At 62.7% G+C, this 56183-nt stretch carries 54 protein-coding genes, 1 other RNA gene and 2 pseudogenes (1 of these 57 running past the window's edge); 33 read left to right on the forward strand and 24 right to left on the reverse strand.

Translation table 11 applies throughout. The features are described 5' to 3' along the window. Positions 1-110: 110 nt before the first annotated feature. Positions 111-1040, reverse strand: a pseudogene (locus NKI05_RS28205) (ATP-dependent helicase); the annotation flags it as partial. Between the two features lie 80 nt (positions 1041-1120). After that, complete coding sequence (locus NKI05_RS28210; RefSeq protein WP_352793780.1) at positions 1121-1819, reverse strand: DUF2059 domain-containing protein; 699 nt, start codon at positions 1817-1819, stop codon at positions 1121-1123. Between the two features lie 380 nt (positions 1820-2199). On the opposite strand from NKI05_RS28210, the gene NKI05_RS28215 reads away from it, so the two are divergent. Then, positions 2200-4539, forward strand: coding sequence for a glucose/quinate/shikimate family membrane-bound PQQ-dependent dehydrogenase (locus NKI05_RS28215; RefSeq protein ID WP_196814830.1), 2340 nt, complete (start codon positions 2200-2202; stop codon positions 4537-4539). 12 nt (positions 4540-4551) lie between these two features. Here NKI05_RS28215 and NKI05_RS28220 read toward each other — a convergent pair whose 3' ends face one another. Then, complete coding sequence (locus NKI05_RS28220) at positions 4552-5058, reverse strand: hypothetical protein (protein ID WP_155929627.1); 507 nt, start codon at positions 5056-5058, stop codon at positions 4552-4554. A 135-nt stretch (positions 5059-5193) separates the two neighbouring features. Between NKI05_RS28220 and NKI05_RS28225 the strand changes: the two genes are divergently transcribed. Further along, positions 5194-6099 carry a dienelactone hydrolase family protein gene (locus NKI05_RS28225; protein ID WP_023682108.1) on the forward strand — a complete coding sequence of 302 codons (906 nt, stop codon included), beginning with the start codon at positions 5194-5196 and terminating at the stop codon, positions 6097-6099. A 3-nt stretch (positions 6100-6102) separates the two neighbouring features. Here NKI05_RS28225 and NKI05_RS28230 read toward each other — a convergent pair whose 3' ends face one another. The 5 genes from NKI05_RS28230 to NKI05_RS28250 form a co-directional block, all read right to left on the reverse strand. Next, complete coding sequence (locus tag NKI05_RS28230; protein WP_023668313.1) at positions 6103-6552, reverse strand: response regulator; 450 nt, start codon at positions 6550-6552, stop codon at positions 6103-6105. Then, a complete protein-coding gene (locus tag NKI05_RS28235) occupies positions 6549-7697 on the reverse strand; it encodes a histidine kinase dimerization/phosphoacceptor domain -containing protein (protein WP_023815558.1) in 1149 nt (382 codons plus the stop codon). The genes NKI05_RS28230 and NKI05_RS28235 overlap by 4 nt, the downstream gene beginning before the upstream one ends. A gap of 55 nt (positions 7698-7752) precedes the next feature. Beyond that, positions 7753-7971 (reverse strand): hypothetical protein, encoded by a 219-nt coding sequence (locus tag NKI05_RS28240; protein ID WP_155929625.1) that lies wholly within the window; start codon positions 7969-7971, stop codon positions 7753-7755. Beyond that, positions 7958-8155: a hypothetical protein gene (locus NKI05_RS28245; protein ID WP_013531006.1), complete on the reverse strand. Its 198-nt coding sequence runs from the start codon at positions 8153-8155 to the stop codon at positions 7958-7960. Before NKI05_RS28245 ends, NKI05_RS28240 begins: the two co-directional genes overlap by 14 nt. Before the next feature lie 146 nt (positions 8156-8301). Continuing rightward, positions 8302-8787, reverse strand: coding sequence for a thioesterase family protein (locus tag NKI05_RS28250; RefSeq protein ID WP_023699589.1), 486 nt, complete (start codon positions 8785-8787; stop codon positions 8302-8304). Between the two features lie 102 nt (positions 8788-8889). On the opposite strand from NKI05_RS28250, the gene NKI05_RS28255 reads away from it, so the two are divergent. The 3 genes from NKI05_RS28255 to NKI05_RS28265 all read left to right on the forward strand — a co-directional run bounded on the left by NKI05_RS28255 (position 8890) and on the right by NKI05_RS28265 (position 14914). Beyond that, positions 8890-10299: an FAD-binding oxidoreductase gene (locus NKI05_RS28255; RefSeq protein ID WP_023725338.1), complete on the forward strand. Its 1410-nt coding sequence runs from the start codon at positions 8890-8892 to the stop codon at positions 10297-10299. Between the two features lie 21 nt (positions 10300-10320). Next, on the forward strand, positions 10321-10800 hold the full coding sequence (locus NKI05_RS28260; RefSeq protein WP_023815557.1) for a hypothetical protein: 480 nt from the start codon (positions 10321-10323) through the stop codon (positions 10798-10800). A 157-nt stretch (positions 10801-10957) separates the two neighbouring features. Further along, positions 10958-14914: an AsmA family protein gene (locus tag NKI05_RS28265; protein ID WP_023815556.1), complete on the forward strand. Its 3957-nt coding sequence runs from the start codon at positions 10958-10960 to the stop codon at positions 14912-14914. Positions 14915-14921: 7 nt separating this feature from the next. Here the strand turns inward: NKI05_RS28265 and NKI05_RS28270 are convergent, their stop codons facing one another. The 4 genes from NKI05_RS28270 to NKI05_RS28285 all read right to left on the reverse strand — a co-directional run bounded on the left by NKI05_RS28270 (position 14922) and on the right by NKI05_RS28285 (position 16729). Beyond that, positions 14922-15143: a ribbon-helix-helix domain-containing protein gene (locus tag NKI05_RS28270; RefSeq protein ID WP_023668319.1), complete on the reverse strand. Its 222-nt coding sequence runs from the start codon at positions 15141-15143 to the stop codon at positions 14922-14924. A gap of 13 nt (positions 15144-15156) precedes the next feature. Further along, positions 15157-15351, reverse strand: a complete 195-nt coding sequence (locus tag NKI05_RS28275; protein WP_023667420.1) for a DUF4169 family protein — start codon at positions 15349-15351, stop codon at positions 15157-15159. 18 nt (positions 15352-15369) lie between these two features. After that, entirely contained in the window at positions 15370-15915 is a 546-nt protein-coding gene (locus NKI05_RS28280; RefSeq protein ID WP_023667419.1) for an SspB family protein, read from the reverse strand. Positions 15916-16045: 130 nt separating this feature from the next. Further along, positions 16046-16729, reverse strand: coding sequence for a TetR/AcrR family transcriptional regulator (locus NKI05_RS28285; protein WP_023753518.1), 684 nt, complete (start codon positions 16727-16729; stop codon positions 16046-16048). Positions 16730-16917: 188 nt separating this feature from the next. On the opposite strand from NKI05_RS28285, the gene NKI05_RS28290 reads away from it, so the two are divergent. Beyond that, positions 16918-18123, forward strand: a complete 1206-nt coding sequence (locus tag NKI05_RS28290; protein ID WP_023682099.1) for a multidrug effflux MFS transporter — start codon at positions 16918-16920, stop codon at positions 18121-18123. A 206-nt stretch (positions 18124-18329) separates the two neighbouring features. On the opposite strand, the gene ssrA is transcribed toward NKI05_RS28290, so the two are convergent. After that, positions 18330-18688: a transfer-messenger RNA gene (gene ssrA, locus NKI05_RS28295) on the reverse strand. 168 nt (positions 18689-18856) lie between these two features. Here ssrA and NKI05_RS28300 point away from each other — a divergent pair. Next, on the forward strand, positions 18857-19168 hold the full coding sequence (locus NKI05_RS28300; RefSeq protein ID WP_023668323.1) for a DUF2853 family protein: 312 nt from the start codon (positions 18857-18859) through the stop codon (positions 19166-19168). A gap of 373 nt (positions 19169-19541) precedes the next feature. Next, complete coding sequence (locus tag NKI05_RS28305; protein WP_023688064.1) at positions 19542-20336, forward strand: thymidylate synthase; 795 nt, start codon at positions 19542-19544, stop codon at positions 20334-20336. A 28-nt stretch (positions 20337-20364) separates the two neighbouring features. On the opposite strand, the pseudogene NKI05_RS28310 reads toward NKI05_RS28305, so the two are convergent. Continuing rightward, positions 20365-20562: pseudogene (locus tag NKI05_RS28310) on the reverse strand (TOBE domain-containing protein). A 159-nt stretch (positions 20563-20721) separates the two neighbouring features. Between NKI05_RS28310 and modA the strand changes: the two are divergent. From modA to NKI05_RS28330, 4 genes are all read left to right on the forward strand, one after another. Further along, a complete protein-coding gene (gene modA, locus NKI05_RS28315) occupies positions 20722-21516 on the forward strand; it encodes a molybdate ABC transporter substrate-binding protein (RefSeq protein ID WP_155929650.1) in 795 nt (264 codons plus the stop codon). A gap of 15 nt (positions 21517-21531) precedes the next feature. Continuing rightward, positions 21532-22236: a molybdate ABC transporter permease subunit gene (gene modB / locus NKI05_RS28320; protein ID WP_023753516.1), complete on the forward strand. Its 705-nt coding sequence runs from the start codon at positions 21532-21534 to the stop codon at positions 22234-22236. Further along, complete coding sequence (gene modC / locus NKI05_RS28325; RefSeq protein ID WP_023753515.1) at positions 22233-23345, forward strand: molybdenum ABC transporter ATP-binding protein; 1113 nt, start codon at positions 22233-22235, stop codon at positions 23343-23345. The genes modB and modC overlap by 4 nt, the downstream gene beginning before the upstream one ends. A gap of 69 nt (positions 23346-23414) precedes the next feature. Beyond that, the gene (locus NKI05_RS28330) at positions 23415-23756 is read left to right on the forward strand and encodes a winged helix-turn-helix domain-containing protein (RefSeq protein WP_023667411.1); all 342 of its coding nucleotides are present in this window, start codon (positions 23415-23417) and stop codon (positions 23754-23756) included. 202 nt (positions 23757-23958) lie between these two features. On the opposite strand, the gene cobF is transcribed toward NKI05_RS28330, so the two are convergent. Beyond that, positions 23959-24732, reverse strand: a complete 774-nt coding sequence (cobF, locus tag NKI05_RS28335; protein ID WP_023667410.1) for a precorrin-6A synthase (deacetylating) — start codon at positions 24730-24732, stop codon at positions 23959-23961. 147 nt (positions 24733-24879) lie between these two features. Between cobF and NKI05_RS28340 the strand changes: the two genes are divergently transcribed. The 6 genes from NKI05_RS28340 (at position 24880) to NKI05_RS28365 (ending at position 30592) form a co-directional block, all read left to right on the forward strand. Further along, positions 24880-25896, forward strand: a complete 1017-nt coding sequence (locus NKI05_RS28340; protein ID WP_023815553.1) for a DUF4424 domain-containing protein — start codon at positions 24880-24882, stop codon at positions 25894-25896. Further along, a complete protein-coding gene (locus NKI05_RS28345) occupies positions 25896-26414 on the forward strand; it encodes a dihydrofolate reductase (protein ID WP_023753512.1) in 519 nt (172 codons plus the stop codon). Before NKI05_RS28340 ends, NKI05_RS28345 begins: the two co-directional genes overlap by 1 nt. Before the next feature lie 145 nt (positions 26415-26559). Beyond that, positions 26560-27669 (forward strand): FtsH protease activity modulator HflK, encoded by a 1110-nt coding sequence (hflK, locus tag NKI05_RS28350; RefSeq protein WP_023682090.1) that lies wholly within the window; start codon positions 26560-26562, stop codon positions 27667-27669. Continuing rightward, on the forward strand, positions 27669-28646 hold the full coding sequence (hflC, locus tag NKI05_RS28355; protein ID WP_023682089.1) for a protease modulator HflC: 978 nt from the start codon (positions 27669-27671) through the stop codon (positions 28644-28646). Before hflK ends, hflC begins: the two co-directional genes overlap by 1 nt. A 4-nt stretch (positions 28647-28650) precedes the next feature. Further along, positions 28651-28836, forward strand: coding sequence for a DUF2065 domain-containing protein (locus NKI05_RS28360; RefSeq protein WP_023668333.1), 186 nt, complete (start codon positions 28651-28653; stop codon positions 28834-28836). Positions 28837-29074: 238 nt separating this feature from the next. Further along, positions 29075-30592, forward strand: coding sequence for a DegQ family serine endoprotease (locus tag NKI05_RS28365; protein ID WP_023682088.1), 1518 nt, complete (start codon positions 29075-29077; stop codon positions 30590-30592). 43 nt (positions 30593-30635) lie between these two features. Here the strand turns inward: NKI05_RS28365 and NKI05_RS28370 are convergent, their stop codons facing one another. Continuing rightward, a complete protein-coding gene (locus tag NKI05_RS28370; RefSeq protein WP_023815552.1) occupies positions 30636-31208 on the reverse strand; it encodes a GNAT family N-acetyltransferase in 573 nt (190 codons plus the stop codon). Next, positions 31205-32092, reverse strand: a complete 888-nt coding sequence (serB, locus tag NKI05_RS28375) for a phosphoserine phosphatase SerB (protein ID WP_023815551.1) — start codon at positions 32090-32092, stop codon at positions 31205-31207. The genes NKI05_RS28370 and serB overlap by 4 nt, the downstream gene beginning before the upstream one ends. On the opposite strand from serB, the gene miaA reads away from it, so the two are divergent. Next, entirely contained in the window at positions 32082-33065 is a 984-nt protein-coding gene (miaA, locus tag NKI05_RS28380) for a tRNA (adenosine(37)-N6)-dimethylallyltransferase MiaA (protein WP_023815550.1), read from the forward strand. The two genes, serB and miaA, sit on opposite strands and share 11 nt — an antisense overlap. A 130-nt stretch (positions 33066-33195) precedes the next feature. Continuing rightward, positions 33196-33987 (forward strand): GGDEF domain-containing protein, encoded by a 792-nt coding sequence (locus tag NKI05_RS28385; RefSeq protein ID WP_023668337.1) that lies wholly within the window; start codon positions 33196-33198, stop codon positions 33985-33987. 225 nt (positions 33988-34212) lie between these two features. On the opposite strand, the gene NKI05_RS28390 is transcribed toward NKI05_RS28385, so the two are convergent. Beyond that, on the reverse strand, positions 34213-36045 hold the full coding sequence (locus NKI05_RS28390) for an ATP-binding protein (RefSeq protein WP_023815549.1): 1833 nt from the start codon (positions 36043-36045) through the stop codon (positions 34213-34215). Between the two features lie 152 nt (positions 36046-36197). On the opposite strand from NKI05_RS28390, the gene NKI05_RS28395 reads away from it, so the two are divergent. The 3 genes from NKI05_RS28395 to NKI05_RS28405 are packed head-to-tail and all read left to right on the forward strand — an operon-like array spanning position 36198 to position 37614. After that, entirely contained in the window at positions 36198-36764 is a 567-nt protein-coding gene (locus tag NKI05_RS28395) for a helix-turn-helix domain-containing protein (RefSeq protein WP_023733840.1), read from the forward strand. 4 nt (positions 36765-36768) lie between these two features. Further along, on the forward strand, positions 36769-37077 hold the full coding sequence (locus NKI05_RS28400; protein WP_023668340.1) for a hypothetical protein: 309 nt from the start codon (positions 36769-36771) through the stop codon (positions 37075-37077). A gap of 15 nt (positions 37078-37092) precedes the next feature. Continuing rightward, positions 37093-37614, forward strand: coding sequence for a GNAT family N-acetyltransferase (locus NKI05_RS28405; protein WP_023733839.1), 522 nt, complete (start codon positions 37093-37095; stop codon positions 37612-37614). On the opposite strand, the gene NKI05_RS28410 is transcribed toward NKI05_RS28405, so the two are convergent. Both NKI05_RS28410 and NKI05_RS28415 read right to left on the reverse strand, forming a co-directional pair. Continuing rightward, the gene (locus NKI05_RS28410; protein ID WP_023815548.1) at positions 37611-39413 is read right to left on the reverse strand and encodes an NAD(P)/FAD-dependent oxidoreductase; all 1803 of its coding nucleotides are present in this window, start codon (positions 39411-39413) and stop codon (positions 37611-37613) included. The genes NKI05_RS28405 and NKI05_RS28410 overlap by 4 nt on opposite strands. 138 nt (positions 39414-39551) lie before the next feature. Beyond that, the gene (locus NKI05_RS28415) at positions 39552-40442 is read right to left on the reverse strand and encodes a LysR family transcriptional regulator (protein WP_023815547.1); all 891 of its coding nucleotides are present in this window, start codon (positions 40440-40442) and stop codon (positions 39552-39554) included. Between the two features lie 121 nt (positions 40443-40563). Between NKI05_RS28415 and tmpA the strand changes: the two genes are divergently transcribed. The 3 genes from tmpA to NKI05_RS28430 all read left to right on the forward strand — a co-directional run bounded on the left by tmpA (position 40564) and on the right by NKI05_RS28430 (position 43119). After that, positions 40564-41715 (forward strand): 2-trimethylaminoethylphosphonate dioxygenase, encoded by a 1152-nt coding sequence (tmpA, locus tag NKI05_RS28420; protein ID WP_023682082.1) that lies wholly within the window; start codon positions 40564-40566, stop codon positions 41713-41715. Further along, positions 41712-42296: a (R)-1-hydroxy-2-trimethylaminoethylphosphonate oxygenase gene (gene tmpB / locus NKI05_RS28425; protein ID WP_023707734.1), complete on the forward strand. Its 585-nt coding sequence runs from the start codon at positions 41712-41714 to the stop codon at positions 42294-42296. Before tmpA ends, tmpB begins: the two co-directional genes overlap by 4 nt. A gap of 394 nt (positions 42297-42690) precedes the next feature. Beyond that, on the forward strand, positions 42691-43119 hold the full coding sequence (locus tag NKI05_RS28430; RefSeq protein ID WP_023731683.1) for a hypothetical protein: 429 nt from the start codon (positions 42691-42693) through the stop codon (positions 43117-43119). 49 nt (positions 43120-43168) lie between these two features. Here NKI05_RS28430 and NKI05_RS28435 read toward each other — a convergent pair whose 3' ends face one another. The 3 genes from NKI05_RS28435 to NKI05_RS28445 all read right to left on the reverse strand — a co-directional run bounded on the left by NKI05_RS28435 (position 43169) and on the right by NKI05_RS28445 (position 45670). Continuing rightward, the gene (locus NKI05_RS28435; protein ID WP_023668347.1) at positions 43169-43816 is read right to left on the reverse strand and encodes a LuxR C-terminal-related transcriptional regulator; all 648 of its coding nucleotides are present in this window, start codon (positions 43814-43816) and stop codon (positions 43169-43171) included. Beyond that, positions 43813-45204 (reverse strand): sensor histidine kinase, encoded by a 1392-nt coding sequence (locus NKI05_RS28440; protein ID WP_023690914.1) that lies wholly within the window; start codon positions 45202-45204, stop codon positions 43813-43815. Before NKI05_RS28440 ends, NKI05_RS28435 begins: the two co-directional genes overlap by 4 nt. Before the next feature lie 163 nt (positions 45205-45367). Next, entirely contained in the window at positions 45368-45670 is a 303-nt protein-coding gene (locus NKI05_RS28445) for a DUF1236 domain-containing protein (protein ID WP_023731684.1), read from the reverse strand. A gap of 603 nt (positions 45671-46273) precedes the next feature. Here NKI05_RS28445 and NKI05_RS28450 point away from each other — a divergent pair. From NKI05_RS28450 to ilvN, 3 genes are all read left to right on the forward strand, one after another. Next, a complete protein-coding gene (locus NKI05_RS28450; RefSeq protein ID WP_502898772.1) occupies positions 46274-47212 on the forward strand; it encodes a DUF1236 domain-containing protein in 939 nt (312 codons plus the stop codon). 331 nt (positions 47213-47543) lie between these two features. Next, positions 47544-49340 carry an acetolactate synthase 3 large subunit gene (locus NKI05_RS28455; protein ID WP_023668351.1) on the forward strand — a complete coding sequence of 599 codons (1797 nt, stop codon included), beginning with the start codon at positions 47544-47546 and terminating at the stop codon, positions 49338-49340. A gap of 81 nt (positions 49341-49421) precedes the next feature. Then, complete coding sequence (ilvN, locus tag NKI05_RS28460) at positions 49422-49994, forward strand: acetolactate synthase small subunit (protein ID WP_023668352.1); 573 nt, start codon at positions 49422-49424, stop codon at positions 49992-49994. Positions 49995-50005: 11 nt separating this feature from the next. Here the strand turns inward: ilvN and NKI05_RS28465 are convergent, their stop codons facing one another. Next, complete coding sequence (locus NKI05_RS28465; RefSeq protein WP_023702997.1) at positions 50006-50386, reverse strand: metalloregulator ArsR/SmtB family transcription factor; 381 nt, start codon at positions 50384-50386, stop codon at positions 50006-50008. Between the two features lie 156 nt (positions 50387-50542). Here NKI05_RS28465 and NKI05_RS28470 point away from each other — a divergent pair, with 156 nt between their 5' ends. From NKI05_RS28470 to NKI05_RS28485, 4 genes are all read left to right on the forward strand, one after another. After that, a complete protein-coding gene (locus NKI05_RS28470; RefSeq protein ID WP_023714739.1) occupies positions 50543-51499 on the forward strand; it encodes an acyl-CoA desaturase in 957 nt (318 codons plus the stop codon). A 123-nt stretch (positions 51500-51622) separates the two neighbouring features. Further along, positions 51623-52219: a LysE family translocator gene (locus tag NKI05_RS28475; protein WP_023688075.1), complete on the forward strand. Its 597-nt coding sequence runs from the start codon at positions 51623-51625 to the stop codon at positions 52217-52219. 225 nt (positions 52220-52444) lie between these two features. After that, complete coding sequence (locus NKI05_RS28480) at positions 52445-53734, forward strand: efflux RND transporter periplasmic adaptor subunit (RefSeq protein WP_023688076.1); 1290 nt, start codon at positions 52445-52447, stop codon at positions 53732-53734. Beyond that, on the forward strand, positions 53731-56183 hold the 5' portion of the coding sequence (locus NKI05_RS28485; protein WP_023815546.1) for an efflux RND transporter permease subunit. Its footprint extends 709 nt past the window's final position; the window shows 2453 of its 3162 coding nt (coding positions 1-2453); its start codon is at positions 53731-53733; the stop codon falls past the right edge of the window. Before NKI05_RS28480 ends, NKI05_RS28485 begins: the two co-directional genes overlap by 4 nt.

Raw genomic sequence — 56183 nt, forward strand, 5'->3', positions numbered from 1 at the left:
TCCTCTTCGCTTGCTGCATATCAAGTATCGCGCCGGAGATAAAATATTTCAAGCTTAAAGTTTCATGTTGGAACGATTGCTGGACACGGGTGGCGGGGCGGGGGGGGGGGGCCCCCCCCCGGGGGGGGGGCGGGGGGACTGGCGCCGGCGCTGCCACCCCCACCCGCGCCGCTACGCGGCGCGACCTCCCCCATCGAGGGGGAGGTAGGTCTTTGCGCCAGCAGCCGCAGCCACATGTATTGCGCGGTGTTGGTGTCCTGGTACTCGTCGACGAGGATGTATTTGAAGCGCTTGTGGTAGTCCTTCAGCACGTCCGGATTGGCGCGGAAGATGCGGATCGGGTGGCAGAGCAGATCGCCGAAGTCGCAGGCGTTCAGCGTCTTCAGCCGCTCCTGATAGGCCTTGTAGAGTTCCCGGCCCTTGCCGTTGGCGAAGCTGCGCGCGTCGCCCTCGGCAATGTCGGCGGGGCCTTGGCCCTTGTTCTTCCAGCCGTCGATCATCTGCGCGAACTGCTTGGCCGGCCAGCGCTTGTCGTCGAGGCCTTCGGCCTGGATCAGCTGCTTGATCAGCCGTACGACGTCGTCCGTGTCGAGGATGGTGAAATCGGATTTGAGCCCGGCCAGCTCGGCGTGCCGCCGCAAGAGCTTGACGCCGATGGAGTGGAAGGTGCCGAGCCACGGCATGCCCTCGACGGCTTCGCCGACGAGATGGCCGATGCGCTGCTTCATCTCGCGCGCGGCCTTGTTGGTGAAGGTCACCGCCAGGATCTGCGAGGGGAAAGCCCTGCCGGTGGCCAGGATATGGGCTATGCGGGTGGTCAGCACGCGGGTCTTGCCGGTGCCGGCGCCGGCCAGCACCAGGACCGGGCCTTCGGTGGTTTCCACCGCCAGCCGCTGCTCGGGGTTGAGGCCGTTGAGATAATCGGGCGCGCTGTTGGGGCCGCTGCGGGCCGCCATGGCGCGCGCGGCTATGCCCGACGGGGCCGCGGGCCGCGCATTGGGTTCGTCGAAAAAGGGCATGTCTTCCGCAAAGCCGGACATCTCCCCCGAATGTAGTGATTCGGGAGCGAAAGACCAGAAGTGTCTACGTTTTGTTCTGCTAAAGTGCCCGATACCGCGGCTCAGGCCTTTCGGTAACCGAGCGCGACGAACAATCGATGTCCGAACGAGCGCGCTTCCTCTGTCATCACCATGCCAAAGGCCGTCAGCATCTGGTCGTAATAGCGGCTGCCCGCGGCTGACGCCAGGAATGTCGAGTACAGTCTGAGATCGCCGAGCGAGAGATCCAGGTACGTATAAGCGCTACCCTGCATGGCATTCTGTTCGATGTTCTGGCGAATTTTCACGGATTGCTGACGCACCAACGCCATGATCTGTTCGTCCGACAGAGGCTTTCCGGCTGCGCCCAGCATCCCCGTAACCATCGCGTAGCTCATGTTCAGCGCTATCGCCTCGCCGGTGTCGACAGCGCTGATATCGTCGATGATCTTGCGGTACAATTCGAGCCGGGCTGGATCCTTGGTCGGAAGCTCGGCGAGGATTTGCTTGCCCTCTGTCTTCTTGCCTTGCCTGCCTTCCGGGCCAGACGACTGAATTTCCAAAGCGGTGACGTGCTTGCCCAACGGGGAAGCGTAAAACGCTGCGAGGTCGGACAGATCGGTGGCCGACAGCCTGTCGGCCATCCGCGATTCGATGGCAGTCTCCATTTTGACTGCGTCGAAGGCGCCTTCCAGCGCGACCGACAAGGCGTCCTGGAAATTTGCCGGTAACGGTTCGGGTATGGATTTCGTGGCTGCGGCGATGCCGGGACCGATGCCCATCAGCATCTCGTGAAAGCCGTTTGCCTTGTTGATCTCGCTCAGCGTCTGTGCCGGCGCGGCCACTGTGCCGGCCGTGAGCGCGACGAAGCTACAGAGGACAAGGACTACGCGCGTCAGAGGCGAGGCGAATGACGTCACTCTGGTTGCTCCTGATGGTTGGTCCAAAGCAGACTGCTGGAAAACCCGGATGCCGGCAAGGCGGGATTGCCACCTTGGCGTGTGGCCTCGAAAAACGCCCTGTTACGCAAGAGAGCCTGCGGCATGGCCTTTTGGTTTCGCCATGGATCGCTCCCCGGCGGCTTGACAGGCACGGCGGCCGGGAGAAGGTTGTACCGCCGGGGGCAGGATTGGCATACCTTTGCCCATGGCCGCGTCGCGGAATGCGCATCAGTCGAAGGAGTATCGTCTTGGCTGTCGTCATCACCTCCCTCATCCTGTTCCTCATCGGCCTCGCACTTGGCGGCGGCGGCGTCTGGCTCGCGATGCTGGGCGGCAGCTGGTACTATGTCGTCACCGGTCTCGCCTTCCTCATCGCCGCATGGCTGCTCTTCCGGCGCAAATCGACGGCGCTCTGGCTCTACGCGGCGATCGTGCTCGGCACGCTGGCCTGGGCGGTGTGGGAAATCGGCTTCGACTGGTGGGAACTCGGACCGCGCGGCGGCATCATCGTGCTTCTGGCGCTGTGGCTGCTGACGCCTTGGGCAAGGCGGGGCCTGATCGGCCCCGACGCGCGCGCGCCGCTCATTCTGGCCGTGCTCGCATCGCTCGCCGTCGCCGGTTATTCGATGACGGCCGATCCCAAGGACATCGCCGGCGACCTCAGCGCCGACAAGGTGACGCCGACTGCCGATCTCGGCGGCAATGTGCCTCCGGGCGAATGGCATTTCTACGGCCGTACGCAATTTGGCCAGCGCTATTCGCCGCTCGACCAGATCACGCCCGACAATGTCGCCAAATTGCAGCCGGCCTGGATCTACCAGACCGGCGACGTGAAAGGGCCGGACGATGTCGGCGAAACCACCTACCAGGTGACGCCGCTGAAGGTGGGCGATGCGCTCTATATCTGCACGCCGCACAATTTCGCCATCGCCATCGATGCCGCCACCGGCAAGGAGAAATGGCGTTTCGATCCCAAGATCAAGCTCGACAAGGACCGCCAGCACCAGACCTGCCGCGGCGTGTCCTATTATGCCGATGCCAAGATCGCCGCCGGCCAGCCTTGCGCGACGCGCGTCTATCTGCCGACCTCGGATGCGCGGCTGATCGCGCTCGACGCCGCCAACGGCCAGGTCTGCCCGTCCTTCGCCGAAGCCGGCACGCTCAATTTGTTGACCAACATGCCGTATCCGAAGTCGGGCTATTATTACTCGACCTCGGCGCCGCTGATTGCGGGCGGCAAGATCATCATCGGCGGCGCGGTCAACGACAATTATTCGACGCAAGAGCCGTCCGGCGTCATCCGGGCCTTCGACGTCGACACCGGCGCCCTGGTGTGGAACTGGGATTCCGGCAATCCGGACCAGACAACGCCGCTGGCGGCAGGCCAGACCTACACCCACAACTCGCCCAACATGTGGTCGACGGCAAGCGCCGACGAGAAGCTCGGCCTGCTCTATGTGCCGCTCGGCAACCAGACGCCGGACCAGCTCGGGATGGGCCGCAGCGCCAATGTCGAGAAGTTTTCCTCCTCGATCACCGCGCTCGATCTGGCCACCGGACAAGTGCGCTGGGTGCGGCAGACCGTGCATCACGACCTCTGGGACATGGATGTGCCGGCACAGCCGACCCTGGTCGACATCACCACCGCTGCCGGCGTCGTTCCGGGCCTGGTCGGGCCGACCAAGCAGGGCGACCTCTACGTGCTCGACCGGCGCAGCGGCGAGCCGATCATCCCGATCAAGGAAGTGCCGGCGCCGGGCGGCGCTGTCGAGGGCGATCACACGTCGCCGACGCAGCCGGTCTCGGATCTCTCCTTCAATCCGAGGCCGCTGACCGGCGCCGACATGTGGGGCATCACCATGTTCGACCAGCTGGCCTGCCGGATCGAATTCCAGGGCCTGCGCTACGAGGGCCGCTACACCCCGCCATCGGTGCAGGGGTCGCTGGTCTATCCCGGTAATTTCGGCACATTCAACTGGGGCGGCGTCGCCGTCGATCCGGTGCGGCAGGTGATGTTCGGCATGCCGACCTATCTGGCGTTCAAATCGCAGCTCATTCCGCGCGACCAGGTGCCGCCGCCGGATGAGGGGCGCGGCAGCGAGCAGGGGCTGAACCGCAATGAGGGCGCACCCTATGCGGTGGTGATGGGGCCGTTCCTGTCGCCGCTCGGCGTGCCCTGCCAGGCGCCGCCATGGGGCTATGTGGCGGGAGCGGACCTCAGAACCGGCAAGATCGCCTACAAGCACCGCAACGGCACCGTCTATGACATGACGCCGTTGCCCTTGCCGCTGAAGGTCGGTGTTCCCGGCATTGGCGGGCCGATGATCACCGCCGGCGGCGTCGTCTTCCTGGGCGCGGCGGTCGACGACTATCTGCGCGCCTATGACCTGACATCGGGCAAGCAGCTTTGGCAGGCCAGGCTGCCGGCCGGTGGGCAGTCGACGCCGATGACCTACACCGTCGCCGACGGCCGCCAGTTCGTGGTCATCGTCGCCGGCGGCCATGGCTCGGTCGGCACCAAGCCCGGCGACTATGTGATGGCCTATACGCTGCCGAAGTAGCAGCGATGTGACTTAGGTAAGTGATCGGCCCGGCAGATATTCTGGTAATGTCGCGCCGCCCCTTATCTGCCTGCCGGCATCTATACGGGGAGAAGTGCCCGGCAGGGCGATGAGGGCAGCAGCAGCCTTGGTCAGCTTGCGTAAGAGATGGCCTTTGAGGCTGGGCACGGAGCCCAGTACTTCATTGGTTAGCTGCGGCCCTGTTTCGGCCTGCTGGATCAGCGTGGTGCAGGCCGACGCCGGTCGACGCGGACCTTCACCATCCGAGCGGCGGCTGCGGCAGCAGCGGAGCGCATTGCCAGCAAGGCAGCAACAGCAAGCACGAGCGCGCTTGCAAGGATCGGAGTAGACAAGGTCATGGCGTTGTTCCTTCTCGTCGGGCTCGCCGCTACGAGCGAGACCATCATCAGCTTCCTTCCATATTGTGGCGGCACCATCGACATTCTCTGAAATGACCAAAATGTGATGGGCGCGTTCGGCGGGGCGGCCGCATCGTTCGATGGCGCAAGCGTCACCCATCCGAGACTGGACCGTGCGAGCTTGCACCCTATCTTGATCCGCGAGTCATCCCGGAGTGACCGCGAGGTCATCCCGGAGTGACCATGAGGTCATCCCGGAGTGACCGTGAGATCATCTCCTAACGAGGAGCACGCCATGACGAAACCCACCGCCGAAGCCGTCAAACCTGCCAAACCTGCCATCACCCAGGCGATGATCGATGCCTATGACGAATACACGCATCTGACGCTCGACCGCCGCCGCTTCATGGAACAGCTGACCAGGCTTGCCGGATCGGGCGCGGCGGCGGCCGCGATCGCGCCGCTGCTTGCGGCGAATTCGGCGCAGGCGGCAATCGTCGCCGACAACGATCCGCGCGTGAAGGCTGAAGATATCACCTATTCCGGCAGCAGCGGTGAGATGAAGGGCTATCTGGTCAGGCCGGCGGACCAGTCCGGCAAGCTCGGCACCGTCATCGTGGTGCATGAGAACAGGGGGCTCAACCCGCATATCAAGGATGTTGCGCGGCGCGTTGCGCTGGAAGGGTTCGTGGCGCTGGCGCCGGATTTCCTGTCGCCGCTCGGCGGCACGCCCGCTGACGAAGACAAGGCGCGCGACATGTTCACCAAGCTCGACGCCAGCCAGGTCACCGCCGATGGCCTGGCGACCATCGCCTATCTCAAGGGCGAGAAGGACGGCAACGGCAAGGTCGGTGCTGTCGGCTTCTGCTGGGGCGGCGGCACGGTCAACAATCTGGCGGTCAACGCGCCCGATCTCGCCGTCGGCGTCGCCTATTACGGCATGCAGCCGAAGGCCGAGGATGTGGCGAAGATCAAGGCGGCGCTGTTGCTGCACTATGCCGGGCTCGACGAGCGCATCGACGCCGGCATCGATGCCTACAAGAAAGCGCTCGACGCCGCCCATGTCGAATACACGCTCTATGTCTATGACGGCGTCAACCATGCCTTCAACAACGACACCTCGGCCGCGCGCTACGACAAGAAGGCAGCCGATCTCGCCTGGGGACGGACGATCGCTTTCCTCAAGGAGAAGCTGGCGTAGGCTTCAGGCCGCCGACGACGCCCATACGCTTTCATAGGCCGGCGACAGCGTAAAACCGGCCGGCAGCACCGAGACCGGGGGCGGGCGCCGCACGCCCTCCTGCAGATAGCGCAACGCCGACACCAGTCCGTTCATCGTGTAGGGCTTGGCGATGACGCCGATCGCGCCGGCGAAATGGTCGGGGATGCGTTTTGGATTGGCGGTCATGAACACCACCATGGAACGGTTACCCTCGCGGATATGCTCGGCAACCTCGACCCCGGTTGGTCCGTCGGCGAGGTGGATATCGACAAAGGCAATATCGGCATCGGCGGTATCAATCATACCTCTTGCTTCGGCCAAGGATGTCGCCCAACCCACAACGCTGTGGCCGGCTTCCTCGACGAGGCTTTCCAGTTCCATCGCCAGCAACGCCTCGTCCTCGACGATCAGGACCTTGAGCGGTTCGTTCATGACAGCTTCCCTTTCTGCTGCGGTTCGTTCGGCATCGAGATGACGACCTTTGTGCCCGGGCCGGCGTCGCGCCATTCGATGTCGGCATGCAACTGCCGGGCAAGCGACTTGATCAGCCGCATGCCGAAGGAAGCATCGCCACTGGCCTCGGCCATGCCGACGCCGTCATCGGAAACCTCGATGTTGAAGTGGCCGTCGGGCTGGCTCATCTTGATGCCGATGCGCCCCGCGGTGGTGCCGTCCGGCTTTGCCTTGAAGGCGTGCTTCAGCGCGTTGGTGACAAGCTCATTGACCATCAAGGCAACAGGCGTGGCTTTTTCGGCCGGAATGACGATGGGTTCGAGGTCCAGCGTCGGCTTGATCTCGGCGCGTCCGGATGCGGTCAGCAGGTCGGTGACCAGATCCCTGGCGAAATCCGAGACATCGAAGCGGCTGACATCCTTTGACTGGTAGAGACGGCGATGCACCGTGCTCAGCGCCTCGATGCGCTCCAGCATGGTGGCCAGCGATCGCTTTGTCGCTTCATCCTTGATTGCCCGGCTTTGCATGATGATCAGCGAGGAGATCATCTGCAGGTTGTTTTTCACCCGATGGTCGACCTCGTGCAGCAGCGTGGTCTGCGCCTCAAGGGCGGCCTCAAGCTCGCGCGTGCGTTCCTTGACAGCCTTTTCAAAGCGGTTCTTGTCGGCGGTGATGCGATCCTCCGAGCGCTTGCGATCGGAGACATCGAGCTGTGAGGCAAAGAAGAACAGGAGTTCGCCTTTGTCGTTGGAAACCGGGCTGATGTAGAGCGCATTCCAGAATGTCGAGCCGTCCTTGCGGTAGTTCAACAGATCGATGGCGATATCGGTTCCCGCTGCTATCGCGTCGCGCACGCTAGCCACAGCTGCCTTGTCTGGCTCTGGCCCCTGCAGGAAGCGGCAGTTCTTGCCCATGACCTCGTCGCGCTCGTAGCCGGTCAGGCGCAGGAACGCGTCATTGGCAAAGACGATCGGATTGTCCGCCTGACGGGGATCGGTGATGACCATCGACATGCGGGTGGCGCGGATGGCGGCCGCGAACGGATCGCCCTTGCCGTGCTCGGCATGCAGATTGTCCGTCATGTGCCATGCGTCGGCCGGTTCCCTGGTCCTTTTCCAGTCCATGCTTTCACTCCAAGCCGTTTTTCAGGGGTCACAACGGCTTAGACGTGGAATTGGTTCAATCTTGATCTTCTTGTCGCAGGCAGCCGTTTGCGAAACCGAATCGCCGGTTGCGCAAACTGTCGAAATGAACGGTTTTTGAAGGTTGTCGGATGCAGCCGATTCGCTGAAAGCGGGGCTGGCGCAGACCTTTGGAAATGATCAGGTCGCAATGGTCCGTGGCGGCGCTCGCCGGTGGCGGCTTTCTCAGAACAGCGGAAACATCAGGCGTGGCCACGCTTCATGCGCGCCTGCTTCAGGATGGCGCGCCAGCGGATCATGTCGAAGGGGATAGGCTCGTTGTTGTTGGCGATGTGGAAGATCTCGTTGTTGACGTTCTTCAACGAGCGCCAGAAATCATAGTCGGTGATGCGCGGATCGGCAGCCAGCCTGTCCACCTCGACCTTGATGTCGGTTTTCATGCACGTTCCTCGAACCGCCTGTTGCCCGCCGCCCGCGTCACAACTCGCATGGCACCGTTCTCAAACGGTCAGCTGAGTCGTTCAATGGCCCAAATGGCTTGTTCACGTTAAAACCTTGGTAAGGTTAACGCGGGCGCGGCAGCGCTTCAAGCGGTCCTGCGGCGAATACCGATCGAACGGCCGGCGCGCTCGGGCATCGGCAGTGCAGAATGGGCGGCGCGCATGGCTTCCACCTTGGCCTGCACATCGGCGGGGAAGGGCGCGACTTTCGGCCCGGACATGTCGACATGCAGCGACAGGGTTTCGGAGGTGGCGGCAAGCCAGCCATCGACATGGCGGATTTCCTGGTAGGCCCTCAGCCGCTTGTCGTCGTGATCGATCAGCTGGAAGGATACGACGACCTTGTGTTCGAGGTGCAGTTCCTGGACATAGCAAACATGGACTTCGGCCGTGTAGATGGTCAGGCGCCGCTCTTCGACATAGTCCAGCCCCATGCCCATCGCCTCGAACGCCTCATCCGAGCAGCGGTCGAACAACACGTTGTAATAGGCCATGTTGAGATGGCCGTTGTAGTCGATCCAGTCCTTCTCGATGTCCATCGGTTTGGAAACTAAGGGGGCGGGAACAGGCATGGAAAGTTCCTTGTTCTGGTGCTGGACAGAGCGCGGCAGTCGAGACTACGCATCCATAATCGCATAACAAGCGTGGACGCTGGTCCATTCGCGGAGGAATTCATGGCTCTGAGCGACCTCAATCCGGTCGAACGCAACGAGGAAGGCATCGCCGCCGTGCTCGGCATTCTCAAGCAGCAGCTCGGCGAACGCTTCCAGACAGGCGCGGCGATCCGCTCGCAGCATGCGCATACCACCACCTATATTCCGACGCAGGCGCCTGACGGTGTCGCGTTCTCGGAGACGACAGAAGAGGTGCAGGAGATCGTACGTGCCTGCGCCGCGCACCGCGTGCCGGTCATCGCCTTCGGCGTCGGTTCCTCGCTGGAGGGCCACACCAACGCGCCGGGTGGCGGCATCTCGGTCGACACCTCGCGCATGAACCGCATCCTGTCGGTCAACCCCGAGGATCTCGACTGCACGGTCGAGCCTGGCGTAACGCGCGAGGATTTGAATCGGCACCTGCGCGATACCGGCCTGTTCTTCCCCATCGATCCCGGCGCCAATGCTTCGCTCGGCGGCATGGCGGCAACGCGGGCCTCCGGCACCAATGCGGTGCGCTACGGCACGATGCGTGAAAACGTGCTGTCGCTGACGGCCGTCATGGCCGATGGCGAGACGGTGACGACCGGCAAGCGGGCGAAAAAGAGTTCGGCCGGCTACGATCTGACGCGGCTTCTGGTCGGCTCGGAAGGCACGCTCGGCATCATCACCTCGCTGACCTTGAAGCTGCAAGGCATTCCGCAGGCGATCTCCGGCGGCGTCTGCCCGTTTCCAAACCTCGAGGCGGCCTGCAACGCGGTCATCGCGACCATCCAGATGGGCATTCCGGTGGCGCGGATCGAACTGGTCAATGGACTGCAGATGCGGGCGATGAAGAATTACTCGAAGCTCGATTATCCCGAGAGCCCGTGCCTGTTCGTCGAGTTCCACGGCAGCGATGCCGGCGTCGCCGAACAGGCCGAGACCTTCGGTGCCATTGCTGAAGACAATGGCGGCGGGCCATTCCTTTGGACCAGCGTCGCCGAGGAGCGCACGAAACTCTGGAAAGCCAGGCACGATGCTTATTGGGCGTCGCTGACGCTACGGCCGGGCGCCAAGGGCCTTTCGACCGATGTCTGCGTGCCGATCTCGCGGCTGGCCGAATGCGTTGCCGAAACCGAGGCCGACATTGCCGAGATGGGCCTGGTTGCGCCGATCGTCGGCCATGCCGGCGACGGCAATTTCCATGTGCTGGTGCTGATGGACGTCAACGACCCCAAAGAGATCGCGCTGGCGGAGAAATTCGTCTCGCGGCTGAACATGCGGGCGATCGCCATGGACGGCACCTGCACCGGCGAACACGGCATCGGCCAGGGCAAGATCGGCTTCCTGCGCCATGAGCTCGGCCATGGTGTCGACATCATGCGCTCCATAAAAAAAGCGCTCGACCCGCAAGACATCATGAACCCGGGCAAGATATTACCTGCATAGCCGAAATGTGAGGAGCCGGCAATGGATACCCTGATTATAAGGGCATCGCTTGGCAAGACACTGTTACTGCTGTCGGCCAGCCTCTTCTTTGTCCTGGCCTGCGCTTTCCTGATTTATGTCTCCGAGGACGGCGACACCGCCGGCCTTTGGTGGTGCGTGGCCTTTTTCGGGCTGGTCGCGTTGGTGTTTGCCTGGCAGCTTGTGCGGCCGCAGATTCTGGTGCTGAACGGACAAGGTTTCAGTCTCGGCGGAGGCCTTGTTCGATCGCCCAAGCTGGTCCCCTGGAAGAATATCGAAAGCTTCTTCGTCGTCCATCGCCGGCGCAGGATAGGCGATATGATCGGGTACAATTTCGCACCGGGGGTCAAGAAAAGCTCCGTCATGGGCAGCGTGACCAAAAGCCTCGGCGCCGAAGCCGCATTACCGCAGGGCTGGACATTGTCGCCCGAGGAGATGGTGGTGCTGCTGAACGAATATCGCCGACGGGCCATGGCAGGATAGTCTCTTGCGCACAGGCCGGACCGCGGTCAAAGGCGTCCAAAAATCTCTGCTCTTCCAGATACATCAGAGATCAAGCAACTCTGGATGAATTGCCTCTTTATCGACACGCTGATGCGGGTAGAGTGCGGCTGACTTTCAATCAACCCGTTCGGAGCTGATGCTCGCACGCCTGTTCGTGATCTTCGGTGGCTTGTTTGTGCTGGTGCTGGTTGCGGCGCTGGTGGTGCCGTATTTTGTCGACTGGACCGGGTACCGCGCCCAATTCGAGCGCGAGGCGAGCGCCATTCTCGGCCGCAAGGTGACGGTGCAAGGCGACGCCACGGCGCGCCTGTTGCCGTTCCCCTCGGTGACCTTCTCAAACGTCACGGTCGCCGGCGGCCCCGGCGGCCAGCCGGCAATGACCGTCGAGACCTTTTCGATGGACGCGGAACTGGCGCCGTTCCTGCGCGGCGAAGTGCTGATTTTCGACATGCGGCTGGTGCATCCGAAGGCGACGATCGACATCGCCGATAACGGCACGGTCGACTGGGCGATACGGCCGTCCTCGCCCTTCGATCTCAACCAGATCTCGATCGAGAAGCTCACGGTGACGGAGGGAGAAATTGCGCTCCGCCATGCCGCAGGCGGGCGCAGCCATCTGATTTCCGAGATCAATTCGACCATCTCTGCCAAGTCGCTGGCCGGGCCGTGGCGCATGGACGGAACGTTGCTGCTCGACGGACTGCGTTCGACGGTTGCGGCTTCGACCGGCAAGGCCGAAGGCAGCGGCCAGATGCGGCTGAGGCTCAAGGTCGATCCCGATGCCTATCCACTGGTCATCGAAACCGACGGCAATGCCGGCATCGTCAATGGGGCTGCCGTCTATTCCGGCCAGTTCAAGATTTCCGGCAACGACAAGAATTCGGCTACGCTGCGCGGCAGCGATGGTGAGGTTGTCGAGATCAATACGGGCAAGGTCAGCGCCGGCAAGCCCGATCCGGGCTTCCGGCTGAACGGCAAGTTCTCGCTTGATCACCAGAAGCTCGGCGTCGACGAATTCCGCTTCGAGACCGGGCCGCTCGACAATCCCTACACAGCCGACGGCAAGGCTTCGGTCGATCTCGGCCTTAGGCCGAACTTCGCCATCGAGGCCAATGGCGCGCAGGTGCAACTGGACGAGGCGGTGGGCGCTGAGAAGGGCGCCGGCCTGACGCTGGACCAGCGCATTGCCGGGATCGAGCAGGCGCTGCTCGAACTGCCGAAGCCGAGTATCCCCGGCACTGTCGAGGTCAAGCTGCCGGCGGTGGTGGCTGGCGACACCACGGTGCGCGACGTGCATCTCTCGGCCGAGCCGGTCGAGGGCGGCTGGTCGGTGAAATCGCTGGCCGCGACCTTGCCCGGGCGCACGACGCTGGAAGCCAGCGGCATGCTCAGCGTCGAAGATCATTTCGGTTTCAGCGGCTCCATGCTGCTGGCGGTGGCGCAGCCTTCCGGCTTTGCTGCCTGGTTGTCCAAAGATGTCGACGAGGCGATCCGCCGGCTGCCGGCCGCCGGCTTCAAGGCCAAGGTGGACCTGTCGGAGAAGCGCCAGGCGTTCAGCGATCTCGAACTGATCCTCGGCAAGTCGAAGTTCACCGGCCGCATCGATTCCAGCCAGCCCGACGACGCCAAGTCCTCGGTGCTGATGCGGCTCGAGGGCGGCGAACTCGATGTCGACGGGCTGACGGCCTTCGCCTCGATCTTCGTCAGCGACAAGGGCGCCAACCGCTTTTCCGACCGCGACCTCGATTTTCAGATCAAGGCAGGGCCGGTCAATGCCGGCGGGCTCACCGCCGACACGGTCGATACCGCGCTCCGGCTCCGCGACGGGCTGCTCGAAATCGACCGGCTGTCGATTGGCGGCCTTGCCGGCGCCTCGATCAGCGCCACCGGCCGGATCAAGGATTTTCCGGCAAGCCCGACCGGCAAGCTCGATGCCTCGGTGGTCGCAGTCGATCTGAAGCCGCTGATCGACATTGCCGCGCAACACTATCCCGACAATCTGATGCTGAAGGGACTGGCTGGCCGCACGGCCGCCTATCCTGAACTGTTCCAGGACGCGCGCGTCGATCTGGTGGCGAGCGCCGCCGACAATGGCGACGGCACGACCGGGCTGGCGGTGAGCGGACAAGGCAAGGCCGGTGGTTCGGCCTTTTCGGCGTCGCTGTCGGGCAAGGGGGCCGTCGGCCAGTTGCTCGACGCGCCGGTGACGCTGACCTTCAACGCCAAAAACCCCGACGCCACGGCGCTGCTGGCGCTCTACGGCCTGCCGGCGCTGCCGCTCGGCATGCTCGGCCAGGCAAGCACCGATATTTCGGCGAAAGGCACGTTTGGCGGCGGCCTGGCGACGAGCTTCAATTTCGCCGCCGATGACTTCAAGGCGACGTTCGACGGCACCGTTGCTCAGACGCCGCAAGGCGCCACCGCCAAGGGCAAGATCGGCCTCGACGCCTCCGACATCGAGCCCTGGCTGATGACGACCGGCGCCGGCCTGCCGGGCATGGGAACGGGCACCTCGACCTCGCTCAGCGCGGATGCCGATTTCGGCAATGGCCTGCTGGTGTTGAGCGGCCTCAGCGGATCCATCAACGAGTCGGAGATTTCGGGCGACGTCAACATCGATGCGAAGCAGGGGCTGCCGCATTTTGCCGGTGCGCTGGCGCTCGACGAACTGGACCTCGACCCGATTGCGGTTGCGCTGTTCGGTGACCAGTCGTTCCTCAGCAGCAACGCGAACTGGCCGACGGCGCCATTCAGCCAGAACTCCAGCCTGCCGTTCAGCGCCGATCTCGATCTGACGACGGCGACGCTTGCCGCCGGACCGCTGGCGACAGCCTATGACGCGTCGCTGTCGTTGAAACTGGACCAGGAAGGCATCCGCGTTTCGGACCTGAAGGCAAAACTGCTCGGCGGCGCGCTCACCGGATTGTTCGAGTTGAAGAACACAGACGGCACGGGGCTGTTCTCCGGCCAGATGAGGCTTGCCGGCGCTGACCTGGCGACCGTGCTGCCGGCTGCCGGCCTGAGTGGCAGCGGCGACTTCTCGACAGGGCTGTCGACCAGCGGCAAATCGGTCGACGCGATGATTGCCGCACTCTCCGGCTCGGGCACGGCGGCGCTGAAAGGCCTCACCATTGCCGGCGTCAATCCCGATGCCTTCGGCGCGTTGATTGCCAAGGCTGATGCGATCGGGCGCGACATCGACACAGCAAAGACCGCGGGCTTTGCACCTGAGATCGCTGGCGACGGCAGCTTTGCTGCCGGCGATGCCGACATCGCCTTCACGGTCGCCGGCGGCACGTTGCGGGCACCACCGATCAAATTCGAAAACCAGGCGGCGACGCTGTCTGCCGACATCACGGCCGACCTCAACACCGGCACCGTCGCCACCAAGGGCGCTGTCACCTACAAGCCTGGCGACGAGGCGCTGATCGGCTCCGATCCGACGGTCAATTTCAGCGTCGATGGGCCGTTCGGGGCGCTGAAGAAGCAGTTCGACAGCGAGCCGCTGGCGCAATTTTTGACCCAGCGCGCGCTGGAAAAGGAGCAGCAGCGGGTCGAGGCGATGCAGGCCGCACTGCTCGAGAAGCAGCGGCTGCGGCGCGAGGTGCGCTACTACGCCGCCCTGCAGACCGAGCGCGACAACGCGGCCGAGGAATTGCGCAAGCAGGAGGAAGCGGCACGGCTCAAAGCCGAGGCCGACGCCAAGGCGAAGGCACAGGCCGATGCGAAGGCACAGGCCGAAGCGGATGCGAAGGCCAAGGCGGATGCCGAAGCAAAGGCCAATGCCGATGCGAAAGCGCAGGCAGAGGCTGACGCAAAGGCCAAGGCAGATGCGGACGCGAAAGCGCAGGCCGAAGAGCAGGCTGCCGAAGACGCCGCAAAGGCCGAGGACGAACGGAAGAAGGCTGAGCAGGCGATGCGGATCGCTTCGCAGGAAAAAGCCAGGCTGGAGGCCGAGCGCAAGGCTCAGGAGCAGGCGCCGAAGGTCGACCGCTCACTTCCCGGTGTCAGTGACGGTTCGGCCCCGGCGCCGCCGAAGCCCAGGACAAATCCGTTCTCCGTCGACAATCTGCTGAAGTCGCTGGGCAATTAAGAACCATTCAGACCGCGCCGCGCTTGGCCCAGTCCAGCACATGAAGCCTGAGCGCCGAGGACAGGTTCGCATCGCGCGGTCTTGTCTCATCGATCTCCGCGACCAGGGCAGCAAGCGTCAGCTTGCGCGCGGCGGCGATGGCGACGAGATCGTCATAAAAGGGTTTTTCGAGGGAATAGCTGGTGCGATGGCCGCGGATGGTCACGGAGCGTTTTTCGACCGGGCTCACCGCAGGCGGTCCATCAATCGCCCTGGTCTTCCGGGCGTTCGCGGCGGTGGCCGGCGACGAATTTTTCGGCCTTGTCCGATGTCAGACGGTCACGAGTTCTTTCGGCTTTGGAACGGCCGTGCAGAGCGCGGTTCTCGCCGGCGAGCTTTTCCTTTTCGGTGCGCGCCTTCTGCTTGCGGACCTGGCGAAGGTTGACGATTTCGCCCATGTCGCGCCGACCGTCCCGCTACTTCTTGCGGAAGGCGTCGAGCGACACGACGTCGGCGCCCTTGCCGGCGGCGGCATCGGCCACGGCGGGCTTTTTCTCCGCCTCAGTGGCAGCTGCCTTCTTCTCGGCCTTCGGCTTTTTCTCGGAGACGATAGCCAAAGGCTCGGCAGCCGGCTGGGCGGCTGCATCGTCTTCCGCCGGGACGTCGGTCTTAACGTCGAACTCGAGTTCGAAATTGACCGATGGGTCGTAGAAGCCGCGTACGGCCGAGAACGGGATTTCCAGCTTCTCCGGCACGTCGGAGAAGGACAGCCCGACCTCGAAGCCGGTATCGGTCACCTTGAGGTCCCAATACTGGAACTGGATGACGATGGTCATCTGTTCGGGATAGCGCTCGCGCAGCCTGGAGGACACCCGCACGCCCGGCGCGCCGGTCAGGAATGTGATGAAGAAATGATGATTGCCGGGAAGGCCGGTGCGCGCGACTTCGGCCAGGACCTTGCGCATGACGCCGCGCAATGCCTCCTGGGCCAGGATGTCGTAGCGGATGTGGTCGTCGGCCATGTGCTGGTCGGGTTCCGTTGAATCGTCCGCATAGCTGTAATCAAGCTTGAGCGCGGCGTAAACCGGATATAGATCGCTGATGCGCCGAAGCGAAGCCCGTAACGGACGATTTGATCGCCTGCTTTGGCGTTCAGGCGCTGGCCAGCTGTTTTTCCACCGCTGCCGCTGATCTGCGCTTGCCGAAGGCGCGCAGGAATGTGCCCACGCCGTGGGTGGCGGATTGCAACACTTCGTCTTCCGACGGCATCCCGCCTAGCATGAAGGTGGTCTGCAGTTCGGCGTTGGCTAGCGCCAGGAACTGGCGTGCGGCGACATCGGGATCGTCGACCGCGAGATGGCCGGCATGGGCGAGGCGGGCAAAACGGGCGGCAAGTGCGGGCCAGGTCCGGCCCGGCCCTTGGTCGCGCCATTCTGCGAAGAGCTCGGGATAGCGCTCGCCTTCGGTCTGGATCAGCTTGCGCAGGAAGCGTCCGTCGCGGTTGCAGATGCAGTTCTGATTCATGCGCACGGCAAAGCCGATCAGGTCGGCTTCCAGATCCTTCGGCTGGTCTGGGAAAGAGGCGAAGGTGGCGAAGATGCCGGCATTGCAGCGCTCCGTCAGATCGCGCACCACAGCCATGAAGAGCTTTTCCTTGTCGCGGTGGTGATTATAGATGGTCTGGCGCGACACGCCGGCCTCCACCGCGATCAGGTCGATATTCGCGCCGGCAAAGCCTTCCCGGCAAAAGACCGAAGCCGCCGCATCGATAATCGACATACGCTTGGCCTCGTGGCCGCGTGGCGGGAAAATGTCAGGAGAAACGGCAAGCTTCATAGAAATCTATATAGAGGTGATTGACGAATTAGACAAGGCTGTCTAAATTTGTGGACACAATAAATGGGGAATTCGCTCCGTAGAGACGAATAATCTCGCTCTGAGCCGTCGGATTTCAACGGGATGGAACGTCCTAGGGTTAGTCGTCGCGTTGGCGGCGCCAACCAGACTTGAAAGAAGCCTTTATCATGAGTCCCAAATTCCTCCGCATCGCGGTCGTGCTCGGCCTGTTGTCCGCTATCGGCCCCTTCGCCATCGACATGTATCTGCCGGCGTTGCCTTCGATCGGCGAAGATCTGCATGCCGGCACCGCCGCCGTTCAGATGAGCCTTTTGATCTTCTTCCTGTCGATGGGCTTCGGCCAGATCGTCGTCGGACCGATCTCCGACATGGTCGGCCGCAAGCTGCCGCTTTACGGCGGCCTTGCGCTGTTCATGGTCGGCGGTATCGGTTCGGCCATGAGCCCGACCATCGAATGGCTGATCGCCTTCCGCTTCCTGCAGGGACTGGGCGCCAGCGCCGGCATGGCGGTGCCGCGCGCCATCGTGCGCGACCTGCACACCGGCACCGAAGCCGCCAAGCTGATGTCGCTGCTGATGCTGGTGTTTTCGGTGTCGCCGATCCTGGCGCCGCTGACCGGCAGCCAGATCATCGAGAATTTCGGCTGGCGCGCCGTGTTCTGGACGGTGACGGGCGCGGCCCTGCTGGCCACCATTCTGCTGGCGACCTCGCTGAAGGAGACGCGGCCGGCGGAAGAACGCGTCGGTTCCTCCTTCGGAACCGCACTCGCCGGCTATCGCTTCCTCATGGGTGACCGCAATTTCCTCGGCCTGGTGGCGATCGCCGGCTTCGGCATCGCCAGCTTCTTCGTCTACCTCTCGAGTTCGTCCTTCATCCTGATCGACCATTACGGGCTGTCGCCTTCCGTCTACAGCGTGTTCTTCTCGATCAATGCGGTGGCCTTCATCGGCATGTCGCAACTGACGGGGATGCTGTCGGAGCGCTTCGGGCTGAAGCGCGTCGTCTGGGTGGCGGTAACCGGCTATGCCACGACGATGGTTGTGCTGTTCGCAGTCATGGCGACCGGCGTCGACCGGCTCGATGTTATGGCGGCACTGCTGTTCGTCGGCTACGGCTTCCTTGGCCTGGTCATCCCGACGACGTCGGTGCTGGCCATGGAAGAGCATGGCGAGATCGCCGGCACGGCCTCGGCGCTGATGGGCACGCTGCACTTCGCCATCGGTGCGCTGGCGATGGGCGTCGCCGGCATCTTCTTCGACGGCACCCCGCTGCCCATGGTGGCCGGCATCACGCTCTGCGCGGTGATCTCGTTCACGCTGGCCAAACTGACGCTTGGCCGCTCGCGCGAAGCCGTTGAAGCGCCGGCCGAGTAAGCTGACCGCAATCGACCGGAAAGGCCGGGTCATCCCGGCCTTTTTCACGTCTGGGGTAATCCGGCCCCGGCCACGGCCTTCGACCGACGCCAGCGGCAAATTGCACCAGCTCATGGCTCAATTTGGTGTAGGCTTCGCGGCCCATCGTCATGCGAAATCCGGCCAGCGGCAGCCGGCATTGAGCGTACGATATCGAGGAGGGGAGAAGTGGAGGTTTCTGTTGCCAGGTACCTCCGAACCCCGCCTAGAAGTGCGAACCTCTAGGGCTTGATTTGAAGCTATCGCACCGCTTAAGCGGCGAGACGTGCTTCCGCATAGTTGTCATTTGCAACTACAGGTTTAGCCCGATGACGGTGGTACCATGCCGGGCAAAAGTACGATCTTTACACCTTCGTCGATCCTATTTCGCCCCCAGCAACAGCCGCTCTGATCACAGAGCGGTTCTTGGTGGAGGCGCCGGGTACCGCCCCCGGGTCCGAACGGCTTATTACATCGCCCATTTATCGCCATAGTCGGTCAAGCCGACAAAACGAATATAGGGGGCGGGCGCACAAAATGAAAGGCCGCAATGACACTTCTTGGCCGCACCAAACTGCGGCGCCGAGGGTTGACTCGCGCGCGGTCTCAACCGAAGCTTTGCGATGGTGAGGAGTATCGACCGAGCGCACAAGTTGCGGCAGCGCGCCACAGCCCTCATCGATCGGATCCCGTGGCGCCGACATGGGGAAATTTGATGGCCGATTATCTCGCAGACGTGAAGAAATACGACGCCGCCGCAAATGCCGATGTGGTTGCCAAGATTGTGAAACATCTGGGCATCGCGCTGCGCAACCGCGATTCCTCGCTGGTATCCTGCACCGACCCCAAGGAATTGGAGCGCGTCAAGACCAACTGGGTTGCCAAGAAACTCGGCGTGACCGACGGGGCGAAAGCCGACTCAGCGATCGAGAAGACCTGCAAGGCGTTGGCCGCCGACAGCTCCAAGAGCCGCGTGACTTTCTACTATCTGGTCGCCAAGGATCTGGGCAAGCTCGGCTCTTTGTAGAGATTATTGCCGATAGGTAGAGCGCGCGTTTGATTTTGCTCCTCACCGGAGGTCAGCACCGCCCCTCATTGCCCTGCCGGGCATTTCTCCCCGTATAGTGACGGGGAGAAAGGGCTGACCGCAGCCTTGGCTCTCTCTCTCTCTCTCTCTCTCTCTCTCTCTCTCTCTCTCTCGAACGCTTGTGATTGGCGAAACCGCTGATCACAGCGCCCCTCTCCCCGTCCCTATACGGGGAGAGGATGCCGGCAGGCAGGTGAGGGGCAGCGCTAACCCTTGAAGAGTGATGGGGCAAGCCGCGTTCTGGTCCTTTTGCTGTGTTCGGCCGGCGGCCAGTCGGTTATGATGGCGGTAACCCCGAATCGAGGCGAAGCCGATGCGCCAGTATCTCGACCTTTTGCAGCATGTGCTGGACAATGGCGCCGACCGTGGCGACCGCACGGGCACCGGCACGCGTGGGGTGTTCGGGTACCAGATGCGCTTCGACCTGTCGCGCGGCTTTCCCGTCACCACCACCAAGAAGCTGCATCTGAAGTCGATCATCCATGAACTCCTGTGGTTCCTGGCCGGCGACACCAACATCAAATACCTTAGAGATCATGGCGTTTCGATCTGGGACGAATGGGCCGACGAGAATGGCGATCTCGGCCCGGTCTATGGCAAGCAGTGGCGCTCTTGGCCGGATGGCCATGGCGGGTCGATCGACCAGATTGCCAATGTTCTGAAGGAGATACGCAGGAATCCGAATTCACGCCGGCTGATCGTTTCGGCGTGGAACCCGGCCGAAGTGGAGGCGATGGCGCTGCCGCCCTGCCACTGCCTGTTCCAGTTCTACGTCTCGGACGGCAAGCTGTCCTGCCAGCTCTACCAGCGCTCGGCCGACATTTTTCTCGGCGTACCCTTCAACATCGCTTCCTACGCGCTGCTGACCCTGATGGTGGCGCAGGTGACCGGGCTGAAGCCCGGCGAGTTCGTCCATACGCTGGGCGATGCGCATCTCTATTCCAACCATTTCGAGCAGGCGCGCGAGCAATTGCGGCGCACACCCAAGGCGCTGCCGACGCTGTGGATCAATCCGGAGGTGAAGGACCTGTTCGCCTTCCGCTTCGAGGATTTCCGGCTGGAAAACTATTTTGCCGACGCGTCGATCAAGGCGCCGATCGCGGTCTGATCCGTCCACCGTCAATCAATTCCGACCCTCAATCGATGTCGACCATGACGTCGGTTGCCTTGATCATGGCATAGGCTGCTTGCCTTTTTCGAGCTTGAGATCGGCAACGGCCTCGTTGGTGATCGAAGCGTGACGACGGAGCCGGCGACATCACCGCGGACAGGCGAGGTGCTTTGACGATCTCGACGATCGTTCCCTTGAGGATGTTGCGGGCGCTGATCTTCATCGGAGTTCCTTTCCGGGTTTCGGTGCACGTCCAAACCAGAACAATCGATGCCGAACATACGCTTTCGCAGGAGGCGGCCTTCCCTTGTTATATTCATCCAGATATATCGGTCGGCAGGAGTCGAGCCAGCAGATTTCAAGCCCAGGGAGAGTTTTCATGTTGGGGCACAAAGGTTTTGGTATGATGGCAATCGCGATTGGCGGCTTTGCCGTAGCTCTGATGGCCGCGATGCCGGCGGCTCACGCGGGAGACAAGGTGATCGTGTTTGCCGCAGCCAGCCTCAAGGACGGGCTCGACGCCGTCACCAAGGCCTGCGAAGCCGATGTCGGTGAAGCGGCGACGGTCTCCTACGCCGCGAGCTCGGCGCTGGCCAAGCAGATCGAAAGCGGGGCGCCCGCCGATGTGTTCATCTCGGCCGACCTCGACTGGATGAAATATCTCTCCGACAAGAAACTGACCAAGCCGGACACCGAGGTGAAACTGCTCGGCAACCAGATCGTGCTGGTGGCGCCGAAGGATTCCAAGGTCGAAACCAGGATCGAGAAAGGCTTCGACCTCGCCAAGCTGATCAGCGACGGCAAGCTCGCCATGGGCGACGTCAAGGCGGTGCCGGCCGGCAAGTATGGCAAGGCGGCACTTGAATCGCTCGGCGTCTGGTCGTCGGTCGAAGGCAAGGTGGCGCAGGCCGAGAATGTGCGCGCCGCGCTGAAGCTGGTTTCAACGGGCGAGGCCGCGCTCGGCATCGTCTATGCCACCGACGCGCATGCCGACAAGGGCGTCAAGGTGGTCGGCACCTTCCCGGAGGATTCGCACCCGCCGATCATCTATCCGGTTGCCCAGACCACCGATTCGAAGGACAAGGATACCCCGGCTTTCCTGAAGTGCCTGCAGTCCGCCAAGGCGGTGGAGCTGTTTAGGGATCAGGGTTTCACCGTGCTCACGCCGAGCAATTAAGGTAGCGGCTGACGCATGAACTGGCTGCTGGACCTCACTCCCGACGAATGGAATGCGGTCCGGCTGTCGATCAAGGTGGCGACGGTGGCGATGCTGTTCAGCCTGCCGCCGGGCATCTTGATGGCGCTTTTGCTGGCCCGCGGAAAATTCTGGGGCAAGACGCTGCTCAACGGTGTGGTTCACCTGCCGTTGATCCTGCCGCCGGTGGTGACAGGTTATCTCTTGCTGCTTACCTTCGGCCGGCGCGGGCCGGCGGGAGCGTTCCTGGCCGAGCATTTCGGCCTCGTCTTCTCGTTTCGCTGGACCGGCGCCGCACTGGCCTGCGGCATCATGGGCTTTCCCCTGATGGTGCGGGCGATCCGGCTGTCGATCGAGGCGGTCGACCGCAAAATGGAGGCAGCGGCGGGAACGCTCGGCGCCAACCCGATTTGGGTCTTCGCCACCATCACGCTGCCGCTGATCCTGCCCGGGCTGATCGCCGGCTCGATCCTGTCCTTCGCCAAGGCGATGGGCGAGTTCGGCGCCACCATAACCTTCGTCTCCAACATTCCCAACGAGACGCAAACGCTCCCGTCGGCGATCTACACCTTCACGCAGGTGCCTGGCGGCGATGACGGGGCGCTCAGGCTGATGCTGATCTCCATCGTCATCTCGATGGCCGCATTGGTCGCCTCGGAAGTGCTGGCGCGGCGCGTCGGCCGGCGGATGGACATCGAATGAGCGTGCTGGTGGACATCAGCCATCGACTCGGCGGTTTCGCCGTCGACGCGCGTTTCGAAAGCGCCGGGCGGCTGACGGCGCTGTTCGGGCCCTCGGGCTCCGGCAAGACGACGCTGATCAACGTGATCGCCGGCCTGATCCGGCCGACCAAGGGCCGTATCGCGGTCGACGGCCGTGTGCTGGTCGACACCGGTGCCGGCATTTTCGTGCCGAAGCACAAGCGCCGGATCGGCATGGTGTTCCAGGACGCGCGGCTGTTTCCGCATATGAGCGTGGCCGGCAATCTGCGCTACGGCCGCTGGTTCACGCCGCCGGCGGAGCGCTATGCGGATATCGACGCGGTCGTCGAACTGCTCGGCATCGGTCCACTGCTCGACCGGCGACCGGCAAAGCTGTCGGGCGGCGAGAAGCAGCGCGTGGCGATCGGCCGGGCGCTGCTTGCCAGCCCGAAACTGCTGTTGATGGACGAGCCGCTGGCCTCGCTCGACGATGCGCGCAAAGCCGAGATCCTGCCCTATATCGAGCGGCTGCGCGACGAGACGAAGATCCCGATCGTCTATGTCAGCCATTCCGTCGCCGAAGTGGCGCAGCTGGCCAGCGACGTGGTGGTGATGGCGCAAGGCAAGGTCGCAGCCTCCGGTCCGACCGGCGCGATCATGCAACGGCTCGAATTGCTGCCGGCGGAGGAACGCGGCGAGGGCGGCGCGGTGCTCGACACCAAGGTGCTGCGCCATGATGAGATCTTCGGGATGACCGTGCTCGGCTCGGCGGCGGGCGAAATCCGGGTGCCGCTTCTGGCGGTCTCGGTCGGCGCGCCTGTGCGCATCCGCATCCGCGCCCGCGATGTGATGATCGCCACCGAACAGCCGAAAGGTCTCAGTGCGCTCAACATCCTGCCGGGCGCCATCGTCGCAATCGGCCCGGGCGAGGGGCCGACGGTCGAAATCGGCATCGACTGCAATGGCGCAACCGTGCTTGCGCGCATTACCGAACAATCCAGGCAGGTACTGAACCTTCAACTCGGCGGCAAGGTGTTCGCGGTGATCAAGACTGTCAGTTTCGACCGCGCCAACACCGGCGCCGGGCTGCCGGCCGAAGCGGATGGCTGATAGCCGCTATATCGTTTTGGAATAGCGCTATGGGTCGAGAGGGGCTAGTGTGACCGTGGAGGACAAGAGATGCCGTCGCTGAGCCTGCGGATAAATCTCGATCCGGACGGGCGCATAGGTCCGGGCAAGATCGAATTGCTGGAGCAGATCGCCACTTTCGGCTCGATCTCGGCTGCGGCACGCGGCATGGAGATGTCCTACAAGCACGCCTGGGATCTGGTGGAAGATATGAACCGTGTGTTCGGCAAGCCACTGGTCGCGGCGCAGACCGGCGGCAAAAAGGGCGGCGGCGCACAGCTGACCTCAGTTGGCCTTGCAGTCGTCAGCCGTTTTCGCGCTATCGAGCGCGCTGCGGCGGCAGCGGCGGCCACGCATATGGACGCCTTGCAGGCGGAGATTGATGCTGGGTGAGGGTTGAAGCTTGCGATCCGTCACACCCCCCTCTGTCCTGCCGGACATCTCCCCCGCAAGGGGGGAGATCAGCTAGCCCGTATACGGGCGCTAATCTGTTAGGCGATTGGCGAAATCCTCCGTGACGGCCAATCTCCCCACTAGAGGGGGAGATGTCCGGCAGGACAGAGGGGGGCGCGAAGGAACTCGACCTTTGAGCGCGCTATTCCTCGGGCTCTCCTGCTTTACGCAGCAGATAGGTGTCCATGATCCAGCCCTTTCTTTTCCGGGCTTCTTCTCTCGTCCTCTCAATCTCCTCGCCGACATCACCCAGGCGACCGGAAACGATGATCTCGTCCGGTGTGCCGAGATAGGCGCCCCAATGGATGATCAGATCCTTGTCTGCCAGCGTGTTGAAGGCGCATTTGCCGTCGAGCATGACCACGGCGCTGCCGGCATTGTGCGGCATGCCTTGTTCGGCGAGGCGGCGGCCGGTGGTGATCAGCACGGGGTCGCCGATGCGGTTCAGCGCCATCTTGTGGCCGGCGGCTAGCGCCTGGACGGCGGTGATGCCGGGAATGACCTCCAGTTCGAATGCGACATTGCCCCTCAGTCGTACGCGCGCGAGGATGCGCAGCGCGCTGTCATAGAGCGAGGGGTCGCCCCAGATCAGGAAGGCGCCGCAGCCGTCCTCGGCAAGTTCGTCGCGGACCAGGCTCTCATAGATCTGGGCGATGGCCTCGTGCCAGTCATCGACGGTCGAGCGATAGGAAGGCGCCGGCTCGGCGCGCACCGGCACGTCGAACTCGACGCGGCGCGATTTCGGATTGCTGACGAAACGGTCGCAGATATGGCGGCGCAATTCGGCAAGGTCGTTCTTCTTCGCCCCCTTGTCGGGGATAAACAGGACGTCCGCCCGGTTTAGGCCTGATATGGCCTGCACGGTCATATGGTCGGGATTGCCGGCGCCGATGCCGATGACGAGAAGCTTGCGCATGACGCGAACTCCTGCCCGATCGAAACCTGTTAGTCCAGACCGCCGATTGGCGTGTCCAGACACTGTGGCGTCCTGCTGGGAGACGGAAGGCTTTGAAACTCCACATTGAAACGGCTAGGGTCGCGGCATTCTTGGCGAGGGGCTTCGATGTTGCAATATGTTCTGTCCGTAGCGCTGGCGCTTTTAGCCGTGCCCGCGCTGGCCAATGATACGACCGCCGAACTCGGCACAGGTGGCCTGATCCTGTCGCGTAGCGACGCGGTGTCGATGCAAAGCGAGGACCTCTATATCTCGCCGGAAAAGATCACGGTCGACTACGTCTTCCACAACAACACCGACAAGGATGTAAATGCCATCGTCGCTTTTCCGCTGCCGGACATCGAAGGCAATCCGGAGGAAATGCCGGCCATCCCGGAAAACCAGAGCGACAATTTCCTTGGCTTCGAGGTGACGATCGACGGAGCGCCGGCAAAGCCGCAGCTCGAGCAGAAAGTGTTCGCTGTCGGCATCGATATCGGCGCCGATCTGAAGGCGCAGAACGTGCCGTTCAATCCGTTCGGCGATGCGGCCAAGGCGGCCCTGGCGAATCTGCCGAAAACGGTCTCCGAGGATTGGGAAAACCGCGGCATCATCATCGAGGATACGGGCAGCGACGGTACCGAGGCGAACAAGGTCTATACGCCGTGGTGGCAGTTGCGCTCGACCTATTGGTGGCGCGCGACATTTCCGGCCAACAAGGATGTCCACGTCTCGCACCGCTACAAACCGAGCGTCGGCGGCACGTCCTCGGTGAGTTTCTTCTATGACGGCAAGTTCACCGAGGGCAGCCAGTACACGACCTACAAGACCCGCTACTGCATGGACGACAGCTTCGAGAATGCAGTGCGCCAGGCCGCGAAGGCCGACGGTTATCCGCATTTTTACGAAAACCGCATTGCCTATATCCTGACCACCGGCGGCAACTGGGCCAATGGCGGCATCGGCAAGTTCAAGCTGACCGTCGACAAGGGCAATCCGAAAGCGCTGATCTCGTTTTGCGGCGACAATGTCAAGAAGGTCGGGCCGACGACCTTCGAGACGACGGCGCAGGATTTCTATCCCGAGCACAACATCGACATATTGCTTTTGGAGCCGTCGGATAACGGCGCCGGGGAAGCCAACTGATGGACGTCGCAATCTATGTCGCCATTGCGCAGAACGGCGTCATCGGGCGCGACGGCGGCTTGCCGTGGCGGCTGTCCACCGATCTCAAGCGCTTCAAGGCCGATACGATGGGCAAGCCCGTCATCATGGGCCGCAAGACTTATGAAGGCATCGGCCGGCCGCTGCCGGGCCGATTGAACATCGTGGTGACCCGCGACAAGGCCTGGCGCGCCGAGGGCATAGAGGTAGCGCACTCCCTGGAGGCCGCGATCCAGCTGGCCACGGTGCGCGGGCGTTGCATGAACGGCGTCGACGAAATCTGCGTCATCGGTGGCGGCGAGATCTATGCGCAGGCGCTGCCGCTGGCAGACCGGCTGCACGTCACCCATGTGCTGGCGACGGTCGATGGCGACGCGCATTTTCCCGACATCGATCCGGATTTGTGGCGCCTTGTCAACGCTCAGGACGTTCCGGCCGGTGAAAAGGACAGCCATGCGACGCGCTATTCGGTTTACGAGCGACGCCGCGGCGTGCATTGAGACGATAAAAGGGTCGCGAACGTCCAAAACGGACATGCTCGGCAGCGGATCGCGTTGAAAGCGCATCGCTGCGTCCCTATAGAAGAACAACTGGATTTTGCGCCGCAACGTCGGCGCTGAGGGAATCCCAAGCGAAAGGACATTCATGCCCTGGAACGACAAGAGCGGCGGCGGCGGCCCATGGGGCGGCGGCGGCAACAATCAGGGACCCTGGGGGCAGGGACCGAAGGGGCCTAGCGGCCCGCCGGGGTCACCTCCCGATCTCGAAGACATCATCCGCCGCGGCCAGGACCGGCTGCGGCGCGCGCTGCCCGGTGGCGGCGGCGCCAGCCCGGCCGTCTTTGCGCTGATCGCAGCGGCTCTGATCGTGCTGTGGGCGTTCAAGGCGGTCTACACCGTGCAGCCGGACGAGGTTGCGGTCGAGCTGCGCTTCGGCAAGCCGAAGGCGGAGCTGTCGCAGCCGGGTCTGCATTTCCATTGGTGGCCGGTCGAAACCGTCGAGACGGCCAACATCGCCGAACAACTCGTCGATATCGGTGGTGGCGGCGCGACGAGCGGCAACTCGTCGGGGCTGATGCTTACCGGCGACCAGAACATCGTCAACGTGCAGTTTTCGGTGGCCTATCAGGTCTCCGATCCCCGGGCCTATCTGTTCGACGTCTCCGATCCCGAAGGCATGCTGCAGCAGGTCGCAGAGAGCGCCATGCGCGAAGCGGTTGGCCGGCGACCGGCGCAGGACATCTTCCGCGACGACCGTCAGGGCATCGCCGCGTCGGTGCGTGAAATCATCCAGACGACGCTGGACGGCTACAAGGCCGGCCTGAATGTCAACGCGGTTTCGATCGAGGACGCGGCGCCGCCGCGTGAAGTGGCCGACGCGTTCGACGAAGTGCAGCGCGCCGAGCAGGACGAAGACAAGTTCGTCGAGCAGGCCAACCAGTATTCCAACCAGAAGCTTGGCCAGGCGCGTGGCGCCGCGGCGCAGATCCGCGAGGACGCGGCAGCCTACAAGAACCGTGTCGTCCAGGAAGCCGAAGGTGAGGCGCAGCGCTTCATCTCGGTCTATGACGAATACGCCAAGGCGCCCGATGTTACGCGCCGGCGGCTTTATCTGGAAACGATGGAGAAGGTGCTGAAGGATTCCAACAAGGTGATCGTCGAACAGGGCAATGGGCAAGGGGTCGTTCCCTATCTGCCGCTGCCGGCACTGCAACCGAAGGCGCCGCCGCCTGCGACCACGGGAGGAGCCCAGTGATGGCCAATCGTCTTCCCATCATCGCGGTCATCGCGGCCGTGCTTCTGTTCCTGCTCTACTCCTCGGTCTTCGTGGTCAACGCGCGCCAGCAGGCGCTCGTGCTGCGGTTCGGCGAGATCGTCGACGTCAAGAATGAACCCGGCATCTATTTCAAGGCGCCTTTCGCCTTCTTCGACGCCGACAGCGTGCAGTTGATCGAAAACAGGGTGCTGCGCTTCGATCTCGACAACATCCGCGTCCAGGTTTCGGGCGGCAAGTTCTACGAGGTCGACGCTTTCATCGCGTACCGCATCTCGGATCCGCGCGTGTTCCGCTCAGCCGTGTCCGGTCAGATCACACTGGCCGAAGCACGACTGAGGACGCGTCTCGATGCGGCGCTGCGCCGTGTCTACGGTCTGCGCGACTTCGAGGCGGCGCTTTCGGAAGAGCGGGCCGTGATGATGCGCGAAGTGCGCGATCAGCTTCGGCCCGACGCCACCTCGCTCGGCCTGCAGATCGAGGATGTGCGCATCCGCCGAACCGATCTGACGGCCGAGGTTTCGCAGCAGACCTTCGACCGCATGAAGGCCGAACGTTTGGCCGAGGCCGAACGGCTGAGGGCACGCGGCAAAGAGGCCGCGCAGCGCATCACCGCCCGCGCCGACCGCGAAGTGGTGGAAATCGTCGCCGAAGCGCGCAAGGAATCGGAAATCCTGCGTGGTGAAGGTGAAGCCCAGCGCAGCGCCACCTTTGCCGACGCCTACAAACGCGATCCGGCGTTCTTCGACTTCTACCGGTCGATGAATGCCTATGGCACGGCGCTGGACAACTCCGGGACGACGATGGTGCTGTCGCCGAACTCGGAGTTCTTCCGCTTCTTCCGCAATCCGGACGGGACGGACGCGAAGCCGGCGGCGCCTGCGGCTCCGGCGACGGCACCTGCCGCGCCGGCGACGGCACCTGCCGCGCCGGCTGCACAACCTGCACCCGCCCAGTAGGGCGGTGCAGGATTTCCTTGCGGCCATAGGCCTGGTCCTCGTTGTCGAGGGCCTGGTCTATGGCGGCTTTCCCGGCCTTGCCAAACGTCTTGCCGGCGAAGTGCTGTCGACGCCGGAAATTGCGCTGCGCATCGTCGGGCTGGTGGCGATCGCCATCGGCGTCGGCATCGTCTGGTTGGTGCGTGGCTGAGGACCGCTGATCTGCAATTCCAGGAAAGTGTGAGCGGTTTTCCGTCCGGAATTGCGTAAAAGCAAAGGGATTGAACGGTTCGCCGTTTCCGCGAAACGGCGAACCGCTCTAAGGTGTAACGGAGGATTTATCCTCCTGATGTGGCCATAGCCGCAAACGTGCCGTATTTCTTGCCAACATGACGCGACGCGGCGTTTTGCCGAAGCGCTTTTTCTTTTCAGATTCCGGGAGGCTTTCGATGACATCCAACACCCTTCTGCGCGCGGCGCGGCGGACGTTCATCGCAGGTGCTGCGGCACTTATGGTCGGCGCGCTTGCCGTTCCGGCTTTCGTGACGCCGACGGTGGCCGCGGACGGACCGGCTTCGGTTGCCGACCTCGCCGAAGGCCTGCTCGGTGCGGTGGTCAACATCTCGACCTCGCAGACCGTGAAGGGCACGGAAGGTCCGGGCGCGGTGCCGATGCCGCAGCTGCCGGAGGGTTCGCCGTTCCAGGATTTCTTCGACGACTTCTTCAAGAACCGTGGCGGCGACAAGGATGGCGGCGCGCAAAAGGTGCAGTCGCTGGGCTCCGGCTTCGTAGTCGACGCCGAGCAAGGCATTGTCGTCACCAACAACCACGTCATCGCCGATGCAGACGATATCGAGGTGAATTTCTCCGACGGCGTGACGCTCAAGGCGACGCTGGTCGGCACCGACACCAAGACCGACGTGGCGGTGCTCAAGGTCGACCCGAAGGGCCACAAGCTGACGGCGGTGAAGTTCGGCGATTCCAACAAGATGCGCGTCGGCGACTGGGTGATGGCGATCGGCAATCCGTTCGGCCTTGGCGGCACGGTGACGGTCGGCATCGTCTCGGCCCGCAACCGTGACATCAATTCCGGCCCCTATGACGACTTCATCCAGACCGACGCCGCCATCAACCGCGGCAATTCCGGCGGACCGCTGTTCAACAGCCTGGGCGAGGTCATCGGTATCAACACGGCGATCATCTCGCCGTCGGGCGGCTCGATAGGCATCGGTTTCTCCATCCCCTCGCAGCTTGCCTCGGGCGTCGTCGACCAGCTGCGCCAGTTCGGCGAGACCCGTCGCGGCTGGCTCGGCGTGCGCATCCAGCCGGTGACCGACGACATCGCCGAGAGCCTCGGCATGGCCACCGCCAAGGGCGCGCTGGTGGCCGGCGTCATCAAGGGCGGACCGGTCGACAACGGCACAATTCTCGCCGGCGACGTCATCATCAAGTTCGATGGCAAGGACATCCATGAAATGCGCGACCTGCCGCGCGTCGTGGCGGAAAGCCCGGTCGGCAAGGCGGTCGACGTGATCATCGTGCGCAAGGGCGTCGAGCAGACGGTGAAGGTGACGCTCGGCCGGCTTGAGGACGGCGAGAAGGTCGCTGCCGGTGAGGACGGCACTACCGATGAGGACAAGGGCGGCGACAAGGCGCCCGCGGTCTCCACGGCCTCGGTGCTCGGCATGACCGTCGGCGAGCTCAATGACGACACACGGAAAAAATTCGGCATCGCGGCCGACGTCTCCGGCGTCGTCATCACCGACGTCACCAAGGATTCGGCCGCCGCCGAGCGCGGCATCCAGGCCGGCGAGGTGATCACCGAAATCGCCCAGGAATCGGTCGCGACCCCGAAGGACGTGATGGACCGGATCGGCGCGCTGAAGGAGCAGGGCCGCAAGAATGCGCTCTTGATGCTGGCGTCCAAGACAGGCGAGTTGCGCTTCGTGACGATCCGGATGGATTGAGTCCGGAAAGCCCCATAACCGATTGTCTTCAGGGAAAGGGCGGCTAGCGAGCCGCCCTTTTTCGTGCCTGCCAGTCCGTGCGCGACAGTTTGTAGAGGACATGCCGCTTGAGGTGCGGGTGGCTGTCAGGGATGGATGGGTGGTCGAAATCGCGAGCCGGGTCAGGGGTCATGCCAAGACGCTCCATGACGGCCGTCGAGCGGCGGTTGGCCGCGACGGCGAAGGAGACGATCTCGTCGCGGTCAAGCGTTTCGAAGCCAAAGGCGAGCCAGGCTTCGGAGGCCTCCGTGACATAGCCCTTGCGCCAGAATTCCGGCGCCAACCGCCAGCCGATCTCGATCGTATCGGAAGGCAGGGACGGCACGTGATCGGTCTTTAAGAGACCGACGAAGCCGATGCATTCCCCAGTCGCGGCGATCTCGGCGGCGGCAAAACCAAAGCCGTCCTCGGCGATCCAGCCCCGAAACTCGTCCATCTTGGCATCCGTCTCGGCGCGGTCGCGGCGGAACGGAAAAAATTCCATCACCCGCTCGTCCGAATTGATGCGGTGGAAGAGTTCGCGATCGCGGTCTTCCCAATTGCGCAGGATGAGGCGCTCGGTGCGCATCGGTTTCATTGGGCGAACTCTTCCTGGCGGTAGCCCTGGAGATAAAGCAGCGCGGTGAGATCGCCATGGTCGATGCGGACCTTGGCTTCGGCAGCAACGGCCGGCTTGGCGTGGAGCGCGACACCGGTGCCGGCCAGGCGGATCATGTCGAGGTCGTTGGCGCCGTCGCCGACCGCAATCGCATCGAATGGCGTCAGGCCGAGGTGGGCCGAGATATCGTTCAGCGCATCGGCCTTGGCGGCGCGGCCGAGGATCGGCTCGGCGACCAGGCCGGCAAAGCGCCCGTTCTCCTCGATCAGGCGGTTGGCACGGTTTTCCTCGAAGCCGAGCATGGCGGCGACACGGCTGGTGAAGACGTCGAAGCCGCCGGAGACAAGCGCCGTCCAGGCGCCATTGGCGCGCATCGTCTGCACCAGGGCGCGGCCGCCCGACGCGAGCGTCAGGCGGTTCGCGATGATGCGGTCGACGACGGCGGCATCGAGGCCTTTCAGCAGCGCCACGCGTTCACGCAGCGCCGGCTCGAAAGCGATCTCGCCGTTCATCGAGCGTGCCGTGATGGCGGCAACGCGGTCCTTGACGCCGATCTCGTCGGCGAGTTCGTCGATGCATTCCTGGTCGATCATGGTTGAATCCATATCGGCAAGCAGGATTGTCTTGCGGCGGCTTTCGGCCTGCTGAACGATCACGTCGACCGGCTCTGAACCAAGTGCTGTGCGCAAGGCCGCACTTGCCTCAGCGGCTTCTGCCCCCTCGGGCAACACCAGATCGCAGGCGACGCCTTCGCCCAGCCAGCGAACAGCGCTTGCGCCGACCGACCGTGAGGCCATATTCGCAAGCGAGGCCGACATCGCGCGGCGGACGGGGTGAGACACAAGCGTGGCAATGAGCGGCATCGAGACTTCCAAGCAGCTAGGCGAGGGCGGGCAGGCGGGCGAGGGCCGCGTGAAGAACGCGATCCTGATAGCCGGGCCGACCGCCAGCGGCAAGTCGGCGCTGGCGCTCGATCTCGCCGAACGCAAGGGCGGTGTCATCGTCAACACCGATTCCATGCAAGGCTACTCGGTGCTCGACGTGCTGACGGCGCGGCCGAATGCCGCCGATCTCGCCCGCGCGCCGCACTTTCTCTATGGCCACGTGCATCCCTCGACCGCCTATTCCACCGGCGCCTGGCTGCGCGACGTGATGAAGCTGATCGATGACGGCACGCTTGCACGGCGACCCGATGGCGCCGGCTTCGAACGTCCGGTGATTTTCGTCGGGGGCACCGGGCTCTATTTTCGCGCACTTGCCGAGGGCATTTCGGAAATGCCCGACATTCCGCAGCAGGTACGCGACCGCTGGCGCTACGAGTTAAAGGAGCAAGGCGCAGCCAAGCTGCACCGCATCCTGATGCATGAAGATTCGGCGGTCGCCATGCAGCTGAAGCCGACCGACGGCCAGCGCATCGTGCGGGCGCTGGAGGTGCTCGACGCATCCGGCCGCTCCATCCTAGAATGGCAGGCAGCGCGCGGCCGGCCGCTGATCGACCGCGACAGCGCTCGGTTCTTCGTTATCGAGCCGGACCGCGCCCCCCTTGTCGAGCGGATCGAAACAAGGTTCGACCGCATGCTCGATCTCGGCGCGCTCGATGAGGTCAAACGGCTTGCGGCGCTTGGCCTCGATCCCGACCTGCCGGCGATGAAGGCGATCGGCGTTCGCGAACTTTCGGCTGCCATGGCGGGTGACATCAGCTTTCCTCAGGCCATCGAGCGCTGCAAGGCAGCGACGCGGCAATATGCCAAACGGCAAACGACGTGGTTTCGCCATCAGCTGGGACCGGAATGGCTGAGATTGCAGCCCGGCGGCCGCTTGCAAACCGCGACTTGATTTTCGTGCTGCCAATACAATTAAGGAAACAGAAGTAGGAATGAACATTCCCGCTCCGGTTGTCTGGATTAACCGTCCGTAAGGCGCCGGCATGCCATAGATCCGGCGGGTACTTTGCAACGGGAAGCAGATGCGTTTCCACAAGGCGGAATCCGCATTTTTCGTCTTTATTTTCGTGATCCTGGCCGCAGGCCTGGTGACGCTTTATGCCTATGGTCAATTGCAGTTCATCGCGGTCGGTCACGATACGACTTCCCGGGTCGAGAGGATCGCCTATCTCAACACGCTGCTGTTTGTCACCGGGGTGCTGCTGGCGACAGCGCTGTTCTTCGGCGTGTTCTTCATCTACCCGCTGATCCGTAGGCAGGCCACGGAAGAGGGCAAGCTGCGCGCCATGACGGTTTCGCTCAGCGCCCGCTCGGAAACGCTGCAGCATGCGGCATTGACCGACGGCCTTACCGGCATGCAGAACCGGCGCTACTTCGATGATGCGCTGAAGGAATATCTCGAGGAATTCCGCCGCATCGAAAAGCCCGTCGGGCTGATGATCCTCGACCTCGATCATTTCAAGCAGGTCAACGACACGCATGGCCACGATGTCGGCGACGAGGTGCTGAGGGCAGTCGCCAATTGCCTCAAAGGCATGACGCGCTATCACGACGTGGTGGCGCGGCTCGGCGGCGAAGAGTTCGCCGTTGTCACCCCCAACATGGACGCGGAGTTGTTGGGGAAGTTCGCCGAACGCATCCGCAAGGCGATTGCCAACATGTCGGTGCTGTCGGGCAATGTCCGCCTCAAGATCACCACCAGTGTCGGTCTTGCCGTCTGGGATCGGAAGGAAACGGCCGAGGAATTCTACCGCCGCGCCGACCGCCAGCTCTACGAGGCGAAGAGGCAAGGCCGCAACCGCGTCTGCGCCTAAAATCCCGAAGAAGAATTCATGAGGCCGGTTACCTGACGTGGCTTTCTCGACTTCCGGTGCTCACGGACTAAATGTCCGCTCCGCTCCGGCTTCTCGAAAGCCACGCCATTCAATCCGGCCTGATGAATTCCCTTTCGGGATTTTGCCCAAGCGGGCCAACGAAGCGGAGCCCTGGCGCTCCGGCGGCTTCTCAATTGGCCGGCAAAAAAGTCGCTACGCTGAAGGTCAATCGTTCTGCGGGCGCATGCCGAAGGTTGTGGGCTTGAGGCCGTAGCGCAGGTCGAAATCGTCGTCGGGCTGGACGCGCTGGGCGGTGGCCGGCTTGCGGTAATCGGGATCGCCGGCCTGGCGGCCGGAGTCCGCGACCTCGGCGAAGGCCATCTGCTGCTGCGGTTTCGGGACGTTGCGCAGCCGCTCGACGATGGCGGCGAGATCGACGTCGTTGCCGTCCTGCGAGAACTCGTCCTGCTCTCGCTTGGCGGTGCCGGGGATCAGGTTCTCCGCCAGTTTCTCGAACTTCAGCCGCATGGTCGTCGCCACGCCTTCACCGAAGGCGATGGCTTCGCGCTGGCCCATGGAGGACAGGAAGGCCAGCGTCGAGGCGGAGGAATCGGCGATCGCCGAGCGGATGATCGCCTGGTCCTGCTCATTGGCCAGCCGCATGGCGAAGAAGGTCGAGCATTGCGACAGGATGGTCGGATCGAGTTCACCCGGGCGCTGGGTGACGACGCCGAGATAGCAGCCATATTTGCGGCCTTCCTTGGCGATGCGCGACAGTGCATGCCTTGTCGGGGCGAAGCCAAGGCGTGGATCGGCCGGCATATAGCGGTGTGCTTCCTCGCACAGCAGCAACAGCTTCAGCCGGCCCTCGCTCCACAGCGCAAGGTCGAAGGCGAGCCGAGCCAGCACCGAACAGACGGAGTTGACCACTTCGGACGGCATGCCGGCCATCTCGAAGCAGGTCACCGGGCGGCCATGATGCGGCACACGGAAAATATTGCCGATCGTTTCGTGGATCGTGTCCTCGATCAGTCGCGAATTGAACATGAAGCGATAGCGCGGGTCGGACGCGGCGGACTCGATGCGCGTCTTCAGCGATTTCAGCGTCGGGCGGTCGTTCTTGCTTTCCAGGAGGCCCATGCGCTCGTCGATCTGCTTGATGAGATCGACCATGCGGTAGGGCACCGGCGTGTCGGCGGTCAGCGCATCGCTGCCGCGGCGCACGTAAGAGCCTGAATTGGGATTGCGATAGAGGTTCTTGGCGGCGGGGATCAGGTCGCGCAGGACATCGACTTCTTCCGGCACGACCTCTCGGCCGCGAAACAGCACTTCGGCGAATTCTTCAAGCCTGAACATCCAGAACGGCAGGTCAAGCGTCTTGGAATCGACCCGGACGCAGAACTCAGGCAGGGATGCCGCGAATTCATTGTGCGGATCGAGAATGAGGATTCGCAGATCGGGCCGGGCGGCGATCGATTTGCGCAGCAGCAGCGAGATGGCGGTGGATTTGCCGACGCCGGTTGTGCCGACAACGGCAAAATGGCGCGCCAGCGTGTCGTCGATGGCGATGTTGGCGTCGATCGACTCATCCTGCGACAGCGTGCCGATGGTGATGGAATGACGCCCGGCGAGATCGTAGACCGCCTGCAGGTCACGGGTACGGATGCGGTGCGCTATGGCGCCGATATGAGGATAGGTGGTGATGCCGCGGTCGAACACCGGTTTGGCGCCGGGCTCGGCGCCGTCGCGCACTTCGCCGATTAGTTCGACGCTGACCTCGATGGGATTTTGTCCCTCATTGCTCCAGGCGCGATCCGACTTGCCGATTTCGTAGACCAGACCAACGGTGCGCGATGTCCCGAGATTGATGGAGATCATCTTGCCGACGGTCCACAGGCCGGTGACCGCTCCTTCGATGTCGTCGGCATAGGCGCTGATGGTGGCGCGCGCACCGTCGCACTGCACGACGTTGCCGAGAATGCGCTTGTCGCTCTGCTCTGCGCGGCGGCGCTCCTGCGAGGTCGGTTCGCCGACGGAGGCTTCGCGCTCGACAAACATACGATCCGATCCCCATTCTCGTGGAGCCTCGATCCTACACAGACGGGGTTAAGGTGGCGTGATGCGGGATGGTGTAGCAGGGGTTAACCCGTCAGCGAAAATTCAACCGGCCGGCCTCTTTTCCGAATCCAAATATTCGATATATTGGACGAATGACTGATATAGCGAATGACATGTCGGCCACGATAGGCAGACGAATCCACGCCGAAAGAGCCTTGCGGGGCTGGTCGTTGGCCGACCTGGCGAACCGCTCCGGCGTCTCCAAAGCCATGCTCAGCACTATCGAGCGCGGCATGACCAGCCCGACGGCCGCGCTACTGGTGCGCATCGCCGCTGCTTTCGGCATGACGCTGTCGACGCTGATTGCACGCGCCGAGCAGCAAGGTGGCGGCCTGCTGCGCGAGAGTGAGCAGCCGGTTTGGCGCGACCCCGGTACGGGCTATGTCCGCCGGCATCTGTCGCCGGTTTCCGACACGCCGCTCGAATTGATCCGGGTGCAACTGCCGGCTGGCGCCAGTGTGAGTTTCCCGGCGGCGTCCTATGCCTTCATCAAGCAGCAGATGTGGCTGATCTCCGGGCGACTTGAGTTCACCGAGGGTGATATGGTGCATAGTCTCGAGCCCGGCGACTGCCTGGCGCTCGGCGCGCCGTCGGACTGCACGTTCCATGCCGTCGGACCGCAGCCGGCCGACTATCTGGTTGCGCTGGTCAGGGGCTGAAATCGTGGCAAGACGTCCCAAGCGCTCCGACAATGGCGGACCGCCGCTCGATGATTACAAGGGTCCGCCATGGGGCAGGGGCGATCCCTACATCTTCCTGGCCTGGCAGGCAGCGCATGCCAAGGCGTGGAAGGCGCCAAGCCGTGACGTGATGCTGATGCGCATGGAAAAGGCCGAGCGGCTTGGCCTGACCTATGAGGAATACACGCTCGAAATCCTCGAACGCGGGCTGCATCTGCAGCCGAAAGACACCGATCGCATCGCCGCGATCAAGGCGAGACGAAAGCGGCGCCGCGTCGCGCGTCTGGATTAGCAAGGGAAAGTGCAGGTGAGTCCCATCGAAATCAGGTCGCTGACTGCGGAAACACGCGACATGCTGGCCGACCTCCTGATCGAGACGGTCGCGGCCGGCGGCTCCGTCAGCTTCATGCATCCCTTATCCAGGCAAGCGGCGGAAACCTTCTGGAGCAACTCGTTGATGGCAGCAGAGAGAGGTGAAAGAGCGGTGCTGGGTGCTTGGTATGGCGACGCGTTGATCGGCACCGTCACCTTGCTGCTCGACTTTCCGGTCAATCAGCCGCACCGGGCCGAGATCGCCAAGCTCATGACCCGCGTCGAACACCGCGGCAAGGGCATAGCGAGCCGGCTGATGCGGGCGGCCGAAACGCTCGCCGTCGAGAAAGGCCGCACGCTTCTGGTGCTGGACACCGCAACCGAGGAGGGCGCTTCCAGCCTTTACGAAAAACTCGGCTTCACGCTCACTGGCGAAATACCGGACTTTGCCCTGAAACCGCATGGCGGGCTGACCGGCACGCTCATCTACTGGAAGCGCATCGGCGGCGCTGCCTAAGCCTTGTGGTGAACCTCTTGCAGCGCGTAGACCGGCGTCGCGATGCCTTCCATGCGCGCCTTCAGCTGCAGCGCCAGGAACTGGGAGTAATGGCGCGACTGGTGCAAATTGCCGCCATGGAACCACAGCGCCTCCTGCTGCGTCGGCTTCCACATGTTGCGCAGCTCGCCTTCCCAGGGGCCTGGGTCCTTCGTGGTGTTGGAGCCGAGGCCCCAGCATTTGCCGACCTTGTCGGCGACCTCCCGTGAGATCAAATCGGCCGCCCAGCCATTCATCGAACCGTAGCCGGTGGCGTAGACGATGAGATCGGCCGGCAGTTCCGATCCATCGCTGAGCAGGACCGAATGCTCCTTGATCTCCTTCACGTCGACACCGCTTTTCAGCTTGATCGACCCGTCGATGATCAGGTCGGAGGCGCCGACATCGATGTAATAGCCCGAGCCGCGTCGCAGATATTTCATGAAAAGGCCGGAGCCGTCGTCGCCCCAGTCGAGCATGAAGCCGGCCTTCTCCAGGCCTTTGTAGAAGTTGGCGTCGCGCTTCTTCATCTCGGCATAGGCCGGAATCTGGAATTCGTGCAGGATCTTGTAGGGCAGGGAGGCGAAGACGAGGTCGGCCTTGGCTGTGGTCATGCCGCTCGCAACCGCCTTTTCCGAATAGAGTGAGCCCAGGCCGATCTCCATCAGCGTGTCCGACTTGACGATGTGCGTGGTCGAGCGCTGCACCATGGTGACGTCGGCGCCGGCCTCCCAAAGGGCTGCTGCAATGTCGTGGGCGGAGTTGTTCGAGCCGATGACGACAGCTTGTCTGCCGACATAGGCATCGGGTCCCGGATGCGTCGAGGAGTGATGCTGGTCGCCCTTGAATGTGTCCATGCCCTTGAAGTTCGGCATGTTGGCCTTGCCGGATTGCCCCGTGGCCAGCACCAATTGTTTCGGCTTCAGCGTGATGTCCTTGCCGTCGCGGCGCACCACCACCGTCCATTCCTTCTTGCTGTCGTCATAGACAGCGCTCATGGCCTCGGTCGACGACCAGTAGTTCAGCTCCATTACCTTGGCGTACATTTCCAGCCAGTCGCCGATCTTGTCCTTGGGCGCGAAGACCGGCCAGTTCCTGGGAAAGTCGATATAGGGCAGATGGTCGTACCAGACCGGATCGTGCAGGCAGAGCGATTTGTAGCGCTTGCGCCAGCTGTCGCCGGCCCGTTCGTTCTTCTCGACGATGATGGTCGGCACGCCGAGCTGCCGCAGCCGCGCGCCGAGCGCGATGCCGCCCTGGCCGCCGCCAATGATGAGCGTATAGGGCTGCGTCTTGAAGCCGAGCTCGGCGGCCTCCTTCTCGCGCTCCTCCTTCCAGGTCGGGCGGTTCTTGCCATGGCCGTGCTTGGCGCCGAGCGGGCGGTCGAAACCGGCCGGCTCCTCATGGCCCTTCAGCTCGACCATGGTGGTGAGCAACGTCCAGATCTTGCCGTCCTTCAGCCGGATGTGGCCGAAGCCGCGCGCCACAGACGTTTCGAAACTGATCCAGCCGTCGAGCAGGCCATCGTTTTCAGTGGCGTCCTCGCCCCTGGCGATCGCCCAGTTCGATGGGTTGGTTTTGGCCAGCTGGCTCACCAGCATGTCGCGCACCTGGTCACGGCCTTCCATGGTCTTGATGTTCCAGGTGAAGCTGACGAGATCGCGCCAAAAACAATCCTCCTGAAAGCAGGCGACCGCCTTGTCGATGTCGCCGGCGGTGAGTGCCGCGCCGAAGCGATCGAGCAGGTCGGAAAGCTTCTTGTTGGGGGCCTTGTCGAGCATTGAATTTCCTCCGCGATTTTTCCTGGCCGCCCGTAGCGAACGGAACCCTGCCGAAGCTTGACGTCCGGCCTGGCGCAGTATCGCGGCAAATTATGCGCCGCGTCACGTCGTCCAATAGTTTGCCGCGTATTCAGGGGCTTATCGGGAAATCGGGACGCCGAAGACCGTCACGAACCAGCGGCGGACCGCTTCCTCGGCCGGGCTCAGATGCGCGCCCGAAGGTGCGGTCAGATAGTGGCCGGCACCGCTCGACAGCGTAAAGCCGGACAGGGTGACGAGAGATCCTTCGCGCAGTGCCGCGTCGGCCAACGGTCGCGATCCCAGCACCATGCCGGCGCCGTGCTTCGCCGCCTCCAGTGCGGTAACGAAACTGTCGAATTTGTGCGTCGGCCCGAGCGCCGGCTTCATCCGGGCGACGGCGAACCATTCGCCCCACATTTCCCGTGCGCCGACCACTGTAAGTCTCGGCAATCCCGTCCAATCCTTGACGTTGGCGAGATGTGGCGATGCCATCGGCGTTAAGGTTTCGCGGGTGAGGCGGTCGGCCTGCCGTCCGGCAAAGGAGCCGGAGCCAATGCCGAATCGGATGTCGAGACCCACAAAGCGCTCGCCGTAATCGGCCGGTGTGTGGATGGTCTCGATCTGCAGCTGGACGAAGGGCAGGTCCTTGGCCATTTGCGGCAGCTTCGGCGCGATCATCAGCACGGCAAACGAGATCGGCGAGCGTATCGTCACGCTCTGGACGGTCTTGGGTTCGAACAACTCGCGCGTGCTGTTGGCGATCACGGCAAAGGCCGATTGCAGATGCGGCAGGTAGGCGGCACCCTCCGGCGTCAATTCGACGCCGCGCGCCAGGCGGATGAACAGCGGCTGCTTCAACCGCTCTTCGAGAGAACGGATGTGCTGGCTGACCGCAGCCTGGGTCAGGCCAAGCTCGGCCGCGGCGGCGGTGAAATTCGACAGCCGCGCGGCGGCCTCGAAACTCCGCAGCCAGTCGAGCGGCGGCAAGGGCAGGGTTGTTTGAGGCATAAACCGTTTATGGCCTTTGGCCGCAAAATGATAATTTGAGTTATGCCTTCGACATCATCACGATGCAACCGGAAACCCTGCGGAGTTGGCTGCGGGGCGCAGCGGACAGGAACGGATCTCCATGCTTACCCAGGCGCTGATCGGCGACGAAGGAAGAACGATCGACCTCGGTTGGAAGGACGGCGCGCGCACTCGCTTTCACGCCATGTGGTTGCGCGACAATGCGCTCGACGACAAGACGCGCAGCGCCGGCAACGGCCAGCGGCTGATCACCATTCTCGACATTCCGGCGCAAACGCGGATCGGCGCAGCCGCGATCAAGGGCGATGCGCTTGAAGTCAGTTTCGAACCGGAGGGAAAGACGGTGCGCTTTCCTGCGGCATGGCTGAGCGCCAATGCCTATGACCGCGATGCCGCCCGACAGCCCGGCTGGACAGGCGAGGGCACCGTGCGATGGACCAGGGCCTCTATGCAGAATTCGGTGCCGCGCGCCGGCTATGTCGCGGCCAGCCGCGACCGCGCCGTCTTGCGGCAATGGCTGTCGGCGGTGAAGACCTACGGCTTCGCGGTGATGGACGATCTGCCGGCCGAATCCGGGGCGCTGTGCAAAGTGTCCGATCTGTTCGGCTATATCAGGGAGACCAATTACGGCCGCTGGTTCGAGGTGCGCGCCGAGGTCAATCCAACCAATCTGGCCTACACCAATCTTGGCCTGCAGGCGCATACCGACAACCCCTATCGTGATCCGGTGCCGACCTTGCAGATCCTGTCGTGTATCGAAAACACGGTCGAGGGCGGCGAATCCAGCGTCGTCGATGGTTTTGCCGTGGCGGCCGCGCTGCAGGCCGAAAACCCCGAAGGCTTCCGGCTGTTGAGTTCATACCCGGCGCGCTTCGAATATGCCGGCTCGTCGGGCGTGCGATTGCAGGCCAAGCGGCCGATGATCGAGCTCGGGCCGGATGGCGAACTCATCGCCATCCGCTTCAACAACCGCTCGCTGGCGCCGACCGTCGATGTGCCGTTCGCGGAGATGGAGGCCTACTACGCCGCCTATCGCCGGTTTGCCGAACTGATCGAGGATCCGTCCTTCGAAGTGACCTTCAAGCTCGAGGCGGGCCAGGCCTTCATCGTCGACAACACCCGCGTCATGCATGCCCGCAAGCAGTTCTCCGGCGCCGGCAAGCGCTGGCTGCAGGGCTGCTACGCCGACAAGGATGGCCTTTTGTCGACGCTGTCGGCGATCGAACACGAATTCAAGGAAGCAGCGGAATGAGCAGCCAGGATTTGAACGCGAGCAACATCGTCGAATTCATCGCCGATATTTTCGAACGCCGAGGGGCTGAATCCTATCTCGGCGAACCCGTCACCATGTCGGAGCACATGTTGCAGGGCGCCTGGTTCGCCGAAAAGGACGGCGCGCCCGATGTGCTGGTGGCGGCAGCACTGCTGCACGATATCGGCCACTACACCAGCGAGTTCGGCACCTATTCGCCCGACGATGTCGAGGACAAGCATCATGACGAAGCCGGCGGCGAGGTGCTGGCGCCGTTCTTTCCACCGGTGATCGTCGAATGCGTCAGGCTGCATGTCGCGGCCAAGCGCTACCTCTGCGCTACCGACCCCACCTATTTCGGCAGGCTGTCGCAGGCCTCGGTCCACACGCTGTCGCTGCAAGGCGGGCCGATGAATGCCGAAGAGGTGGCCGAGTTCCGCAAGAACCCGTTCCACGAGGAAGCGGTGCGGGTTCGCATCTGGGACGAGGCCGGCAAGATCGCCAACATGAAGACCCGGGCATTTCGCGACTACATGCCGCTGCTGCAGCGGGTTGTCCGCGACTTCGCCAATCGCGCCTGATCGCAATCCGGGGAAGGAACGGCATATGCACCGTTTCGACGGCAAACATGCGCTAACCGTATGCCGCCGCAGACTTGCCGCGAGCGTCTGCGTGCGCAGGCGCTCGCGCCTCGCTGCCGATCCCTACCGGTGACGAGCCTTGTCACCGCGGATTTTATTGCGACATCCGTCGGCGCGGCCCAAGATCAGTAGGTCAGACTTCGGTGTATATTTGACTCAGACGAAGGTCTGAGAATCGAGCTGCAAGCACGAAAGGAGAGTTTCCTCAGCGTTTGTGAGCCGCAATTTTGGGCTGTTCATTCTTGAATACCGTGACACATCATGATGTGATGGTGGCATGAATGGAGAAAGGCAGCCCCTGTTTTCATCCGTGCGTCGCCGGGCGTACTTTAGCTTGCGCGTATTCGCGGCGGTTGCGGTGACGATGCCGGTGCTTGGTCTGCGGTTGAGCCATGTCGACGGTTACAAGATCGAATTCGCCGCTGCCAGCGCCAAGAGCGGAAACAATGGCAATGGTAACGGTGGTGGCAACGGTAGTGGTAACGGTAATGGCTCAGGCGGCAACGCCGGGAATGGCAACGCCAACGGAAAGGGAAAAAATGGTGCCGGCGACAACGCCGCCGGTAGCCAAGCTCCCAGTAGCCAAGTCAATGCCGCTGGCGACACGGTGACGGTACAGGGCGCCAAAATCCAGGTCGTGCATCGCGATGGATTCAGCGAAAGCATCGAGGCCGGCCGCTTCACTATGAAGGATCCGCTTGGAAGGACAATTGTCGAACGCGCCGTAAGGGCCTCCGACATTGCTCGTCTGAAAGGGCTGTAACTGTTGGTTCGCCAACCAGCATCCGACCTTCAGACAAGCCCCGATCTCCCTATACAAGACCCGTTTTGGGCGCGTGCATAAGAATGGCTGCTTCGGTGCGGTTTCGCACCTTTAGCTTTTGAAATATCCGAGTCATGTGGTGTTTTACCGTTTTCTCCTGCAGGTTGAGACGTTTGGCGACTTCTTTATTGCTCAGTCCTTCGCCTACCAAGGAGATTATCCCAAGCTCGCGTCCCGAGAGATTGGCAACGAGATCGGTTGTGCGCTTTTCCGGCCGGATCAGTTCATTCAAAAGCTGCGCTGACAGGGTCGGCGAAACATATTTTTTTCCTGCGGCTATATAAGTCAGCACCTCGGCCAGCGATGCCGCCCCAATCCCTTTCAGCACATATCCGCGTACGCCCAGCCTGAGCGCCGTTGCCAAATCGGCGTTCGCCTCCGAGACGGTGAGCATGACGATCTTGCAGTCAGGCTGAGTTGCAAGAATATTTTCCGCTGCCGCCAGACCCCCTCCCGGCAAACTGATGTCTAGCAGCAATATGTCGGGATTTGCCAAGGCCGCAAGCTGTTCGGCATCCGTCGCGGTTTCGCCCGCACCAACGACTTCGAAGCCGCCGATTTCGGCGAGGCTGCGAGCCACACCCTCGCGAAACAGCGGATGATCATCAACAATGGCAATCCTTATGGGAGCGGTCATTTCTGGTCCTCGATGTTGAGCGTTATGGTCAGCCGGGTCCCCCTGGGGCTCGAAAAGGTCTCGAAGTGACCTCCGATACTTTCGATACGTTCCCTCATACCGGCGAGTCCAAGTCCTTCACACGATCCCGACTGGAATCCAGGGCCGTGATCAAGCACTTGAATGAGGAGCTTGCCCTGCGTCACTCTCGCCTTGACAGCCTGCCCCTTGCCCAGACCGTGTCGCCAGGCATTGTTCAGCCCCTCCTGCGCGAAGCGAAAGATGCTTATTTTCTCGGACGTCCCCAGGTCGGGCAGGCGAGATGGCAGTGAAAGCGATACGGAGGAGGCCGTCCGGCGTTCATGTTCGGCAACCGCAAGCCGCAATATCTCCGCGACTGTCGAAGCTTCGATCTGTGGCAGCACGAGGCCGGTGCAGATGGCGCGGATCTCCCGCATCGCCTCGTCCAACGTATGATGGATATCGGCGATCTCGGTCTTCCGGTGGCTTGGGGATGCGGCGGGATCGAGCAGCAGAGGGCTGTCCATGCGCAGCGCAGCCAGTGCGACCAGCTGAGCTGGACCGTCATGCAAATCAGACCCGATGCGACGCAAGTAACGCTCGTTGATTGCCGTTGCGCGGCGCGACGCCTGCTGGACGCGCTCCCGCAAAGCGGAATTCTGCTCCAAAAGCAACTGAAGTTCGGCCACTTGTGTCTCAAGCGCTGAACGCTGCGTTTCGATAGTGCTGCTGCCGCGAAGCACGATTCCCGAGAGCATCGCCAAGGCGACCGCGGTCGCGCCAGCCACGAGCAGCCAGCTCGACCATAGTGCCGAGTTTAAAGTGCCCTGAAGATCGTCGGCTATCTCGTAGAACTCGGAAACGGCCACAACATCGCCCGACCACGGCTCTCGAACCGGATTGTAGATCTCGAGCAGCGAGGCGGTGGGGCTCTTCCGTTCCTTCCTTTCATTTTCGTCCAGATCATTGAATTGCGCCACCACGTTTCCACCGAACGCATGCAGCAAGTTCGCATTTGGCTCGAAGGTCTGGCCGATAAGAGCCGCGTCTTTGGCGTACAGCACCTTGCCATCACGCCGCCAAAGCACGAACGACGCCAGTTTTTTGCCGAGAGCACCCTGGTCCAGGGTTTCATCGAGCGCCCGTTTAACGGTGTCGCTGAGCTGCTGGCTTTTGCGCATATCCGGCAGGATTGGCGCGATGACACTGTCGACGTAAAGCGCGGTCGTGCTTGCAGAGTTGCGGATCACTCCATCTCGTATTTGCGAGGTGACCCATAGGCCGACGACCAGCATCAGCGACAGCAGCCCAATGCTTCCGACTATGATGAACTGCCAAGCCAACGATAGCCTGTTCCAGTTTTGATAGAGACTATCAATGTAGCGCACGTCTCAACCGACCCCGCGACTTTGGCCGCGCCAAAATGCCTAAGCCATCCTACATCTAGAACGGTCGATGGTGCGAGCAAGCGCTAGGTTGAATTGCCGGGGAAACCGCAATTTCAGGGCATGATCCCACCGCCACCCGCGGGGAACGGCGGTGGGATCAGCGTTACTGTATGATCTTGACGATCTTCCGCGTGCCGGGGTCGACCAGCACGGTTCGCCCGTCGACCACAACGTAGCGATACTTGACGCTCGGCACTTCATGCAGTTCCACCGTGTCGGGAATGGCGGTCCCCACGTTCAATTCGACACCTGGAATCTTCACCGACGCAAGGGGCTGCTTTTTCACGTATTCGCGCACAACCGTTTCCTGCTCCGGCGCGATGATGACGTCTTGAGCGGCAACTACGCCCGCGCTCGCGAGCAGCAAGAATCCGGCAATTGCGGTCGACTGGTACATGGTCGTCATGATTCTCTCCTTCATCAACGCTCATGCATCTTGCGCGAGCTCGATTCCGATACGGTGGTTGTTGGTGAGGTTGATGCACACCGCAAGCCGAACGGGCTTTTCGCGGCTGCGTTCCCGCGTGGGGCTTCGGTCCGGGCGTCATCGGGCCAATGGACTATAGGGAGAGGGACCAAAGTCTGGTGCCAGGCTGTAGAGGTCCTAGAGCCTCCTCAGGGCGGAACACAGGGTTCTCGGCATCGTTGAGATCAGCACTTGTGGGAGGCGTTAATGGACAACAGCGTCCATCAGGCACGATGGTTGCTCTTGCCTGTTTTCGGGGTAGCCATCCTGGTCATGACGACGGGAGTACTTCTAAGCTTGTGAGGCTGGTGTCATCGCTATGGGATCACAAGCTCAGAAAAAAGCAAAAATCTTGCGTTGCATTAATTTTTTGATGCAATTTGTAGCTGATTGTTGGCAAAACTACTGCCTACATTTATTGGTCTTCTTAGAAGCCCGATTTTATTCGCAAAATGCGGAACAAAGTATTTTTGACAGAGTTGGCTAGGCTGAGGGACCGACTCTTTAAGGAGAAAGCAGATGAAACATGTGTTGATCACGAGCATGATTGCGCTTGGCGTCGGGTGCGGCGCCGCGATCGCCCAGACCCAGGCTGTGCAGCCGAGCGGCGGCGACAACTGCGCCGCTGGCGCGGCCGATTGCCAGAAGGGCGGCAAGGCCGGCGAACAGGCGCAAGGCAAGATGAAGTCACAGACCGATCAGAATGCACAGGGCCAGGCTGGCGCCACGACCGATCAGCAGGCTCAGGGCAAAGCCAAGCTCAAGACGGATGAACAGGCACAGGGCAAGGCCGGGACCAGTACCGAGCAGAATGCTCAGGGTCAGGCCGGCGCCACGACCGATCAGCAGGCTCAGGGCAAGGCCAAGCTCAAGACGGATGAACAGGCCCAGGGCAAGGCCGGGACCAGCACCGAGCAGAATGCTCAGGGCCAGACCGGCACCAGCACCGAGAAGCAGGCTCAGGGCAAGGCCAAGCTCAAGACGGATGAACAGGCCCAAGGCAAGGCCGGGACCAGCACCGAGCAGAACGCTCAGGGCCAGACCGGCACCAGCACCGAGAAGCAGGCTCAGGGCAAAGCCGGGACCAGCACCGAGCAGAACGCTCAGGGCCAGACCGGCACCAGCACGGACCAGCAGGCCCAGGGCAAGGCCGGGACCACCACCGAGCAGAACGCTCAGGGCAACACAAACGTCCAGACCGACCAGGGCAATACGGCCTCGATCAACAACGTGACAGTCGAGCAGAAGACGCAGGTCACGCAGATCATCCACGAGACCAGGGTTGAGCCGGTGAAGAACGTCGACTTCGACATTTCGGTCGGCATCGAGGTGCCGCGGCACAAAGTGCGCCTGCACCGTCTGCCGGCGCGCATTGTCAAGATCGTCCCGGCTTACGAATCCTATGAGTACTTCGTGCTGGCCGACGGGCGCATCGTCATCGTCGACCCGGATACGTACAAGATCGTGCTGATCCTGACGTGACACGGCAGTGGCTCTTGTTCCCGGCGCGGTGCGATTGAGGGGTATCGTATGCGCCGCGGTGGCCCGCCGACCAGAGGCGGCGGGCCACTTGCTTTGTCTTTCGCATCGCGCGTTTTTCCCGTTGACACCTTGCCTTTCACCCTCGTAGTGTCCGCCACGATGAAAAAGGCACTCATTCTCGTAGGAAAGCGCGTGGGCAAGGCGGTGTAACCGCCGGGCGAAAACCTCCCATGCGCAACACACAGGCTCCCATCGGGGGCCTTTTTTATTGCCCGAAACACGACTAAACGACCAGCAATCGCCTCATGGCTAGAAGTACGGGACCAGACCGATGAGCAACGGACAGAACGAACGGCGCGAAATGCCAAACAGGGAAATGACTGGCGCCGAAATGGTGGTGCAGGCGCTGAAGGACAATGGCGTCAAGCATGTCTTCGGCTATCCCGGCGGCGCGGTGCTTCCGATCTATGACGAAATCTTCCAGCAGGACGAGGTCGAGCACATCCTCGTCCGCCACGAGCAAGGCGCAGGGCATGCGGCCGAAGGCTATGCCCGCTCGACCGGCAAGGCCGGCGTCATGCTGGTGACCTCCGGCCCGGGCGCCACCAATGCGGTGACGCCGCTGCAGGATGCGCTGATGGATTCGATCCCGCTGGTCTGCCTGACCGGGCAGGTGCCGACTTCGCTGATCGGCTCCGACGCGTTCCAGGAGTGCGACACGGTCGGCATCACGCGCCCCTGCACCAAGCACAACTGGCTGGTGAAGGACGTCAACGAATTGGCCGCCACCATCCATGAGGCCTTCCATGTCGCGACGACCGGCCGCCCCGGCCCGGTGGTGGTCGACATTCCGAAGGATGTGCAGTTCGCCAAAGGCATCTATGTGCCGCCGCAGGCGGCGCCGCGCACCAGCTACCAGCCGAAGGTCCAGGGCGACCTGGAAAAGATCAAGGCCGCCGTCGAACTGATGGCCAGCGCCAAGAAGCCGATCATCTATTCGGGCGGCGGCGTCATCAACTCCGGTCCGGAGGCCAGCCATCTTCTGCGCGAACTGGTCGACCTCACCGGCTTCCCGATCACCTCGACGCTGATGGGCCTCGGCGCGTATCCGGCATCGGGCAAGAACTGGATGGGCATGCTGGGCATGCACGGCACTTATGAAGCCAATATGGCGATGCATGATTGCGACGTGATGATCTGCATCGGCGCGCGCTTCGACGACCGCATCACCGGACGGCTGACCGCCTTCTCGCCCAACTCGAAGAAGATCCACATCGACATCGATCCATCGTCGATCAACAAGAACGTGCACACGGAAGTGCCCATCATCGGCGATGTCGGCCGGGTGCTGGAGGACATGGTGCGGCTGTGGCGGGCGAGCGCCAAGGCCGACAAGAAGGCGCTCCATCCCTGGTGGGAGCAGATCGCCAAATGGCGCGCGCGTGACTCGCTCGCGTTCAAGATGAACCACGATGTGATCATGCCGCAATATGCCATCCAGCGGCTCTACGAACTGACCAAGGACATGGACACCTACATCACCACCGAGGTCGGCCAGCACCAGATGTGGGCGGCGCAGCACTATCATTTCGAGAAGCCGAACCGCTGGATGACGTCGGGCGGGTTGGGCACGATGGGCTACGGTCTGCCGGCTGCGCTCGGCGTGCAGATCGCGCACCCGGATGCGCTGGTCATCGACATCGCAGGCGATGCCTCGGTGCAGATGACGATGCAGGAGATGAGCGCGGCGGTGCAGCACAATGCGCCGATCAAGATCTTCATCCTCAACAACCAGTATATGGGCATGGTGCGCCAGTGGCAGCAGCTGCTGCACGGCAACCGTCTGTCGCATTCCTACACCGAAGCGATGCCCGACTTCGTCAAGCTGGCCGACGCATATGGCGGCCATGGCATTCGCTGCGAGAAGCCGGACGAGCTGGACGATGCGATCAAGGAGATGATCGCGGTGAAGAAGCCGGTGCTGTTCGATTGCCGGGTGGCGACGCTCGCCAACTGCTTCCCGATGATCCCGTCGGGCAAGGCGCATAATGAAATGCTCCTGCCCGACGAGGCGACCGACGAAGCCGTGGCCAACGCCATCGACGCCAAGGGCAGGGAACTGGTCTAGGTCCAAGCCGGGGCAGGGCTGTCGCGAGAAGCCGTGCGCAAACAGAGAATTAGCTCAAAGTCTGAAATCGAGATTCATGTCATGAACGCACAGCTTCAACCGACCGGCTCCGCCTATTTCATCGCCAAGGAAACGGAAAAGCCGGAGAACCACACGCTCTCCGTGCTGGTCGACAATGAGCCCGGTGTGCTTGCCCGGGTCATCGGCCTGTTTTCCGGCCGCGGTTATAACATCGAGAGCCTCACCGTCTCCGAGACCGAACACGAGAAGCACCTGTCGCGCATCACCATCGTGACGCGCGGCACGCCGCATGTGCTGGAGCAGATCAAGCACCAGCTCGAACGCATCGTACCGGTGCATCGCGTCGTCGATCTCACCGTGCGCTCGCACGAGTTCGGCCAGGAGCGGCCGCTGGAACGCGAGTTGGCGCTGGTCAAGGTCGCCGGCACCGGCGAAGCCCGCGTCGAGGCGCTGCGTCTGGCGGACGCTTTTCGCGCTTCGGTCATCGACGCCAACACCGAGCACTTCATCTTCGAGATTACCGGCAAGGGTTCGAAGCTCGACCAGTTCATCGCCATCATGAAGCCGCTCGGCCTGGTCGAGATCTGCCGCACCGGCGTGGCGGCGATGAACCGCGGCCCGCAAGGGATGTAGTCTCAGTCCAACTATTTTACCGGCTTGGGATCGACCTTGCCGCTCGCCAGATTCTTACTCTCCCTTTTGATCGGGCGCGATACCGGACAGACGTCCTGGACGAAGCCGTTCAGCGTGTTAACCAGATTGTTCTGGACCAGCGAGTAGCGGATGAATTGTCCCTGCCGCTCCCTGGCGATGAGGCCGGCCGTCTCCAGGATGCTCAGATGCTGCGAGATCGACGGCTTCGACATGTCGAAGCGCGCCGCGATCTCGCCCGCGGTCAGCGAGGAGTGGGCGAGATAGGCGAGGATCTTGCGCCTCGGCTGCGATGACAGCGCCTCGAACACGCGCTGTATGGCGCTGCTTGCCCCGATAGCCGTGTCGCCATCCGCTGCATTGTCTTCGATCACCGCCTGCCTCTGTCGTTTCGCTTCCGGTATTTAGTCTATTGCCTAAATACCTAAATCGGAATAGTAGATAGTTAGCTTATTGCCTAAATAAGCGCCGGCGCGCCGGAAGGCAAGGCTCTTTGGTCCGGAAATGTTTCCTGCAGAGGAGGGGTACCGATGAAGACCATATCCACAGGCAGAATGATCTCGCAGCCCTTGAGCGATGCCGAAGATGGCGAGGTCGTCTGGATGCCGGCCAAGTCGATCTGGGTCGGTGCGATGACGCTGATTGCGTTGGTGTTCGGGCCGCTGACCTTCAGCTGGAGCGCTTTCGCCCTGTTCGTAGCGACGACGGCGGTGACGATCTGCGCCGGACACTCGGTCGGCATGCATCGCCTGCTCATCCATCGCTCGTTCAAGGTTCACATCTGGCTCAAACACGCGCTGGTCTATCTCGGCACGCTCGTCGGCATGGCCGGTCCGTTCGGCATGATCTATGCGCATGACATACGAGACTGGGCGCAGCGCCAGACGGCTTGTCACGACCTGCACGCCCACCGCCGGCCTTTCTTCACCGACGCTTTCTGGCAAATGCATTGCGCCGTAGCGTTGCGCAATCCGCCTGACTTCGTCATCGAGCCGTCGATCAGAAACGACCGCTTCTACAAATTCGTCGAGCGGACCTGGATGCTGCAGCAACTGCCGTGGGCGATCCTTTTCTTGCTCCTCGGCGGGTGGAGCTGGGTGGTCTGGGGCATTGCGGTGCGTATCTCCGTGTCGCTGACCGGGCATTGGCTGGTCGGGCATTTCGCACATCGCAGCGGGCAGCAGGGCTGGCGCGTCGATGGCGTTGCCGTGCAGGGCTACAACCTGCCGCGTTTCGGCCTGGTGACCTTTGGCGAGAGTTTCCACGGCAATCACCATGCGTTTCCCGAATCCGCAAAGCTCGGCCTGGAACGCGGGCAGATCGATCTCGGCTGGCTCTTCATCCGCATCCTGGCTGCCCTCGGCCTCGCGCATGGCGTGAAGCTTCCCGGGAACACGCCGAGGCGCAAAGGCCTGCGGCGTGTGGCTGGCCGTCAGGAGGCCGCCGCCGCTCCCAGCCTGTTGTCGGCGCGGGCCCACGGCAGGTAGACTGTGCCGGCCTGGCTGGCTCGGGATAGGCGGATCACGGCGGAGCGCTTTGGACCAATGGAATGAGGTTGCGTCCAGCGCTCTGTCGATTTAAGTCAGCATTGCTGACCTTTGTGAGCCGTCATGACCCTCGACGCTTTCCTTGCCCTTTTGGTCTACGCCTTCGTGACCTCGATCACGCCGGGGCCGAACAACCTCATGCTCTTGGCGTCGGGCGTGAATTTCGGCCTGGTCAGAACCATTCCGCATATGCTGGGCATCAGCATGGGTTTCCTGGTGCTGTTGCTTGCTGTCGGCTTTGGCCTGGGCGCGGTGCTTACGGCGTTTCCGGCCTTGCACACCGGATTGAAGATCGCCGGCGCTGCCTATCTGCTCTATCTCGCCTGGAAGATCGCCATGTCGCGCTCGCTGTCCAGCAAGGGTGAGACGGAGGCACGGCCGATGCGGTTCATCGAGGCAGCCGCATTCCAGTGGGTCAATGCGAAAGCCTGGGTGATGGCGATCACCGCCATGGCCGTCTACTCCAATCCGGACCACCCGTTCCTGTCGGTGGCGCTGATCGCGATCGCCTTCACCGTCGTCAACCTGCCGAGCGTCTCGATGTGGGCCGGTTTCGGCACAGCGCTGCGCGGGTTCCTGTCGGATCCGGTGCGGCTGAAATGGTTCAACATCGCCATGGGCGTGCTCTTGGCGGCGACGCTCTGGCCGATGCTGAAATAGACGCATCCCGCCTGAGATCTCAACCGCATCCTGGCTGGTTTTCCGACTGCTGAGCCGGCTGCATAGTCATTGTGCAGTGCACATTAAATCTTCGTAATGCCGTGTTTTGGCCCTTCTCCGACAAATGTGCGTCCTATCTACTTCGGCGAGATCGCGGCAAGGCGCCGTGATTGCGTAGAATGAGACCACCGGGTTCGGCGTGTCGGATCATAGGGCTTTTAGTCGATGCGCGGTAAAGTCGTTCTGGCGGTGGTGGTGGCAGCGGCCTGTGTCGCCGCGGCATGGGTCTATTTTTCGCCGGCGGCGATGAGCAGTCTGCAGCAGATGCTGCCGGGCGCCAGGCAGACGGCAGCGGCGGACAAGCCGGCTGGATCGGACAAGGCTTCGGCCGACAAGGCAGGGGGCAAATCCGGCGCCGGCGGCAATGCCGCCCGTTCGGCCTCGATCGTCTCGGCCACCGCGACAACGGCCGATTTTCCGATCCGCCGTTACGCCATCGGCTTCGTGTCTTCGCCGGCCGTGGTCAACATCAACGCCCGCGTGTCCAGCCAGATCGTATCGATCGACGTCAAGGACGGCCAGATGGTGAAGGCCGGCGACCTGCTGTTCTCGCTCGACGACAGGGCGCTCAAGGCGCAGCTTGCCAAGGATCAGGCGACGCTCGCCAAGGACCAGGCGCTGCTAACCAGTTCGGGCTCCGACCTTCAGCGCGCCAAGGATCTCGTCGCCAAGCAGGCCGGCACGCAGCAGACTTACGATCAGGCGGTGGCGGCGCAAAAGGCTGCCGCGGCGACGGTCGATGCCGACAAGGCGACGATCGACGCCGACAATGTCCAGCTCGGCTTTGCCAGCATCAAGGCGCCGATTGCCGGCCGGCTGGGCGCGGTCAACGTTTCGGTCGGTGACCTCGTCACCTTGAGCAACGGCAACTCGAGCACGGCCACGCCGCTGGTGACGATCACCGAGATGGATCCGCTGCAAGTCAACTTCAACCTGCCGGAGAGCAACCTGGCGCTGCTGCACAAGGCGCTGGCCAACCCGCAGCAAGGCGCGGTGACGCTGACCAAGGATGGCGATCCGACGCCGATCGGCAACGGCACGCTCGACTTCGTCGATTCCAGCGTCGACACCGCGTCCGGCACCATCGCGACACGGGCGAGCATTCCCAACGCCGATCTTTCACTGTGGCCCGGGCAATATGTGAATGTCGTGCTCGACGCTGGCATCATGCCGCAGATGACATCCATCCCGACCGTTGCCGTGCAGCCCAGCCAAAAGGGACCGTTCGTCTATGTCGTCAAGCCCGACAACACGGTCGAGATGCGACCGGTGCAGGTGGCGCTGACCGAAGGCGAAAACAGCGCCATCAGCGAGGGCGTCAAATCAGGCGAGAAGGTGGTGGTCGAGGGCCAGACCAGGCTGAAGGACGGCGCCGCCATTCACGAAGGCAAGGCGGCCGGCGGTGATCAAGCTGCTCCCAAGGTCGCCGAGGCCGGCAAGGCGGCTGCCCAATGATTTCCGAATTCTGCATACGCAGGCCTGTCGCCACGCTGCTGATGTCGTTCGCCCTCGTGCTGGGCGGGCTGTTCGCCTACAAGTTCCTGCCGGTGGCGGCGCTGCCGAGCGCCGAATTCCCGGTCGTCAACGTCTCGGCCACCCTGGCCGGCGCTTCGCCCGAAACCATGGCCACTTCGGTGGCGACGCCGCTGATCAAGCAGTTCGCCACCATTGCCGGCATCGATTCGATCTCGACCAGCAATTCGCTGGGACGCACCTCGATCGCCATCCAGTTCGTGCTCAACAGGGATATCGACGCTGCCGCCGCCGATGTGCAGGCAGCGATCGCGCGCACGCAGCGCCAGCTGCCGCCCGAGATGACGGCGCCGCCGAGCTATCGCAAGGTCAATCCGGCCGACGCGCCGATCCTTTTGATGTCGCTGGTCAGCGACACGGTTCCGCTCACCGACCTCGACGCCTTCGCCGAAAACGTCATCTCGCCCTCGCTGTCGACCATCGACGGCGTGGCGCAGGTGTCGATCTTCGGCCAGCAGAAATATGCGGTGCGCGTGCAGATCGATCCGACCGCACTTGCCGCGCGCGGCATTTCGATCGATCAGCTGCAGACGGCGATCGCCTCGGCCAACTCAAACACGCCGCTTGGCGTGTTGCAGAACGACAAGCAGCAGCTGACCATCACGGCCAATACGCAGCTCACCGATGCCGCCGGGTTCTCCAACCTCATCATCGCCACCAAGAACGGCCATCCGGTGCGGCTGGGCGAGGTGACCCGCGTCATCGACTCGGTCGAGACCACGACGACTGCAAGCTGGTATGACGGCACGCGCGCCATCATCCTGGCGGTGCAGCGCCAGCCCGACGCCAACACCGTCGACGTCGTCGACAAGGTCAAGGCGATGCTGCCGTCGTTCAGGGATCAGATGCCGGCCGCAGCCGACATAAAGCTGCTCAACGACCGCTCGACCTCGATCCGCCAGGCCGTCGACGACGTCCAGTTCACGCTGCTTCTGACCATCGCTTTGGTGGTGATGGTGATCTTCGTCTTCCTGCGCCGGGTGACTGCAACCATCATTCCGGCCGTGGCGGTGCCGATCTCGTTGATCGCGACGCTCGGCGCCATGTTCCTGTTCGGCTTCTCCATCGACAACATCTCGCTGATGGGCCTGACGCTCGCAGTCGGCCTCGTCGTCGACGACGCCATCGTCATGCTGGAAAACATCTTTCGCCACATGGAGGAGGACGGTCTCTCGGCCTTCGATGCCTCGCTGAAGGGCGCGCGCGAAATCGGCTTCACCATCATCTCGATCTCGATCTCGCTGGTGGCGGTGTTCATCCCCGTGCTTCTAATGGGCGGCGTCATCGGCCGCATCTTCAACGAATTCGCCGTCGTGGTGACGGTCGCCATCCTGGCTTCGATGTTCGTGTCGCTGACACTGACGCCAATGCTGTGTTCGCGCTTGCTGTCGGTGACCAAGGCCGATCGCGACAAGCATGCCCCCGGCCACAAGCAGGATATCGTCACCCGCGGCTATGACCGGCTTTTGACCTTCTGCCTGCGCCACACTTTTCTGGTGTTCCTCGTCTTCGCCGGCACGGCGGCAGGGTCGGTCTGGCTGATCGAGGTCTCGCCGAAAGGCTTTTTCCCGCAAGAGGATATCGGCCAGATCTCGGTTACGACGATCGCCAGGCAGGACATCTCCTACGACGCCATGGTCAAGCTGCAGAACCAGGCGGCAAGTGTCTTCTCGCATTCGCCCTATGTCTCGCATGTCGCCTGGTCAGCCGGCGGCGGCAACAATGCGCTGAACCAGGGCCAGCTCTATGTGCAGCTGAAGGACAAGAGCCAGCGCCCCGACATCGACAAGGTGCTGTCGGATCTGCGGCGGCAACTGGCCACTGTGCCGGGGATCGATGCCTATATGCAGCCGGTGCAGAACCTGCGGCTTGGCGCGCGTTCTTCCGCCAGCGCCTACCAGCTCGTCGTTCAGGGCCTCGATACCGGCTTGACCGACACATGGGCGCAAAAGCTCGACGATGCGATGGCGGCCGATCATGCGAATTTCACCGACGTCACCAGCGATTTGCAGAACAATTCATTGCAGGCGACGCTGGTGGTCGATCGCGACAAGGCGGCCTCGCTCGGCATCGACACCGACACGCTGCGCTCCAGTCTCTATGGCGGCTTCGGCACGGAGCAGGTCTCGACGATCTTCGGCTCGGCCGACAGCTACGAAGTCATCATGGAGCTCGATCCCAACATCGAATGGTCGCCCGAGCGCATGCTGGCCATCCAGGTCAGGACGGCAAGCGGCAGCCTGGTGCCGCTCGGCGCCTTTGCCCGCGTCGACCGCACCGCCGGCGCGCTGACGGTCAACCAGCTCGGCCAGCTGCCGGCGGTGACCATCTCCTACAACCTGCCGCAAGGCGTGGCGCTGGGCGACAGCAC

It is taken from the genome of Mesorhizobium sp. M0771 (assembly GCF_040320155.1).
GTDB lineage: Bacteria > Pseudomonadota > Alphaproteobacteria > Rhizobiales > Rhizobiaceae > Mesorhizobium.

Coding starts and splice junctions, on each gene's coding strand:
- tmpA (WP_023682082.1), top strand. CDS start 40,564: ATGCTTACCCAGGCGCTGATCGGCGACGAAGGAAGAACGATCGACCTC.
- NKI05_RS28395 (WP_023733840.1), top strand. CDS start 36,198: ATGACTGATATAGCGAATGACATGTCGGCCACGATAGGCAGACGAATC.
- NKI05_RS28330 (WP_023667411.1), top strand. CDS start 23,415: ATGCCGTCGCTGAGCCTGCGGATAAATCTCGATCCGGACGGGCGCATA.
- hflC (WP_023682089.1), top strand. CDS start 27,669: ATGGCCAATCGTCTTCCCATCATCGCGGTCATCGCGGCCGTGCTTCTG.
- tmpB (WP_023707734.1), top strand. CDS start 41,712: ATGAGCAGCCAGGATTTGAACGCGAGCAACATCGTCGAATTCATCGCC.
- NKI05_RS28370 (WP_023815552.1), bottom strand. CDS start 31,208: ATGAAACCGATGCGCACCGAGCGCCTCATCCTGCGCAATTGGGAAGAC.
- NKI05_RS28450 (WP_502898772.1), top strand. CDS start 46,274: ATGATTGCGCTTGGCGTCGGGTGCGGCGCCGCGATCGCCCAGACCCAG.
- ilvN (WP_023668352.1), top strand. CDS start 49,422: ATGAACGCACAGCTTCAACCGACCGGCTCCGCCTATTTCATCGCCAAG.
- NKI05_RS28250 (WP_023699589.1), bottom strand. CDS start 8,787: ATGCCTGTTCCCGCCCCCTTAGTTTCCAAACCGATGGACATCGAGAAG.
- NKI05_RS28230 (WP_023668313.1), bottom strand. CDS start 6,552: ATGAACGAACCGCTCAAGGTCCTGATCGTCGAGGACGAGGCGTTGCTG.
- hflK (WP_023682090.1), top strand. CDS start 26,560: ATGCCCTGGAACGACAAGAGCGGCGGCGGCGGCCCATGGGGCGGCGGC.
- NKI05_RS28245 (WP_013531006.1), bottom strand. CDS start 8,155: ATGAAAACCGACATCAAGGTCGAGGTGGACAGGCTGGCTGCCGATCCG.
- NKI05_RS28210 (WP_352793780.1), bottom strand. CDS start 1,819: ATGGGCATCGGTCCCGGCATCGCCGCAGCCACGAAATCCATACCCGAA.
- NKI05_RS28265 (WP_023815556.1), top strand. CDS start 10,958: ATGCTCGCACGCCTGTTCGTGATCTTCGGTGGCTTGTTTGTGCTGGTG.
- NKI05_RS28345 (WP_023753512.1), top strand. CDS start 25,896: ATGGACGTCGCAATCTATGTCGCCATTGCGCAGAACGGCGTCATCGGG.
- NKI05_RS28235 (WP_023815558.1), bottom strand. CDS start 7,697: ATGGACTGGAAAAGGACCAGGGAACCGGCCGACGCATGGCACATGACG.
- NKI05_RS28455 (WP_023668351.1), top strand. CDS start 47,544: ATGAGCAACGGACAGAACGAACGGCGCGAAATGCCAAACAGGGAAATG.
- NKI05_RS28260 (WP_023815557.1), top strand. CDS start 10,321: ATGGATACCCTGATTATAAGGGCATCGCTTGGCAAGACACTGTTACTG.
- NKI05_RS28285 (WP_023753518.1), bottom strand. CDS start 16,729: ATGAAGCTTGCCGTTTCTCCTGACATTTTCCCGCCACGCGGCCACGAG.
- NKI05_RS28410 (WP_023815548.1), bottom strand. CDS start 39,413: ATGCTCGACAAGGCCCCCAACAAGAAGCTTTCCGACCTGCTCGATCGC.
- NKI05_RS28290 (WP_023682099.1), top strand. CDS start 16,918: ATGAGTCCCAAATTCCTCCGCATCGCGGTCGTGCTCGGCCTGTTGTCC.
- NKI05_RS28305 (WP_023688064.1), top strand. CDS start 19,542: ATGCGCCAGTATCTCGACCTTTTGCAGCATGTGCTGGACAATGGCGCC.
- NKI05_RS28435 (WP_023668347.1), bottom strand. CDS start 43,816: ATGACCGCTCCCATAAGGATTGCCATTGTTGATGATCATCCGCTGTTT.
- NKI05_RS28390 (WP_023815549.1), bottom strand. CDS start 36,045: ATGTTTGTCGAGCGCGAAGCCTCCGTCGGCGAACCGACCTCGCAGGAG.
- cobF (WP_023667410.1), bottom strand. CDS start 24,732: ATGCGCAAGCTTCTCGTCATCGGCATCGGCGCCGGCAATCCCGACCAT.
- NKI05_RS28280 (WP_023667419.1), bottom strand. CDS start 15,915: ATGGCCGACGACCACATCCGCTACGACATCCTGGCCCAGGAGGCATTG.
- NKI05_RS28385 (WP_023668337.1), top strand. CDS start 33,196: ATGCGTTTCCACAAGGCGGAATCCGCATTTTTCGTCTTTATTTTCGTG.
- NKI05_RS28255 (WP_023725338.1), top strand. CDS start 8,890: ATGGCTCTGAGCGACCTCAATCCGGTCGAACGCAACGAGGAAGGCATC.
- NKI05_RS28215 (WP_196814830.1), top strand. CDS start 2,200: ATGCGCATCAGTCGAAGGAGTATCGTCTTGGCTGTCGTCATCACCTCC.
- modB (WP_023753516.1), top strand. CDS start 21,532: ATGAACTGGCTGCTGGACCTCACTCCCGACGAATGGAATGCGGTCCGG.
- NKI05_RS28340 (WP_023815553.1), top strand. CDS start 24,880: ATGTTGCAATATGTTCTGTCCGTAGCGCTGGCGCTTTTAGCCGTGCCC.
- NKI05_RS28365 (WP_023682088.1), top strand. CDS start 29,075: ATGACATCCAACACCCTTCTGCGCGCGGCGCGGCGGACGTTCATCGCA.
- NKI05_RS28225 (WP_023682108.1), top strand. CDS start 5,194: ATGACGAAACCCACCGCCGAAGCCGTCAAACCTGCCAAACCTGCCATC.
- NKI05_RS28480 (WP_023688076.1), top strand. CDS start 52,445: ATGCGCGGTAAAGTCGTTCTGGCGGTGGTGGTGGCAGCGGCCTGTGTC.
- NKI05_RS28415 (WP_023815547.1), bottom strand. CDS start 40,442: ATGCCTCAAACAACCCTGCCCTTGCCGCCGCTCGACTGGCTGCGGAGT.
- NKI05_RS28300 (WP_023668323.1), top strand. CDS start 18,857: ATGGCCGATTATCTCGCAGACGTGAAGAAATACGACGCCGCCGCAAAT.
- NKI05_RS28475 (WP_023688075.1), top strand. CDS start 51,623: ATGACCCTCGACGCTTTCCTTGCCCTTTTGGTCTACGCCTTCGTGACC.
- NKI05_RS28470 (WP_023714739.1), top strand. CDS start 50,543: ATGAAGACCATATCCACAGGCAGAATGATCTCGCAGCCCTTGAGCGAT.
- modC (WP_023753515.1), top strand. CDS start 22,233: ATGAGCGTGCTGGTGGACATCAGCCATCGACTCGGCGGTTTCGCCGTC.
- NKI05_RS28445 (WP_023731684.1), bottom strand. CDS start 45,670: ATGACGACCATGTACCAGTCGACCGCAATTGCCGGATTCTTGCTGCTC.
- miaA (WP_023815550.1), top strand. CDS start 32,082: ATGAGCGGCATCGAGACTTCCAAGCAGCTAGGCGAGGGCGGGCAGGCG.
- NKI05_RS28275 (WP_023667420.1), bottom strand. CDS start 15,351: ATGGGCGAAATCGTCAACCTTCGCCAGGTCCGCAAGCAGAAGGCGCGC.
- serB (WP_023815551.1), bottom strand. CDS start 32,092: ATGCCGCTCATTGCCACGCTTGTGTCTCACCCCGTCCGCCGCGCGATG.
- NKI05_RS28220 (WP_155929627.1), bottom strand. CDS start 5,058: ATGGGTGACGCTTGCGCCATCGAACGATGCGGCCGCCCCGCCGAACGC.